The sequence below is a fragment of the Nocardia thraciensis genome (assembly GCF_054782435.1).
The window spans coordinates 1-55859 of the sequence record NZ_BAAGSM010000008.1 but is presented as its reverse complement, the minus strand read 5'-3'; the positions used below and the strand labels follow the sequence as shown (position 1 = coordinate 55859).

56 protein-coding genes and 1 pseudogene (1 of these 57 running past the window's edge) are annotated in these 55859 nt (G+C 69.9%); 27 read left to right on the top strand and 30 right to left on the bottom strand.

Annotated elements, in window-relative coordinates:
- A protein-coding gene (gene glpK, locus ACYVLQ_RS02245; protein ID WP_460695663.1) for a glycerol kinase GlpK crosses the window boundary here: on the bottom strand, positions 1-375 show its 5' portion. Its footprint begins 1146 nt before the window's first position; only the first 375 of its 1521 coding nucleotides appear in the window; it begins with the start codon at positions 373-375; its stop codon lies beyond the left edge, outside the window.
- Positions 376-440: 65 nt separating this feature from the next.
- Complete coding sequence (locus ACYVLQ_RS02240; protein WP_460695662.1) at positions 441-1229, bottom strand: MIP/aquaporin family protein; 789 nt, start codon at positions 1227-1229, stop codon at positions 441-443.
- A gap of 252 nt (positions 1230-1481) precedes the next feature.
- On the opposite strand from ACYVLQ_RS02240, the gene ACYVLQ_RS02235 reads away from it, so the two are divergent.
- Together ACYVLQ_RS02235 and glpK (ACYVLQ_RS02230) are read left to right on the top strand one after the other, a co-directional pair.
- Entirely contained in the window at positions 1482-2246 is a 765-nt protein-coding gene (locus tag ACYVLQ_RS02235; RefSeq protein ID WP_460695661.1) for an IclR family transcriptional regulator, read from the top strand.
- Positions 2247-2349: 103 nt separating this feature from the next.
- Positions 2350-3882: a glycerol kinase GlpK gene (gene glpK, locus ACYVLQ_RS02230; RefSeq protein WP_460695660.1), complete on the top strand. Its 1533-nt coding sequence runs from the start codon at positions 2350-2352 to the stop codon at positions 3880-3882.
- Positions 3883-3932: 50 nt separating this feature from the next.
- Here glpK (ACYVLQ_RS02230) and ACYVLQ_RS02225 read toward each other — a convergent pair whose 3' ends face one another.
- The gene (locus ACYVLQ_RS02225; RefSeq protein ID WP_460695659.1) at positions 3933-4166 is read right to left on the bottom strand and encodes a hypothetical protein; all 234 of its coding nucleotides are present in this window, start codon (positions 4164-4166) and stop codon (positions 3933-3935) included.
- Between the two features lie 185 nt (positions 4167-4351).
- A complete protein-coding gene (locus tag ACYVLQ_RS02220; protein WP_460695658.1) occupies positions 4352-4795 on the bottom strand; it encodes a hypothetical protein in 444 nt (147 codons plus the stop codon).
- A gap of 178 nt (positions 4796-4973) precedes the next feature.
- Between ACYVLQ_RS02220 and ACYVLQ_RS02215 the strand changes: the two genes are divergently transcribed.
- The 3 genes from ACYVLQ_RS02215 to ACYVLQ_RS02205 are packed head-to-tail and all read left to right on the top strand — an operon-like array spanning position 4974 to position 7527.
- Positions 4974-5576: a TetR family transcriptional regulator gene (locus tag ACYVLQ_RS02215; protein ID WP_460695657.1), complete on the top strand. Its 603-nt coding sequence runs from the start codon at positions 4974-4976 to the stop codon at positions 5574-5576.
- Positions 5573-6766, top strand: a complete 1194-nt coding sequence (locus tag ACYVLQ_RS02210; RefSeq protein WP_460695656.1) for an NADH:flavin oxidoreductase — start codon at positions 5573-5575, stop codon at positions 6764-6766. The genes ACYVLQ_RS02215 and ACYVLQ_RS02210 overlap by 4 nt, the downstream gene beginning before the upstream one ends.
- 11 nt (positions 6767-6777) lie before the next feature.
- On the top strand, positions 6778-7527 hold the full coding sequence (locus ACYVLQ_RS02205) for an SDR family oxidoreductase (protein ID WP_460695655.1): 750 nt from the start codon (positions 6778-6780) through the stop codon (positions 7525-7527).
- Positions 7528-7529: 2 nt separating this feature from the next.
- Here the strand turns inward: ACYVLQ_RS02205 and ACYVLQ_RS02200 are convergent, their stop codons facing one another.
- The 6 genes from ACYVLQ_RS02200 to ACYVLQ_RS02175 all read right to left on the bottom strand — a co-directional run bounded on the left by ACYVLQ_RS02200 (position 7530) and on the right by ACYVLQ_RS02175 (position 13056).
- Positions 7530-8954, bottom strand: a complete 1425-nt coding sequence (locus ACYVLQ_RS02200; RefSeq protein WP_460695654.1) for an MFS transporter — start codon at positions 8952-8954, stop codon at positions 7530-7532.
- The gene (locus ACYVLQ_RS02195) at positions 8951-9433 is read right to left on the bottom strand and encodes a phosphopantetheine-binding protein (RefSeq protein ID WP_460695653.1); all 483 of its coding nucleotides are present in this window, start codon (positions 9431-9433) and stop codon (positions 8951-8953) included. The genes ACYVLQ_RS02200 and ACYVLQ_RS02195 overlap by 4 nt, the downstream gene beginning before the upstream one ends.
- Positions 9434-9635: 202 nt before the next feature.
- Positions 9636-10694: an alpha/beta hydrolase gene (locus tag ACYVLQ_RS02190; RefSeq protein WP_460695652.1), complete on the bottom strand. Its 1059-nt coding sequence runs from the start codon at positions 10692-10694 to the stop codon at positions 9636-9638.
- Positions 10695-10847: 153 nt separating this feature from the next.
- A complete protein-coding gene (locus tag ACYVLQ_RS02185) occupies positions 10848-12086 on the bottom strand; it encodes a serine hydrolase domain-containing protein (RefSeq protein ID WP_460695651.1) in 1239 nt (412 codons plus the stop codon).
- A gap of 213 nt (positions 12087-12299) precedes the next feature.
- The gene (locus ACYVLQ_RS02180; RefSeq protein ID WP_460695650.1) at positions 12300-12608 is read right to left on the bottom strand and encodes a DUF1330 domain-containing protein; all 309 of its coding nucleotides are present in this window, start codon (positions 12606-12608) and stop codon (positions 12300-12302) included.
- Positions 12609-12648: 40 nt separating this feature from the next.
- A complete protein-coding gene (locus ACYVLQ_RS02175; protein WP_460695649.1) occupies positions 12649-13056 on the bottom strand; it encodes a Dabb family protein in 408 nt (135 codons plus the stop codon).
- 122 nt (positions 13057-13178) lie between these two features.
- Between ACYVLQ_RS02175 and ACYVLQ_RS02170 the strand changes: the two genes are divergently transcribed.
- Positions 13179-13823: a TetR/AcrR family transcriptional regulator gene (locus ACYVLQ_RS02170; RefSeq protein ID WP_460695648.1), complete on the top strand. Its 645-nt coding sequence runs from the start codon at positions 13179-13181 to the stop codon at positions 13821-13823.
- 182 nt (positions 13824-14005) lie between these two features.
- Positions 14006-14494: a hypothetical protein gene (locus ACYVLQ_RS02165; RefSeq protein ID WP_460695647.1), complete on the top strand. Its 489-nt coding sequence runs from the start codon at positions 14006-14008 to the stop codon at positions 14492-14494.
- Between the two features lie 62 nt (positions 14495-14556).
- Here the strand turns inward: ACYVLQ_RS02165 and ACYVLQ_RS02160 are convergent, their stop codons facing one another.
- The 5 genes from ACYVLQ_RS02160 to ACYVLQ_RS02140 all read right to left on the bottom strand — a co-directional run bounded on the left by ACYVLQ_RS02160 (position 14557) and on the right by ACYVLQ_RS02140 (position 17918).
- On the bottom strand, positions 14557-15378 hold the full coding sequence (locus ACYVLQ_RS02160) for an acyl-CoA thioesterase (protein WP_460695646.1): 822 nt from the start codon (positions 15376-15378) through the stop codon (positions 14557-14559).
- Between the two features lie 10 nt (positions 15379-15388).
- Positions 15389-16084 (bottom strand): YqeB family protein, encoded by a 696-nt coding sequence (locus ACYVLQ_RS02155; protein ID WP_460695645.1) that lies wholly within the window; start codon positions 16082-16084, stop codon positions 15389-15391.
- Entirely contained in the window at positions 16081-16686 is a 606-nt protein-coding gene (locus ACYVLQ_RS02150) for a TetR/AcrR family transcriptional regulator (protein WP_460695644.1), read from the bottom strand. Before ACYVLQ_RS02150 ends, ACYVLQ_RS02155 begins: the two co-directional genes overlap by 4 nt.
- A gap of 108 nt (positions 16687-16794) precedes the next feature.
- Complete coding sequence (locus tag ACYVLQ_RS02145; RefSeq protein ID WP_460695643.1) at positions 16795-17613, bottom strand: maleylpyruvate isomerase family mycothiol-dependent enzyme; 819 nt, start codon at positions 17611-17613, stop codon at positions 16795-16797.
- 53 nt (positions 17614-17666) lie between these two features.
- The gene (locus tag ACYVLQ_RS02140; RefSeq protein WP_460695642.1) at positions 17667-17918 is read right to left on the bottom strand and encodes a hypothetical protein; all 252 of its coding nucleotides are present in this window, start codon (positions 17916-17918) and stop codon (positions 17667-17669) included.
- A gap of 235 nt (positions 17919-18153) precedes the next feature.
- Between ACYVLQ_RS02140 and ACYVLQ_RS02135 the strand changes: the two genes are divergently transcribed.
- From ACYVLQ_RS02135 to ACYVLQ_RS02120, 4 genes are all read left to right on the top strand, one after another.
- On the top strand, positions 18154-19413 hold the full coding sequence (locus tag ACYVLQ_RS02135) for a PucR family transcriptional regulator (protein ID WP_460695641.1): 1260 nt from the start codon (positions 18154-18156) through the stop codon (positions 19411-19413).
- Positions 19414-19672: 259 nt separating this feature from the next.
- Positions 19673-20926: a helix-turn-helix domain-containing protein gene (locus ACYVLQ_RS02130; RefSeq protein ID WP_460695640.1), complete on the top strand. Its 1254-nt coding sequence runs from the start codon at positions 19673-19675 to the stop codon at positions 20924-20926.
- A 94-nt stretch (positions 20927-21020) separates the two neighbouring features.
- A complete protein-coding gene (locus ACYVLQ_RS02125) occupies positions 21021-22754 on the top strand; it encodes an FAD-dependent oxidoreductase (protein ID WP_460695639.1) in 1734 nt (577 codons plus the stop codon).
- Positions 22755-23033: 279 nt separating this feature from the next.
- The gene (locus ACYVLQ_RS02120; RefSeq protein WP_460695638.1) at positions 23034-23990 is read left to right on the top strand and encodes an alpha/beta hydrolase; all 957 of its coding nucleotides are present in this window, start codon (positions 23034-23036) and stop codon (positions 23988-23990) included.
- A 4-nt stretch (positions 23991-23994) separates the two neighbouring features.
- On the opposite strand, the gene ACYVLQ_RS02115 is transcribed toward ACYVLQ_RS02120, so the two are convergent.
- Positions 23995-24396, bottom strand: a complete 402-nt coding sequence (locus ACYVLQ_RS02115; protein ID WP_460695637.1) for a subtilase-type protease inhibitor — start codon at positions 24394-24396, stop codon at positions 23995-23997.
- Between the two features lie 262 nt (positions 24397-24658).
- Between ACYVLQ_RS02115 and ACYVLQ_RS02110 the strand changes: the two genes are divergently transcribed.
- The gene (locus ACYVLQ_RS02110; protein WP_460695636.1) at positions 24659-25393 is read left to right on the top strand and encodes a dienelactone hydrolase family protein; all 735 of its coding nucleotides are present in this window, start codon (positions 24659-24661) and stop codon (positions 25391-25393) included.
- Between the two features lie 165 nt (positions 25394-25558).
- On the opposite strand, the pseudogene ACYVLQ_RS02105 reads toward ACYVLQ_RS02110, so the two are convergent.
- Both ACYVLQ_RS02105 and ACYVLQ_RS02100 read right to left on the bottom strand, forming a co-directional pair.
- Positions 25559-26266 (bottom strand): annotated as a pseudogene (locus ACYVLQ_RS02105) (type 1 glutamine amidotransferase domain-containing protein).
- A 90-nt stretch (positions 26267-26356) separates the two neighbouring features.
- Complete coding sequence (locus ACYVLQ_RS02100; RefSeq protein ID WP_460695635.1) at positions 26357-26806, bottom strand: TetR-like C-terminal domain-containing protein; 450 nt, start codon at positions 26804-26806, stop codon at positions 26357-26359.
- A gap of 66 nt (positions 26807-26872) precedes the next feature.
- Here ACYVLQ_RS02100 and ACYVLQ_RS02095 point away from each other — a divergent pair, with 66 nt between their 5' ends.
- Positions 26873-27541 carry an NAD-dependent epimerase/dehydratase family protein gene (locus ACYVLQ_RS02095; protein ID WP_460695710.1) on the top strand — a complete coding sequence of 223 codons (669 nt, stop codon included), beginning with the start codon at positions 26873-26875 and terminating at the stop codon, positions 27539-27541.
- A 60-nt stretch (positions 27542-27601) separates the two neighbouring features.
- Here ACYVLQ_RS02095 and ACYVLQ_RS02090 read toward each other — a convergent pair whose 3' ends face one another.
- The 4 genes from ACYVLQ_RS02090 to ACYVLQ_RS02075 all read right to left on the bottom strand — a co-directional run bounded on the left by ACYVLQ_RS02090 (position 27602) and on the right by ACYVLQ_RS02075 (position 30072).
- Positions 27602-28063: an NUDIX domain-containing protein gene (locus ACYVLQ_RS02090; protein ID WP_460695634.1), complete on the bottom strand. Its 462-nt coding sequence runs from the start codon at positions 28061-28063 to the stop codon at positions 27602-27604.
- Positions 28064-28389: 326 nt separating this feature from the next.
- Positions 28390-29214: a helix-turn-helix domain-containing protein gene (locus ACYVLQ_RS02085; RefSeq protein WP_460695633.1), complete on the bottom strand. Its 825-nt coding sequence runs from the start codon at positions 29212-29214 to the stop codon at positions 28390-28392.
- A 23-nt stretch (positions 29215-29237) separates the two neighbouring features.
- A complete protein-coding gene (locus ACYVLQ_RS02080; RefSeq protein WP_460695632.1) occupies positions 29238-29762 on the bottom strand; it encodes a DUF6879 family protein in 525 nt (174 codons plus the stop codon).
- Positions 29740-30072: a hypothetical protein gene (locus tag ACYVLQ_RS02075; RefSeq protein WP_460695631.1), complete on the bottom strand. Its 333-nt coding sequence runs from the start codon at positions 30070-30072 to the stop codon at positions 29740-29742. Before ACYVLQ_RS02075 ends, ACYVLQ_RS02080 begins: the two co-directional genes overlap by 23 nt.
- Before the next feature lie 601 nt (positions 30073-30673).
- Here ACYVLQ_RS02075 and ACYVLQ_RS02070 point away from each other — a divergent pair.
- The 4 genes from ACYVLQ_RS02070 to ACYVLQ_RS02055 all read left to right on the top strand — a co-directional run bounded on the left by ACYVLQ_RS02070 (position 30674) and on the right by ACYVLQ_RS02055 (position 35948).
- Positions 30674-30829, top strand: coding sequence for a hypothetical protein (locus ACYVLQ_RS02070; RefSeq protein ID WP_460695630.1), 156 nt, complete (start codon positions 30674-30676; stop codon positions 30827-30829).
- A gap of 25 nt (positions 30830-30854) precedes the next feature.
- Positions 30855-31478: a 3'-5' exonuclease gene (locus ACYVLQ_RS02065; protein WP_460695629.1), complete on the top strand. Its 624-nt coding sequence runs from the start codon at positions 30855-30857 to the stop codon at positions 31476-31478.
- Between the two features lie 409 nt (positions 31479-31887).
- Positions 31888-32742, top strand: coding sequence for an endonuclease/exonuclease/phosphatase family protein (locus ACYVLQ_RS02060; RefSeq protein WP_460695628.1), 855 nt, complete (start codon positions 31888-31890; stop codon positions 32740-32742).
- A 140-nt stretch (positions 32743-32882) separates the two neighbouring features.
- Positions 32883-35948, top strand: a complete 3066-nt coding sequence (locus ACYVLQ_RS02055) for a BTAD domain-containing putative transcriptional regulator (RefSeq protein ID WP_460695627.1) — start codon at positions 32883-32885, stop codon at positions 35946-35948.
- Positions 35949-36119: 171 nt separating this feature from the next.
- On the opposite strand, the gene ACYVLQ_RS02050 is transcribed toward ACYVLQ_RS02055, so the two are convergent.
- From ACYVLQ_RS02050 to ACYVLQ_RS02030, 5 genes are all read right to left on the bottom strand, one after another.
- The gene (locus tag ACYVLQ_RS02050) at positions 36120-36554 is read right to left on the bottom strand and encodes a hypothetical protein (protein ID WP_460695626.1); all 435 of its coding nucleotides are present in this window, start codon (positions 36552-36554) and stop codon (positions 36120-36122) included.
- Position 36555: 1 nt separating this feature from the next.
- The gene (locus ACYVLQ_RS02045) at positions 36556-37401 is read right to left on the bottom strand and encodes a class I SAM-dependent methyltransferase (RefSeq protein WP_460695625.1); all 846 of its coding nucleotides are present in this window, start codon (positions 37399-37401) and stop codon (positions 36556-36558) included.
- Between the two features lie 181 nt (positions 37402-37582).
- On the bottom strand, positions 37583-39667 hold the full coding sequence (locus tag ACYVLQ_RS02040; protein WP_460695624.1) for an acyltransferase family protein: 2085 nt from the start codon (positions 39665-39667) through the stop codon (positions 37583-37585).
- Positions 39668-39850: 183 nt separating this feature from the next.
- Positions 39851-41065, bottom strand: coding sequence for a DUF418 domain-containing protein (locus ACYVLQ_RS02035; protein WP_460695623.1), 1215 nt, complete (start codon positions 41063-41065; stop codon positions 39851-39853).
- Between the two features lie 208 nt (positions 41066-41273).
- Positions 41274-42257 carry a sigma-70 family RNA polymerase sigma factor gene (locus tag ACYVLQ_RS02030; RefSeq protein ID WP_460695622.1) on the bottom strand — a complete coding sequence of 328 codons (984 nt, stop codon included), beginning with the start codon at positions 42255-42257 and terminating at the stop codon, positions 41274-41276.
- Positions 42258-42364: 107 nt separating this feature from the next.
- Between ACYVLQ_RS02030 and ACYVLQ_RS02025 the strand changes: the two genes are divergently transcribed.
- From ACYVLQ_RS02025 to ACYVLQ_RS02015, 3 genes are all read left to right on the top strand, one after another.
- A complete protein-coding gene (locus tag ACYVLQ_RS02025) occupies positions 42365-42769 on the top strand; it encodes a PPOX class F420-dependent oxidoreductase (RefSeq protein WP_460695621.1) in 405 nt (134 codons plus the stop codon).
- A gap of 75 nt (positions 42770-42844) precedes the next feature.
- Entirely contained in the window at positions 42845-43033 is a 189-nt protein-coding gene (locus tag ACYVLQ_RS02020) for a hypothetical protein (RefSeq protein ID WP_460695620.1), read from the top strand.
- A gap of 46 nt (positions 43034-43079) precedes the next feature.
- Positions 43080-43535 (top strand): SRPBCC family protein, encoded by a 456-nt coding sequence (locus ACYVLQ_RS02015; RefSeq protein ID WP_460695619.1) that lies wholly within the window; start codon positions 43080-43082, stop codon positions 43533-43535.
- A 61-nt stretch (positions 43536-43596) separates the two neighbouring features.
- Here ACYVLQ_RS02015 and ACYVLQ_RS02010 read toward each other — a convergent pair whose 3' ends face one another.
- Entirely contained in the window at positions 43597-44820 is a 1224-nt protein-coding gene (locus ACYVLQ_RS02010; protein WP_460695618.1) for a PucR family transcriptional regulator, read from the bottom strand.
- Between the two features lie 306 nt (positions 44821-45126).
- Here ACYVLQ_RS02010 and ACYVLQ_RS02005 point away from each other — a divergent pair, with 306 nt between their 5' ends.
- The 5 genes from ACYVLQ_RS02005 to ACYVLQ_RS01985 all read left to right on the top strand — a co-directional run bounded on the left by ACYVLQ_RS02005 (position 45127) and on the right by ACYVLQ_RS01985 (position 51915).
- A complete protein-coding gene (locus ACYVLQ_RS02005; RefSeq protein ID WP_460695617.1) occupies positions 45127-46350 on the top strand; it encodes an acyl-CoA dehydrogenase family protein in 1224 nt (407 codons plus the stop codon).
- Positions 46347-47780, top strand: coding sequence for an LLM class flavin-dependent oxidoreductase (locus tag ACYVLQ_RS02000; RefSeq protein WP_460695616.1), 1434 nt, complete (start codon positions 46347-46349; stop codon positions 47778-47780). The genes ACYVLQ_RS02005 and ACYVLQ_RS02000 overlap by 4 nt, the downstream gene beginning before the upstream one ends.
- A gap of 153 nt (positions 47781-47933) precedes the next feature.
- Entirely contained in the window at positions 47934-49319 is a 1386-nt protein-coding gene (locus ACYVLQ_RS01995; protein WP_460695615.1) for a styrene monooxygenase/indole monooxygenase family protein, read from the top strand.
- Positions 49320-49537: 218 nt separating this feature from the next.
- Positions 49538-50656: a dimethylsulfone monooxygenase SfnG gene (gene sfnG, locus ACYVLQ_RS01990; protein WP_460695614.1), complete on the top strand. Its 1119-nt coding sequence runs from the start codon at positions 49538-49540 to the stop codon at positions 50654-50656.
- Positions 50653-51915 (top strand): SfnB family sulfur acquisition oxidoreductase, encoded by a 1263-nt coding sequence (locus tag ACYVLQ_RS01985; protein ID WP_460695613.1) that lies wholly within the window; start codon positions 50653-50655, stop codon positions 51913-51915. Before sfnG ends, ACYVLQ_RS01985 begins: the two co-directional genes overlap by 4 nt.
- An 11-nt stretch (positions 51916-51926) precedes the next feature.
- On the opposite strand, the gene ACYVLQ_RS01980 is transcribed toward ACYVLQ_RS01985, so the two are convergent.
- Positions 51927-52304: a DUF5313 family protein gene (locus ACYVLQ_RS01980; protein WP_460695612.1), complete on the bottom strand. Its 378-nt coding sequence runs from the start codon at positions 52302-52304 to the stop codon at positions 51927-51929.
- A 58-nt stretch (positions 52305-52362) separates the two neighbouring features.
- Positions 52363-52830 (bottom strand): MarR family winged helix-turn-helix transcriptional regulator, encoded by a 468-nt coding sequence (locus tag ACYVLQ_RS01975; protein ID WP_460695611.1) that lies wholly within the window; start codon positions 52828-52830, stop codon positions 52363-52365.
- Between the two features lie 268 nt (positions 52831-53098).
- Between ACYVLQ_RS01975 and ACYVLQ_RS01970 the strand changes: the two genes are divergently transcribed.
- Together ACYVLQ_RS01970 and ACYVLQ_RS01965 are read left to right on the top strand one after the other, a co-directional pair.
- Positions 53099-54355 carry an MFS transporter gene (locus tag ACYVLQ_RS01970; protein WP_460695709.1) on the top strand — a complete coding sequence of 419 codons (1257 nt, stop codon included), beginning with the start codon at positions 53099-53101 and terminating at the stop codon, positions 54353-54355.
- Positions 54352-55713: an LLM class flavin-dependent oxidoreductase gene (locus ACYVLQ_RS01965; protein WP_460695610.1), complete on the top strand. Its 1362-nt coding sequence runs from the start codon at positions 54352-54354 to the stop codon at positions 55711-55713. The genes ACYVLQ_RS01970 and ACYVLQ_RS01965 overlap by 4 nt, the downstream gene beginning before the upstream one ends.
- The last annotated feature ends 146 nt before the right edge of the window (positions 55714-55859 follow it).

The following is a 55859-nucleotide window of genomic DNA, read 5'->3' as shown; positions in this document are numbered from 1 at the left end:
GTGCCGGATGGTGTCGGCGTGCCCGGCGCGTTCCAGCTCGGTGACGATGCGGTCGGTGCGGGTGTCCTGCCACACGATGGCGTTGTAGTAGGGGCGTCCGGTGCGCTTGTTCCACACGATGGTTGTCTCGCGCTGGTTGGTGACGCCGACCGCGGCCAGGTCCTCGGCGGTCAGATCCGCCTTGGCCAGGGCGGTTTTGATGACGGTGCTGGTGCGCTCCCAGATCTCCGCCGGGTTGTGTTCGACCCAGCCCGCGCGCGGCAGGATCTGCTCGTGTTCCAGCTGCCACCGGGCGACCTCGTTGCCGCCGTGGTCGAACACCATGAAGCGAGTGCTGGTGGTGCCCTGGTCGATGGCTCCGACATACCGGGTCATCGCGGGTTCCTTTCGGGAAAGACGATGGGGGAGAGGGTGGTTCGACAGGTTCAGAAGACCGTGTTTCAGAAGACCATGGCGGAGACCAGGCCCGCGAGCGCGCCGCCGACCAGCGGGCCGAGCACCGGCACCCAGGCATAGGCCCAGTCGTTGTTCTTGGGCTGCGGTGCGGGGTTTTCGGCGGGCGCGCCGGACCCGGCGGGCACCCGCGCGGGTGTCGTGCTCTGCACCGGCAGCACGGCGTGCGCCAGTCGCGGGCCGAGGTCGCGGGCCGGGTTGATCGCGTACCCGGTCGGGCCGCCGAGCGACGCGCCGATGCCCACGACCAGCAGTGCCGCCGCGAGCGGGCCGAGGCCGGTCGGGGTCTTGCCGATACCGATGATGACCAGCACCAGCACGAAGGTGGCGATCACCTCGGTGGCGAAATTCCAGCCGTAGGAACGGATTTCGGGCGCGGTGGAGAAGACGCCGAGCTTCTTCGCGCCGTCGGGTTCGGCGTCGAAATGCTTCTTGTAGGCCACGTACACGATGCACGCGCCGAGGAACGCGCCGAGCATCTGGCCGCCCAGATAGGCGATCGTATTGCCGAAGGTGATGGCGACCCCGGGCGCGTACTCGTCCGCGCCGCTGGACAGGATCCCGATCGTGACGGCCGGGTTGAGGTGGCCGCCGGTCTTGTACGCGACGTACACGCCACCGAAGACGCCGAGGCCCCACCCGAAGTTGATCAGCAGCCAGCCGCCGTCGAAGCCCTTGGTCTTGGCCAGCAGCACGTTGGCGACCACACCGGCACCCAGAATGATCAGTACGCCCGTGCCGAGGGCCTCGCTGAGAAATATCTCGCCGAAGTTCACCGTTGAGCCTCCGTCTGACATCGGCCACTCGTGCGGCCGTCCTGAATGTGACGGTACGGTCGCGGTTTCGACCCGGACATAGGAGCCATTCGACAATGTCGAACCGCGGGGGTGGAGCCTGATCTTGCTGGTCGCTACTCTACGGCGGTCGTGAGGAATATGGCCCAGGTCACACCCCGTGGGTATAGGTGCCGCCGGTCAGCGCGCGTGTTCGACATCGTCGAAAGCGTGAAGGCGAGTTAGGTTGCGTGCATGCCGGGTCCGATTCAGTCGATCGAGCGCGCGGCGGCCGTCCTGCGACTGCTCGCCCGCGCCGGCCGCCTCGGGGTGGGCGATATCGCCGCCGCGCTCGGGCTGGCGAAGCCGACCGCGCACGGCATCCTGCGCACCCTGCAGGGGGTCGGGTTCGTCGTGCAGGACGCGGGCACCGGCAAATACCGGCTCGGCGCGGCCATGGGCAAGGTAGGCACCGGCTACCTGGACCCGAACGACCTGCGGTCGCGGGCGATCAACTGGGCCGACGCGCTCGCGGCTCGGACCGGTGAGGCGGTGCGGATCGCGGCGCGGGCGGGGGATGACGGCGGCGTCCTGGTGGTGCACCACGTCTTCCGTCCCGACAACACCGAGCAGGCCCTCGAGGTCGGCGAGCGGCTGCCCGCGCACGCGACCGCGCTGGGCAAGGTGCTGCTGGCCTACGACGCGGACCTGGCGGCGCGGGCGCGCGGCGGCGAGCTGAGCGCGCTGACGCACCGGACCGTGGTGGACCGGGCGGCGCTGGACCGGGAGCTGGCGCGGGTGCGCCAGGACGGGTGGGCGGGGGAGATCGAGGAGTTCCGTTCCGGGGTGGCCGGCGTCGCGGCGCCGATCCGGGCGCACGGCGGGCTGGTGGTCGGCGCGGTCGGCATCATGGGGCCCGTCGACCGGATCTGCGATGCCCGGCTGCGGTTCCGGGCGGCGCCGGTGCGGCAGGTGCGCGACGCGGCGCGGGCGGTGTCGCGGGAGCTCGGCGCGCAATGACGGTGGGATGCGGGAGGTTTCGCCGGTTTCGCCGGTTTCGCCCGATCGGCGTGTTGCACTCTCCCTGTCCCCGAACCGAATACCCGACAGGAAGCGGCCGCGGATGACGCAGCGATACGTTCTGGCCCTCGATCAGGGCACCACCTCCACCCGGTGCATCCTGTTCGATCACCGCGCGCGCCTGGCGGGAGTGGCGCAGCGCGAGCATCGGCAGCACTATCCGCGTCCGGGCTGGGTCGAACAGGACGCCACCGAGATCTGGCGCACGGTGGAGCGCATCATCCCGCAGGTGTTGCGGGACTCCGGGATCGGGGCGGAACAGATCGCGGCCGTGGGGATCGCGAACCAGCGCGAGACCACGGTGGTGTGGGACCGCCGCACGGGCGTGCCGGTCGGCCGCGCCATCGTCTGGCAGGACGTGCGCACCGAGGATCTGGTCCGGGAGTTCGAGGCCGCGCCCGGTGCGGAGCGGATCCGGGAACTGTGCGGCCTGCCGCTGGCCACCTACTTCGCCGCGCCCCGATTACGCTGGTTACTGGATATCGTGCCGGGGCTGAGGGAGCGGGCCGAGCGCGGCGATGTGCTGTTCGGCACCATGGAGAGCTGGCTGGTCTGGAATCTCACCGGCGGCGTCGACGGCGGCCTGCACGTCACCGACGTGACCAATGCCAGCCGCACCCTGCTGATGAATCTGGCCACCCGCACCTGGGATCCGGAGCTGTTGCGGTTCTTCGGAATTCCCGCGGCGATGCTGCCGCGGATCCAGTCGTCGACGGCGTCGTTCGGGAGCACCCGCAGCCTGGTGCCGGGCATCCCGATCGCGGCCGCGCTGGGCGACCAGCACGCCGCGCTGTTCGGCCAGACCTGTTTCGCCCGCGGGGAAACCAAGTGCACCTACGGAACCGGCGCCTTCCTGATGATGAACACCGGCAGCGAGCTGGTGCAGTCCGAGCACGGGCTGCTGACCACCATCGGCTATCAGATCGGGGAAGAGCCCGTGTACGCGCTGGAGGGGCCGGTGGCCATGACCGGCTCGCTGGTGCAGTGGGTGCGCGACAACATCGGGCTGGTCGGCACCGCGCCCGAGATCGAAACCCTCGCTCGCACAGTGGAAGACAACGGCGGGTGCTATCTGGTGCCCGCGTTCTCCGGCCTGTACGCCCCGCATTGGCGCAGCGATGCCCGCGGCCTGCTCATCGGGCTGACCTCCTACGTCACCAAGGGGCATATCGCGCGCGCGGTGCTGGAGGCGACGGCCTGGCAGACCCGCGAGGTGGTCGACGCGATGAACGCCGACTCCGGGCTGCGGGTGCGGGCGCTGCGCGTGGACGGCGGCATGACCTCGGACAACCTGTTGATGCAGATCGTCGCCGACGTGCTCGACGTGCCGGTGATGCGTCCCTTTGTCTCCGAGACGGTCTCCCTGGGCGCGGCGTACGCGGCCGGGCTCGCCGTCGGCTACTGGCCGGATCTGCAAGGGCTGCGCGGGAATTGGCGAGTCGCGGCACAGTGGGTACCGCGCATGGACGCCGGGCATCGGGAGCGCGAATACGAGAACTGGCAGCGCGCCGTGGAACTGACCTTCGGGTGGATGCGCTCGGCCAGCGGCACTCCGGCGGGCGGCCGCCCCCGCTGAGCCGGTGGGCATGGCTCTTCTGTATTCCGGCGACGGCCGCGTCGTCACCGCTAGTCGGGCAGGCAGCCCTTGGCCTTCAGGTCGGCGAACACCTCGTTGGAGACGGTGACCGAGGTGCCGGGCTCGACGTCGGCCAGCGCGTCGACGCCGACCTGATTCTGGATGGAGCAGCCGAGCAGTTCCGCGGTAACGGTGATGGTCTCGTCCGCGTGGGCCACGCCGGACCCCAGGACGGCCGCACCGGCGAAAGCCAGCGCGACGGCGCCGGTCTTGACGAATCGCATTCGGATCTCCTCATGATCGACATCTGGTGCGACGGAGCCGGTCGTTTGTCCAGGTAAACCGGGGTTTCTCGGGCGCCGCCGCGATTGCGGGCCCCAGACTATGCGATGCGCCGTGAGTCCGCTGCGGTGGCCCGGAGACATGCCGGAACTCGGGGCTCGGGCGCGGGGTTACCGCCGGAGGTCGCTCAGCGGAGGTCCTGGGCGAGGCGGGCCGCGCCGATCGCCAGGTAGCCGCCGGTCATGGTGACCAGCGGCGCGGCCGCGGTGCGCGGGACATCGCCGCGCACCAGATGCCCCGCTCCGTGCGCGGTGTCGAGGAAGTCGACCAGCAGCGCCAGGCGCTGCCACCGGCGGCGGTCGCCGTCGGAGGCGGTCAGGTATCCCAGTCCGAGAGCCAGCGCCCGCGCGCCGAAGATGCGGGTGAGATAGACGGATTCGGGCGCCAGCCGCATGCCGAACAACCGCCCGAGCCGCCTGGGCGCGGCCAGGGAGCCGACGCCCAGAACGATGCGGCCGACCGCCAGGGCCTGGAGCGCCGTCGCCAGCCCACGATCGGCGCTCGCCACTGTCCGGTCGTGCACTGCCTGGCTGTGCACTGCTTGATTTCGCGTCGCCTGGTTGTCTGCCATGGTTTCGAGCTTCCTCTGGGCGGGCGAGCGACGCGATTACCTGCTGGGTAAGAGTCGGGGAATCGCGGGGAGGGGTGTCGAGATCCCGCGCCTGCCCGATGTCGTACGCGTGTCGGATGGCGGTGCGAATTCAATCATTGATTGAAACAATGTTTGAACGTGTGCTTCACTGGCAGCCATGAGTGAGCGCAGTGAGCGAGTCACCGACACGGCGCGTGTCGCACCGGGCGTGGGCACCCGGGAGCGGCTGCTGGCCGCGGCCGAGCGATTGCTGTTGACCGAGCGGTACGACGATGTGTCGGTCCGTGCCATCTGTGCCGCGGCACAGGCGAATCCGGCGGCGGTGCACTATCACTTCGGATCCAAGGACGCGCTGGTGTCGGCCCTGCTGGAGGACCGGCTGGGGCCGCTGTGGGCCGACCGGCTGTCCACCCTGACCACGGCGCACGCCCCGGTCCCGCGACTCGTCGAGGCGCTGATCGAACCGTTCGTCGAGCTGTCCGCCGATCCCGTGGGCCGCCTGCACCTGCGGCTGCTGGCCCAGTTCGTGCTGGGCGGGCACATCGGCGCGTGGCAGCAGCCCTGGTTCCGGATCGACTCCTGGACCGGGCTGCTGCCGGGCGTCGACGCCGCCGAGAGCGGACGCCGGTGGATGCTGGCATTCGAACTGATCATCATGCGGTTCGGCGGGGCGCAGCGGGTGCTGTCGCGCGAATCCGTCGCCGCGCTGCGCGATTTCGTGGTGGCCGGGCTGACCGCGCCGTCCGGGGGCGACCGATGACCGACGTCTTCGCACCGGCCACCCTGGGCCCGATCACGCTGCGCAACAGGGTGATCAAGGCGGCCACGTTCGAGGGCCGCACGCCCGACGCGCTCGTCACCGACGAGCTGATCGAATTCCACCGCGAGGTCGCCGCGGGCGGGGTGGGGCTCACGACCGTCGCCTACTGCGCCGTCGCGCCGGGTGGCCGCACGGACCGCCACCAGCTGTGGATGCGGCCGGAAGCCGTTGCGGGACTGCGGAAGCTGACCGACGCCGTGCATGCGCGGGGCGCGGCCGCGAGCGCACAGATCGGGCATGCGGGCCCGGTCGCGAACGCGGCCTCCAATCGGGCGCCCGCCCTCGCGCCCAGCCGGATGTTCAGCCCATTGGGCATGCGCCCCATGAAGGTTCCCGACGCCGCCGAGATCCGGCGGCTCGTGGCCGCGCACGCGGAGGCCGCGCGCCTGGCCGAGCGGGCCGGGTTCGACGCGGTCGAAATCCATTTCGGGCACAACTATCTGGTGAGTTCGTTCCTGAGCCCGCTGCTGAACCGGCGGCGCGACGGCTACGGTGGGTCGGCGGCCAGCCGGGCGCGGCTGGCACGCGAGATCGCCTGCGCCGTCCGCGAAGCCGTGGGCGACCGGCTGGCGGTGACGGCGAAGTTGAACATGGAGGACGGTGTCCGGGGTGGTCTCACCGTGCCGGAGTCGCTGCAGGTCGCGGCCTGGCTGGAGGCCGACGGGGCGCTGGACGCCCTCGAATTGACCGCGGGCAGTTCGCTGCTCAACCCGATGCTGCTGTTCCACGGCGCGGCGCCGCGGCGGGAGTTCGCCAAAGTGCTTCCGGCTCCGGCACGTTGGGGATTCCGCCTGGCCGGGCGGGCCTTCCTGAAGGAATACCCGTACCGGGAGGCGTATCTGCTGGAGCGGGCCCGCCAGTTCCGCCGCGAGCTGTCGATGCCGCTGATCCTGCTGGGCGGCATCACGAATCTGGAGACCATGCGCACCGCGAGAGCGGAGGGCTTCGACTTCGTCGCCATGGGCCGGGCACTGCTGCGCGAGCCGAATCTGTTGCACCGCATCCGATCCGACGCTGCCACGGAATCGGCGTGCATCCACTGCAACGAGTGCATGCCGACGATCTACACCCGCACCCGCTGCGTCTACCGCCCCGACCGTACCCCCGAGCCGATCGGCCCGGCCGAGTGAGAGGAGAACAAATGACCGGACGTCTCGCCGGACGCGTCGCCCTGATCAGCGGTGCCGCATCGGGGATGGGCGCCTCACATGCCCGCGCGTTCATCGCCGAGGGCGCGAGCGTGGTGCTGGGCGATATCGCCGTCGACGCGGGCAAGCAGCTCGCCGACGAACTCGGTGAGCGCGCGGCCTTCGCGGAGCTCGACGTCACCCGCGCCGCGGACTGGCAGACGGCCGTGGCCGCCGCGGTGGACCGGTTCGGCAAGCTGAACGTGCTGGTCAACAACGCGGGCATCCTCGACGACGGTCCGCTCGGTAGCTACACCGAGGCACAGTGGCAGCGGGTACTGGCCGTGAATCTCACCGGAGGGTTCCTCGGCCTGTCGGCGGCGCGCGATGCGCTCGTGGCCGCTCGCCCGGCGTCGGTGGTCAACATCTCGTCCGCCGCGGGCATGCAGGGCGTCTCCGGCATGCACGCCTACACGGCGTCGAAGTTCGGGCTGCGCGGGCTCACCAAGTCGGCGGCGCTGGAGCTGGCTCCGCACGGCGTGCGCGTGAATTCCGTGCACCCGGGCGGCATCGTGACGCCGATGATCGGTGCGCAGCCGGGCGCGATGACCGTGGATCCGAACGAGAACACCCTGACCCGGCTGGGCACCCCCGAGGAGGTCTCCGGCCTGGTCGTCTATCTGGCCTCCACGGAGTCGAGCTACTGCACGGGCGGCGAATTCCTGGCCGACGGCGGGATGACCGCGGGCTCCACCTTCGGCTGAGCCTACGTGGACGCGCTCCGCGGCGGTCCGGGCAGCGCGAGGGTGAGCACCCCGAGCCCGAGGGCGACCACCGCGATCGCCGAGAGCATCGTGATACTCCCCGTCAGTGTGTGCGCGCGGAAGAACACCGTACTCAGCACCGCCAGCCCCACCGCGTTGCCGACCTGCTCGATGGTGGGCACCGTGCCCGACGCCTCCGCCATCCGGCGCTCGTCCAGTCCGGCCAGCATCAGCGGCTGCAGCGGCACCCCGAACAGCCCGATGCCGAACCCGGAGACGAACACCGGCGCCACGGCCAGCGCCAGGCTGACATTCCCGTCGGTGATGTAGAGGTACCCGGCCGCGATGGCCACGCAGCCGCCGTAGACCGTGACCCCGGCCGACAGCGCGCGAACGCCCCAGAAATGGATGAACACCGGCGACAGCAGCGCCCCGGCGCCCGCGCCGAGCGCGAAGGGCGTCATCGCGATGCCGGTGCGCAGGGGCGACCAGTGCAGCACGTCCTGCAGCAGGATCGAGGCGGTGAACACGAAGGCCGTGAACAGCCCGAAGAAGATCGTCACCAGGATCGAGCCGACGGCGAACCGGCGGTCGGCGAACAAGTCCAGGCGCACCAGCGTGGTGCGGCCGTCCCGCTCGCGGCGGCGCTGCTGCGCCACGAACACCGCCGCCAGCGCCAGCGCGGCGACGACCATCGCGAAATGCGCGGGCCGCCAACCTCGTTGCTGCACGTCGGCCAGCGCCGACAGCAGCAGGAACAGGCTCGCCGTGGACAGCGCCGCGCCGCCGACGTCGAGCCGCTCGCGCTCCGCCGCCCGGCCCAGATGCAGGTACCTGTAGGCCAGCACCGCCGCCAGCAGGCCGAGCGGCACGTTCATCCAGAAGATCGAATGCCAGCCCAGCCCGCCGATATTCAGGGTGATGAGCACGCCGCCCACGATCGGCCCGAGCATGCCCGCGAAGCCCGCCGTCGCCCCGTACAGCGCGAAGACTAGTTGATGGCGCTCGCGCGGAAAGCTGGCGGTGAGAATGGCGATGGTCTGGGCCGCCATCCCGGCCCCGGCGACCCCCTGCGCCACCCGGGCGATCACCAGTTCCGTTGCGGTATCCGATATTCCGCACCACACCGACGCGGCGGTGAAGGCCGCCACGGATGCCAGGAACATGGTGCGGCGGCCGACGAGGGCGCCGATGCGGGCCGCGATGAGCAGGGTGCAGGCGAACGCCAGCGAGAACCCCGCCACCATCAGCAACTGCGCCGTCTGCGAGGCACGCAGGTCGCGGGTGATGTCCGGCAGTGCGGTATTCACGATCGTCACGTCGATCATCTGCATGAAGACCGAGATGAGGCATCCGGCGAACGCCAGCCAGGCGGCGAGGTCGCCGGACGGGGTGGTGGCCGAGGCGGGGGTGCGGGCCTCCGTCACAGCCGCACCTCCCGGCCGCGGCCCGCCCGCGCGGACGCGTCACCGGCGAGGATCAGCGCCGCCACCTTCGTCCCGGCCTGTGTCAGGTTGAACGACCGGCCCGTCTGCAGCGACACCAGTTCGATGCCGAATGTTCTGCTGATTCGCGCGCCCAGTTCGACGGCCATCAGCGAGTCCAGTCCGAGATCGGAGAAGGGGACCGTCGGATCGATGGAATCCGGTGCGACGCGCATGATCTCGGCCAACTCCGCGATGAGCATGCGGGTCACGGCCGGACCGTGCGCATCGACGTCCATGGCGGACAGTTCGGCCCTGATCCGCGCGATCCGCGAGGCGTCGTGGGCCGCCGCCTTGGCGCGCCCGGCGCCGTCCGGCTGCGGGAAGGCCGCGGCCGCGACCACGTCCAGATACTTGGCGACCTGCTCGTCGGCGTCACCGGCAAAACGACAGCCGATACCGGCAATGGCAATGTCCGACATTGAGATCCTCCGATTTCGGACAGTCGAAAACGTCATTCCCGACCCGGGGAATGGGTTCGAATGGCGCTACTGTCGCAGACGAGAACGTGACCGTCCCACCCAACGCAGGAACGTTCCGGAATGACACAGAAGTCGGATGGCATCGTTGTGAGTCGGCCCAACGCATTGTGACGCAGGGACTTTCCGGGCAATCGGAGCGGATTCAGCGGTCCGTGGGCTCGGTCGCATCGGATTCGGCGAGCGCCGCCTCGAACATCGGCCAGGACTTGTGCAGATCCTCCTCCCAGTAGCCCCAGGAGTGGGTCCCGGCGGGACGGAAGTCGAAGGTGGCGGGAACGTTCAACTGCCGCAGGCGTTCCTGCAGCTGCCGGGTGCACACATTGGTGACCGCCTCCAGCGGCGCGCCGAAGAACAGCTGGTACATCAGCTGTACGACATCGCCGCGGGCGCCGTCGAGGTTGTCGTACGGCCCGGGCAGTCCGTTGCCGGTGGAGACGTAGACGGCGGTGCCGCGCAACCGCTCGGCGTGCAGGTACGGATCGTTGGCGGCCCAAGCCGGGTCGCCGGGCGGGCCCCACATGTTGAGCGCGTTGCCGCGCTGCCCGGTGACGACGGCCTGCACCATCGCCTGGCCCTGCGGGTCGCTGGTGCGCACGCAGCCGCTGTATGAGCCGATCGCCCGGTACATCTCGGGCGCGCCGATGGCCAACTGGAACACCGAGGTACCGGCCATGGAGAGCCCGGCGATGGCGTTGGCTCCGCTGCCGCGGAAGGCGGCGTCGATGATCGGCGGCAGCTCGTAGGTGAGGAACGTGGCCCACCGCTGGCGGCCCAGGACCGGGTCGTCGGCGCGCCAGTCGGTGAAGTAGCTGCCCGCACCGCCGAACGGGATCACGACATTGACCTGTTTGTCGCGGAAGAACTCGACGAGATCGGTGGTCTCGAGCCAGTTTCCGTCGGATCCGCCGTTGGCGCCGTTGAGCAGGTAGAAGGTCGGTGCGGGACGGTCCGGGTCGACGGCGCGCAGCACGGTGGTCCGGGTGACGGTACTCATCGCGGCGGAGTACACGTCGACATCGAGGATTCGGTCGGAGACCGCGCGAATATCATCGATGCGCGCGCCGTTCGGCGCGGTGAGCGGTTCGCCCGCAACGGGTTCGGCTCCCGCGAACCCGGGGGCGCCCACACCGGCGACGAGCATGGTGGTGACGAGCACCGTGGCCGCGGTGAGCAGGCCCCGCGACATGCGCTCCGAGTTCATCGCACCCCGCTCTCGACACCGTAAACCCGGTTTCGAGTCAACAACATCACAGCGGGGTAACGCCAGTGTCGGGAGAAATGTTGTGGCCGTTCCCAGGTCGCTCGCGGGGCGCGTTACCTCGGGTCCCAAAGTTCGGCGGAACCGGCCGAGACGTCAGAAGGGGCGGTCGGCCGGCGCCAGGCGGTCGGTCGCGCCGGAGATCCGAGCGACCAGCTGCCACGGCCGGTTGGCGTCCGTGGGCGCCTTGCCGCTGGTCAGGATCGCGCCGGACAGCCCGCGCTCGGGGTCGGCCCAGCCGTACTGGGTGGTCAAACCGCTACGGCCGAAATGGTATCCGGTGTGGGCGCCGAACTTCGACCGGCGCCCGCCCAGTTCGAAGCCCGCCCGGCTGACCCGCCCCGCGGCGCCCGGCAGCCATTTCGCCGGGCGCACCGCCTCGCGCAGGGTATCGGGCCGGATGATCCGCACTCCGTCGAGTTCGCCACCGCGCGAGAGGATTTCGTAGAACCTCGACAGCTCGGAGGCGGTGGTGACGAGGTTGCCCGAGGGAAGCTCCGCGGTGAGGAACGCCCGGTTGTCCGCCTCGGATACCGGACCGCTCAGTCCACCGCCGAGTGCCTTGTGCGCCAAGAACTTCCACACCCGCCCGGGTGGCGGTCCGGTCCGCACGCTGGGCACGACCAGGTCGACGTCCTCGGCCCGCACGCCGAAGGTGGTCCACCGGAAGCCCAGCGGGTCCAGGACCTGTTCGGCCAGATGCTCGCGCATGCGCTTGCCCGTGGCCCGCTGCACCAGCAGACGCTGGATGAGACCGCTGGTCATCGCGTGGTAGACCCGGAACCGGCCCGGCCGCCAACTGGGGGTGAGGTCGGCCAGGGCCCGGACCGCCAGCTCCTCGTCGAGCACCAGGTCGGCGCCCTTGTACGGCGGGGTGATGAAGGGGATGCCCGCCGAATGCGACAGCACGTCCCCGATCGTGATCGCCTGCTTCCCGTTCGCGGCGAACTCCGGAATGTAGTGGCACACAGGGTCGTTCAGTGCGAAGGCCCCCTGTTCGAGGAGCATGAACATCACCGTGGCCGAAACGCCCTTGGCGGTGGAGAAGCCGCAGAACGGCATGTCCGGGGTCACGGGGATCTTCTCGGCGTCGGAGGCGTCGCCCGGTGCGTTGCCGCGCGCGTGCCCGATCGCCCGATTCAGCACGATCCTCCCGTTGCGCCGCAGGCACACCTGGATGGCGGGCGTCGTTCCCAGTCGGTACCAGTCGAGCACCGCGGCCCAGACGGACTCGACCACGGCGCGCGACATCCCCGCGTCGGCCGGATCGTCCTCGGGCCCGGCCGTCGTCACCGAGTCGACGTCGACGGGCACGGTCACCATCGGGTTGGTCATTCAGCCAGCATAGATACGCTGCGCGGGCATGATCGGCGGGGCAGGTCCGCGGTGATGCGCAGCCGTCCGCCGCGCCCGCGCACCCACATCCCGGCGCCCCACGTGGCGGCCCCGGGCGCCGTCCTCGACGAACAGCAGGCCCTGTGCAGTGCTCCGGCGGCGCGGCACAGCTCGCGGTCGACGCCGTGGGCGAGCGCCGGGCGGCGGTCGGGACTACGCGGCGGGCGCGCGGCCACCCTCGACGAACAGCAGGCGCAGGTCGATCGCGCCCTCGCGCACGGATTTGGCGTGCTGGTATTCGTGGGAGTGGTACCACTCCCGGACGCGATTCATATCCGGGAATTCGAGAGTGGTCACCACCCGGCCGGAGGGCCACTGTCCGCCCTCGGCCACCTCCGGGGTGGCTCCCTGGGTCAGGTAGCGGCCGCCGTAAGCAGCGATCGACGCCTCCGCCAGCGGGCGGTATTCGGTGGCGCGGGCGAGGTCGAGGTTGGTGGCTTCGACGAAGACGTAGGCGGGCAACAGAATCTCCTTGTGTCGGTGGGCGAATCGGTCGGTGCGGTCAGGAGCGGGTGTCGATCGGCGTGTCGGGGATCGCGGCGAGCATCCGGCGCCATTCGGGATAGGCGTGCGCCTTCCGCAGGTGCATGCGCGTGATCGCCTGCGCCAGGCCGGGATCGGGATCGTCGGACAGCCGCACCGGTGACAATCGCTCGAGGTGGGGCAGGATCTCGGTGTCGACGGCGAGGTGCACCGGGTCGTACAGATACCGTTCCAGCGCCTCGAGATCCGCCACGGCCGCCAGGTAGGCGTGCGTGAATCCGTCGGCGGGGTCGCCGAGATCCTGGCCGACCGTGCCGAACGAGACCGATTCCATGCTCGCGGCCCGGCGCATGGCCGCCAGCACCGATGCCCGCGTGTCGGCGTCGGCGGAGTCCTTGAATCGGAAACGCAACACGTTGACTATCAAGGTGAAACCTCCTTGAATTGAACCAGTGAGTTCAGACTAGTGGTATGTATGGTTTTGTCAAAATACGCAACAGAGTGAACCGTCGGGTTCAGGTCGTGAGGGTGGCGGGTAAGCTGTCAGGGGTGGTAGCAGGGCAGACGGTGCGCGCGGGGGCGCGCGGCCGCATCGACAAGCGGCAGGCGATTCTCGACGCGGCGTTCGCCGTGTTCGCGCGGCAGGGGTTCGAGCAGGCGTGCGTGGCCGATATCGCCGCGGAGGCGGGCGTCGCCAAGCCGACGGTCTACAACCATCTCAGCGATAAGCACAGCCTGCTGCGGGAATCGCTGGTCGTGGTCGCCGACGCGGTCGGAACCGACTGCGTCGCCGCGCTCGACCGCCTGCGCGAACCCGGCGCCGGCCTGCGGGCGACGCTCGAGGATGTCGCGTACCGACTGCTGCGCATCTGCAACGACGAGCGCTCGCGCGCCCTGCGCCGACTCGGCTACGGCCAGGCCGCCACGCAGCCGGAGCTGATCGAACTCGCTCGCGAGCGCACCGGCGTGCGCACCCTCGAGGCCCTGGCCGACCGCCTCGCCCGCCTGGCGCTGTCCGGCCGGGTGCGCATCGAAGACCCCGCCGTCGCGGCCGAGCAGTTCCTCGCCCTCCTGACCGCCCCCCTGGAGAACCGCTCCCGCATGGGCACCCGCCCCGTACGCCCCGCCGACCTACGCACCATCGCCACCGCAGCCGTGGCAACCTTTTGCGCCGCCTACCACCCCGCCGACTAGCCGCGCCGCCTGCCATAAGCTGGCCTACCGGTCGGCAGAGCACCAGCTTCGCGCACCCCGCGTCGGTCCCCGCACCCTCTACAAGCGTTGCAAGGGGTGCGAGAACGTGCCGGCAGTGCGGGAACTGTTGGGGGCAATAGGGTCTGCGTGCGTGCTGTTCGGTGGGCTGGGGAGGCGATGAGATGTGGCGGCGGCTGATGGCGTGGTTCGAGCGGTGGTGGCGGTCCGCTGCCTTCTGGCGAGTGTCGGCTCTGGTGGTGGCGGGGCTCGCGCAGGTGCTCAACACTCGGTTCCCGTCGGAGCCCGACGTCGAGGCGTGGACGACCGATGCGACGTCCGGTTTCGAGATGTCCGTCGCCGTGGGAATCCGGCAGCCGCCGCTGCTCGATCAGTGGCTCGAGTACGCCACGGAGTCCGGCCTGGCGGTGCTGCTGCCCGCCGTCGCCTTCCTGCTGCCGCGCGGGTACGTGCGCCGGGGCGTGCTCGGGTCGGCCGCACTGCTGGCGGTGCTCGGCGTGGTCGACGGCTATGTCGGGAAGGCGGCGGTCGAGGCCAGCGATGCCACGGGCTCGGAGGCGCTGTTCTTCCTGTCGCCGTTCTACCTGCTGGCGGCGGTCGCGCTCGTCATGAGCGAACGGCGCACCCGGATCGCGTCGAGTGAGCCCGGCTGATCCGTAGCGCACCCCGAACGCACTGCACCGCAACGGAACTCGACCGGACCGGCACGGGCCTTCTAGGGCGTGTCCTTGTAGTAGACGATCTGGTGGGTGGTGACCAGGAGGTCGCGGTCGTGGCTCCACAGTTCGGCGGTCTGGTCGAAGAAGCCGGTGCCGAAGTGCTGGGCGCGGGCCGTGGCCAGGACGTACCGGTCGGCCTGGGCCGCGAGTTGGTCGGGGGTGGCGTGGAAGTACACGGTCATCGAGACCGTCCCGGCCGGGATCACGCGGCTGAGCCGGTGCATGACGCGCGGGAAGAACACGTCGCTGAGCGCGGTGAGCGCGGGATAGTCCAGCGGGCGCGCGGGCTTGTCGCGCACCCAGAGGGTGCTGGTCGAGGTCCCGGGGCGGCCCTGGCCGATATCGGCGATACCGCCCTCGACGAAGCGCATCTCGTAGTTGTCCACCCACGCGATGAAATCCGGGACCGGCGACGGTTCGACCGCCTCCGCGGGCGGCGCCTGCGGAGGCACGGCCTCGGTGAGCGACCAGGTCGGCCGGCGGTTGGCGAAAATGGCCGTCGCGGTGGTGGTCACCTCGTCGTCCTGGGTCAGCGTCAGCGACCAGTGCTGGGTGTTGCGGTTGGTGCGCATCGGCTGCACCTGGATCTCGAACGGGCCGTCGGAGACCGGACCCGCGAAATTGACCGTGAGGGTGACCGGTTGGGCCAGATGCCTCGGATCCGCCATGATCGCCTGCAGCAGGGTCGCGGCGGTGATCCCGCCGAACGGGCCGACCATATTCGCGTAGGGCGCGGTGGTCCGGCCGGTGAACCGGCCGTCGCCCAGGGCGGTGAGGCCGGTAGCGAGGTCGAACGGATGGGTTCTGGTCGACGTCACAGCGACGCTCCTACTCTGCTGATGCGGTCAGGCGAATCTCCTGGCGGCCCTTGCGGTCTCGGACGTCGACACCGAGCGCGGTCAGTTTCTCCTCGACCTTCTCGACGGTACCCGGCTTGTCGTCGTCCAGGGCGCGGCGGCGTCGGCGCAGCAGCGCATCGACCTGCTCGCCGGTCTCCGGCTTGCCGTCGACCCAGGTGACGTAATGCTCGGCGAGGGGGTCGTCGCGGTCCCGCCAGGGGTAGCCGTGCTCGCGGAACGCGCGGGCGATCTCGGCGGCGCGCAGGTCGCTCGCCTTGCACCGGGCCAGCCGCAGGTCGCGGTGGTCGGTGAGCACCAGGTCAGGGCCCTCGCGGAAGACGGCGCCGATGGCGCCGCGTTCGATGTACCGGGCCCGGTCGTCGCGGGACAGCTCGATATGGTCGTCGGCGATGGACAGGGTGGGGCACTCCTTGCGCGCCACCTCGAAAAGCAGTGCGCCGCCGATGATTCCGAGTACCGACGCGATCGGCACCAACAGCGCGGGCGGCAGCTTCATCGCCACCCGGACCGGGCCGGGCGCGGACTCCACGGTGTCGAGCAGCCACTGGCCCACGGCGGGCAGCGCGAAGCCGACGCCGCAGCCCAGGGCCAGGCCGCCGACGGTGAACACCCACAGCCAGAAGGTGGGAAATTTCAGTACCGTAGCCGGTGATGTGTCGGTCATGATGCCTCCTCGACAGGGGGACGAAGTAGGCGCGACACTGTGGTGTGCACGAGTGCGCGCGGATCGTGGGGGTTGGCGGGGTCGATGTTCAGGAACGCGGCGTCGACGATCGACAGGATCCAGCGGGCCGTGTCCTGCGGCGCCAGCCCGGGGTCGATCTGCCCCGCCGCGATACCGCGCTCCAGCAGGCTCGCCAGCGCCCGCGTGCTGAGGGTCACGTCGGTGCCGACCACCGTCTCCAGTTCCGCGTCGTGATCGAGGCGGCGCAGCAGTTCGACCAGCAGTCCGGGCGCGGCGGGATCGGTGGCCTCCGCGGCGAGTCCGTCGACGATGTCGAGAATCGCGGCCGGGCAGTCGGTGCGCTCGATATGCCTGCCGATCAGCTCGGCGTGCTCGGGGACGGACTCCTCGAAGATCGACCGGAACACCGCGGCCTTGTCCGGGAAGTAGTAGAAGACGCTGCCCGGACTCAGCCCGGCGGCCTTGGCGATCTGCGCCGCGGTGGTCCGCTCGTACCCGTGCTCGGCGAACAGGCGCGTGGCCGCACGGGTGATCGTGCGGCGGCGTTCGCTGACCCGCTCGGGATCTCGGGTTCGGGCCATACGGGCACGATATCAATTAACTGAGCGATCAGTCAAAGAATATCTCGGAGAGTGGCGGCGTCGGGATGGTGATGGAGGGTGTCGGGGCGGCGATGATGAACCAGGGTGCTAGGCCACGACTGCCAGCAGTGTTGTTGCGGCGGTGGTGAGTTCGTGATCGCCGTCGAGGGTGGAGCGGCGCCGGGCCGCGTCGATGCCGATGCCCCGGCTGGCCAGTCGCCAGACCGTGTCGGGATCCATGCGCACCGAAGCGTCGGGGTCGGAGGTGGGTGCGGCCGTCAGCTCCCAGGCGCTGCCGTCGCTCACCGCGGCCCAGCGACCGCCCGCCGGGCCGGTGATCTCGAACAGCACCGATGTGCCCGCCGGACGGATCCGGTCGTGGAGTGCCACGGGCAGCGCGTGCAGGAACGTGGCGAGCACCGGGTGCAGCAGCGCCGCCTCGTCGGCGCCGGGCCGGGACACCGCGTCGCGGATCTGCTGCTGGTGCACCCAGTACTCCGTGTAGTCGCGGGCGATATCGAGCCACGCCGGGCTGGGTCCGGGCCCCGCCCACGACACGTTCAGGGTCGCGGAAGACGCGAGATCCGTTGCGGCCCAGACCGCGTCGAGCTGCGGGCCGAGGTGCAGCAACAGGTCGATCATGGTGCGCGGGCTGCACTGCCGCATGGCGCGGACGAACTCGTCGTTGGTCCGGGCGAGATAGGCGGGCAGGGTCTCGTCGTCGGCGAAGACGGCGCCGCCGTGGCCGTCGCGGCTGCCGGAGATGCGGCGCAGGTAGTCGTTGAGGATGTGCGCGGCCACGTCCCGCACGGCCCAGCCGGGGCATACCGTCGGCTGCGCCCACTCGGCGGGGGCGAGCGATCCGAGCAGGTCGATCAGTTCCCGCCGTTCCCGCGGGAACAGCGGCCGGGTGTCGAGTGGGATCATGCCTCCCAGTGAACCGGCGGCGCCGGTGCCCACGCGAATGGTTTTCCGGCGTGTCACTCGCCGTGCTGTTTGACCTTGTCGTTGGCCCAGCCCGCCAGCAGCACGCCGACCGCGGTCACCAGCAGCAGCACGACGAACTGCACCGACCAGCCGCCCGGAATCCAGTCGAATACGCCCCACAGCTGCGACTTCTCGTGGTCGAACAGCTGGCGCAGCGCGGCCTGGGCGAAGACGACAGTGACGACCATTCCGGCGACCTGGAGGCCGACATAGGTTCCCTTGTTCATGTTCTCGATCTTCGTCACGCGACGGGCGGACGCGCATCGCCCGACGGTCGGCGTCGGGGTCATCCTCCGGTCGGACGGCGATGGCCCGCAGGTCGCACCGGTCGTCCGACCGCGCGGGCCGTTCCGAGAGGTCACCGCCGGTCGCGCGATCCCGTTGTGCAGGTTCACCGCCGACGCCGCAGCGCGTATCCGGCGCCGCGGTTGTGTCGTAGCCTGGCCGACCGACGGCAGCGACGGTATCGGTAGGAGCAGGATGGGCGGCGATTCCTTCGGTCTCACCTCGCGGTATTGGGAACCGCCGTCCGAGCGGGTCGCGGAGTTGCTCCGGTCCGGTGTGGAGATGGTGCTCGACCACCCCGAGCTGATGTACGAGGCGATGGACGACGCGTCGCTGGCCGCCGCCAGCCCGGCCATCGCCGCCGAACCGGGACTGGCCGAGGCCGTGCGCGCGTGCGTGCGGGCGAACCTCACGCACTGGTGCGTGGCGAACCTCGGCGCCCCCGGAATGCCTGTGGCGCCGAATCTTTCGGCCGAGAACGTGAACATCGCCCGCGACGTGGTGCGGCACGGGTTCGACGAGATGCTGGTCACCAACTTCCACGCCGGGCAGAACGCGGCGATCCGGAAGTGGGCGCAGCTGGCGTTCTTCCTGAGCCCGGACCCGTACGAGGTGCGCGAACTGCTCGATGTCGTCATGGGTTCGGTGTTCGCGTTCATCGACGACACCCTCGCCGGTGTCTTCGAGCTGATCCAGCGCGAGCGCCGCAACCTGGCCGATGTCGACCACACCGAGCGAATGGAGACGCTCAACCTGCTGCTCGGCGGCGCGCCGATCAGCGCGGGCCGGGCGGGGGAGCGGCTGCGCTACGAACTCGACCGCCACCATCTCGCGGCCGTGGTCTGGAACGATTCCTACCCCACCGATCCGGAGCCGCTGGAGCTGGCGGTCAACGCGCTGGTGCAGGCGGCGGGCTCGATGCAGCCGCTGACCATCGTGCCGAGCCCGTCGACGCTGTGGGTGTGGCTGCCGGTCGATCAGCTGCCGCCGCTGGCCGAGGTGCGGCGGTCGCTGGCCGGTACGGCCGGGGTGCGGATGGCGATCGGTACGGTGGGCGCCGGGATGTCCGGTCTTCGGCGGGCTCATCTGGATGCCGTCGCGGCGCAACGGTTGATGCGGCGATTACCGTCGGGGGAGCGGCTGGCCACCTACGACGAGGTGGAGGTCGTCGCGCTGGCCACCGGGGGCGACGAGGAGCGGGCGCGCGAGTTCGTGACGCGCACCCTGGGAAATCTGATCTCCGCGGACGCGGATCTGCGCGAGACCCTTCGGGTCTATCTGCACGAGGGATCGAATACCGCGCAGACCGCGCGCTCGCTGTTCACCCACCGCAATACGATCGTGCATCGGCTCGACCGGGCCCGCGGCCTGTTGCCGCGCCCACTGGAACAGCGGCCGCTACAGGTGGCGCTGGCATTGGAGATCATTCGCGTCGTCGGCGTGGCGGGCGGCTGAGCCCGCGCCCGCGGGCAGGCTGCCCGGTGTCGCGGGGCGATACTGCACAACGGCAATCCGTAGCGTTGTGCACTTCGGCCCATCCCCATTGTGGAACTTCGGGATAGAGTGTCGCATCGGTGAAATTTCGCCGCGCAATATTATGCCCTCGCATCGTCGAACGGGGATTTGTCATGGACGCCCACCCGGTCAGGGAAGTGTCACAAAGGAACTCGGCCGGATTCGGTGAACGTTCCCAATCGGGGGTCGCGGCGTGACGGTGACGGACGGTATTGCGAACCGCGGAATTGCCCCGCTCGATATCTCCCCGACCCTCGTGAATTATCAAGCGCTGTCCCGGAAAATCGTCGACGGTTTCGATCTCGCCCCGCTCGGCGACCGTCCCGGCTCGGATCCCGCCGTACGCAGCGATCTGCTCGCGGTGGTCTCCTGCTGTATGGAGACGGTGGTAGCGGCGGCTCGCACCGGCACGCCGGTTCCGGAGCGCGCGGCGGCCCGGCTGGCGGGGATCGCGGCGCGCTGGGCGGACCGGCAGCTGCCGATCGGGGTGCTGCAGCACGCGGTGCACGCGGGCGCCGCCGCCGTCGTCGAACCGGTCGTCGCCGCGGGCCGCCGCACCGCCGCGGGGCTGCCGGCCGCGGGCCTGGTGCTGATCGAATCGCTGCGCACACTGTCCAGCGCGATCGCGCGCGGATACGCCAGCGAGGTGCGGGCGATGACCGGTGTGCAGCGGGTCGCGTCGCACACGCTGGCGTCCGCGCTGCTGGCCGGTTGCGCCGACTCGATGCTGGTGCGCCGCAACGGAGTCGAGCTCGCCGCCGCCTACCTGGTGGTGGCCGTCGCGCTGGGCCCGCACCCGGACGAGCGCGATCCCCTGCTCGACGCGGGCGTGGTCGCGCGGCGAAAGCTGCGCCGCGTGCAGGCGGAGCTCGGCCGCGGCGACGGCGCGCGGGTGCTGTCGATGCTGAGCGTCGACGGCGGCACGCTGCTGATTCCGGTACACGCCGAGACCGAGGGCGAGCCAGCGGCGGCGGATGGCCCGCTCGACGACCTGATCGATCGGCTCGGTCGCGCCGCCGCCGCACCGGTCACGGCGGCGGTGGTGACGGCCGCGCCCGAGCGGATCCCGCGTGGCGCCGAACGCGCGCACGAACTGCTGGATCTGGCGCTGCGTCTGCGCCGGGGCCCCGGGGTGCATCGCTTCCGGGAGCTGGCCTGCGAATACCAGCTCGTCCAGCCTGGCCCGGCGAACCGGCATCTGCGCGGGCTGCTCGAGCCGCTGCGCGAGGAACCGGAATTGCTCGAGACCGTCGAGGCCTTTTTCGCCGCGCAGTGCAAACGCGAATCCGCGGCTCGCCGCCTCGGGATCTCGGTGGGCGCCGTGCGCCGCCGCCTGGACCGCATCGCCGCGCTGACCGGGCTGCAGCCCGACGCCCCGGTGGATCAATGGTATTTGCGCGCGAGTTTCATTGCGCGCATTGCCGATCCGGGTTCCGCTGATCTCGCATTGTGAATTCTTCGAGTACCACTGTCCGCATACTGGTAGTTACCACAGAATGCGGATCGGTCGGAGGCGGTGCTGTTAGCGTCGACGGCAGGAGGTGGCCATGGCCGCAGAGCGGCGGTTCGACGTCGACGTGCTGATCGTGGGGTCCGGTTTCGGGGGCAGTGTGACGGCGCTGCGATTGGTGGAAAAGGGATACAGCGTTGCCGTCCTGGAGGCCGGGCGGCGTTTCGACGACGCGGATTTCGCGGCGACCAATTGGGATCTGCGCCGCTATCTGTGGGCGCCGCGGCTGGGCTGCTACGGGATTCAGCGCATTCACCGTTTGCGGGACTGCTTCATCCTCGCCGGGGCGGGCGTCGGCGGCGGGTCGCTGAATTACGCGAATACGCTGTACAAGCCGGGCCCGGCGTTCTTCGGCGATCGGCAGTGGGCCGATATCACCGACTGGGACGCCGAGCTGAGCCCGCATTACGAGCAGGCGCGGGCGATGCTCGGCGTGGTCGAGAACCCGCGCGCGACGCCCGCCGACGAGATCATGCGCTCGGTCGCCGAGGATATGGGCGTCGCCGACACCTTCGTGCCGACCCCAGTCGGCGTGTACTTCGGGGAGCCGGGAAAGACCGTGCCGGATCCGTATTTCGGCGGCGTCGGGCCCGATCGCACGGGCTGTATCGAATGCGGCGAATGTATGTCCGGCTGCCGCCACGGCGCGAAGAACACTCTTGTCAAGAACTATCTCGGTCTCGCCGAGCGGGCGGGTGCGCGAGTGCATCCGATGACCACCGTGACCGCGATACGGCCGCAGCCCGACGGTAGCTGGCTGGTCGACACCCGGCGGACGGGCGCCTGGCCGCGGCAGCGTCGCGGCACCGTCTCCGCCCGGCACGTGGTGCTGGCCGCGGGCACCTGGGGCACCCAGCAACTGCTGTTCCGGATGCGCGATACCGGTGTGCTGCCGGACATTTCGGCCCGCCTGGGGGTGCTGACCCGCACCAACTCCGAGGCCATTCTCGGCTCCGGCCGCATCGAGGTCGACCCGGAGCTGGATCTCACCGCGGGCGTGGCGATCACGTCGTCGTTCCATCCCACCGACGACACGCATATCGAACCGGTCCGCTACGGCAAGGGCTCGAACGCGATGGCGCTGCTGCAGACCTACCTGGTCGACGGCGGCCACCGGACCCCGCGCTGGGCACGGGTGTTCGCGACGGCGGCGGCGCATCCGGTGCGCACCGTGCGGCTGCTGCGCACGCACCGGTGGAGCGAGCGGACGCTGATCCTGCTCGTCATGCAGAGCCTGGACAACTCGATCACGACCTACACCCGGCGCGGGCCGTTCGGGCGGCGGCTGGCCAGCAAACAGGGTTACGGCGAACCGAATCCGGCGTGGATCCCGGCCGGGCACGAGGTGACCCGGCGGGTGTCGGGAAAGCTCGACGCCACCCCGGGCAGCACGTGGCCGGACATCTTCGGGGTGCCGATGACGGCGCATTTCATCGGCGGCTGCACCGTCGGCGCCGATGCCGAGCACGGCGTCATCGACCCGTACCACCGGGTGTGGGGCTATCCGACGCTCAGCGTCGTGGACGGGTCGGCGATCTCGGCCAATCTCGGCGTGAACCCGTCGCTGACCATCGCGGCGCAGGCCGAGCGGGCGGCCTCGCTGTGGCCGAACAAGGGCGAGGTCGACACCCGCCCGGCGCCGGGGGAGCCCTACCGCCGACTGCGGGCGGTGGCGCCGCGGCGGCCGGTCGTGCCGTCCGGCGTTCCGGCCGCGCTGCGGCTGCCGCTGTTCGTGGTTCGCGACTCCGCGGCGGGCGATCATTCGGCCTGATCGCCCCGGCGGTGTGCCCGATGTCCGATCTGCCGGTGCGGCAAGGTGTTTCGGGTGCTTGCCGAGGCGGTCGGCTGCCCGGCCGCTGTGCCTCGGGCCCGGCGTTCGGGGCGGCCCGGTGCGTGCGGCGCGGCCCACGCGCGGCTGTCGGGGCGCTGTGCGGGGTTGCCGTCCTGTGGTGGCCGCGCTGTGACCCACCACAGCGACGACCTCGTGCGGGACGCTGTCTCAGTATGTTCGAGGCGACATCCAGGGTTACCGGCATTTCAGGGGTGAATCATGCGGGAGTACCGGACGGGCGGCCAGGGCTGGCGCGCGGCCCTGATCCGCGGGCTGTGCCGGGTCTTCGTGCGCCCGACGCTTAGCTGGTGGCCGCTGCGGGGCGTGCTGGCGCCGTGCATGGCGCTGGTCGACATGGTGCACCGGCCGGTGCCGCGGTTGCGTGGCACGGTGCTGCAGCGGGTGGACGGCGGCCACTGGTGCGGTGAGGTGGTGCGGCCGCGCGCCGGGGTGACCGGGGGCGGGGCGATCGTGTACTTCCACGGCGGTGCGTTCGTGTTCTGCGGCCTGGCCACGCACCGCCGAATCGTGGAGCGGCTGGCGTTGCGTACCGGGCTGCCGGTGCTGTCGGTCGGCTACCGGCAGCATCCGGTCGGCCGGCTGGACGCATCGATGGACGATGCCGCCGCGGCCGTGCGCTGGCTGCACGACGCGGGTATCGGCACGGGATCGACCGTGTTCGTGGGTGATTCGGCCGGTGGCTACCTGGCTTTCCAGCTCGCGCTGGAGGCCGAGCGGCGCGGCATCGACCGGCCCGCGGGGGTGGTCGGGCTGGCGCCACTGCTGGAACTCGATCCCGCGGCCAAGCTGCGGCACGCGAACGCCGGGTCCGACGTCTTCCTGCCCGCCCGCCGATTCGCCGAGGTCGCCGCCGTGATGGCCGGTGACGAGTCCGGCGCGGTCGATCCGCAGCGGTCGCCGGTGAACGGCCCGGTCGCCGCGCTCCCGCCGGTCCTGCTGATCTGCGCCGAGGACGAGGTGCTGCGCGCCGACGCCGAACTCATGGCCGACCGGCTCGACGGCACTACCGTGCCGTACACGCTGCAGATCTGGCAGGGTCAGGTGCACGCCTTTCCCGTACTCGGGCATCTGCTGCCGGAAAGCCGTGCGGCACTTGACGAAATCGCGGATTTCGTCGCCGGGGTGCAGGGTCGACGCTCGGCCGCGGCGGGATGAACCGCTAGAACCGGAGCACCGCGCTGGCGCCCTCGCGCTCGCAGCTGTTGCCGAAGGTCCGCGTGTAGTCCACGGCGCGACCGTTCCACTGCCCCGTAGCCGTCACCGTGACCGGGTCCCAGATCTTGGTGCACATCCGCGGCGACTCCTGCGCGGCCAGCGCCTCGAAATCCCCGTCGACCGCGGTCAGCGCATCACACGCGGCATCGACGTTCGGGTGCGTCCCGCCCCGCGGCTCGCAGGTCAGCGTCACCTCCCGCTCTGCCGGGGCGCCCGCCTCCCCATGCGTCACAGTGAGCGTGACCTGCGACTCCGCCGGAGACTCGGCCCCGGCGGGCGCGGCGAGGGCGGCTCCCGCCAGCAGTACGCCGGACGCGATCAGCAGTGGTCGGAGCGGGTTACGCATACGGTGGCCTCCGGTGGTGGTGATCATTGCTTTCATTAGTGCGTCGGAATCCGGGCCACCCGCCGTTACGCACCCAGCCGCGCCCGCGATCGAAACCTGTTGGCGAACCACGACGCGCTCCTGCTACATTACCGGGGCCGTGCGAGAGAACGAGGAGGTGGTATCCGTGAACGCAGTATCGACATGGGTGCTCCCCCTCGGGGTCACGGTCGGGCGATAGTCGTCCGGGAGCGCCGTCACAGCACTCCCGAAAGGCACGACCGTGCAATTCATTTCCGAACAGCGCGTCGACGATGTTCTCGAGCGCGAATTCACCATCGACGAGATTCCGGGCATCCTGTGGACGCCCGCCTCCGTATCCACACCGGCACCGCTGATCCTGCTCGGCCAGCCCGGCGGTCTCGGACTGCGGAAGATGTACCCGCGCTTGCTTGCCCGGGCCCGGTCGGTCGCGGCGGAGGGCTTCGCCGCGGCCGCGCTCGAACTCCCCGGCAGCGGTGTGCGACCCCGATCCGCCGCCATGGATCAGGTCGGCGCCGAACTGCGCCGGGCGCTGGCCGCCGGTGAACGGGTCACCGACGACATCATCGATCGGCTCATCCTCCCGCTGGTCGACCAGGCGGTCCCGGAATGGCAGGTCACCCTGGACGCCCTGCTCGCACTGCCCGAGATCGGCGGCCCGGTCGGGTACTCGGGAGGGGTGATCTCGATCGGCACCCGCCTGGCGGTGGTCGAGCCGCGCATCTCGGCCGCCGTCCTGTTCGCGGGAAGTTTCGTGCCCCGCGCCATCCTCGAGGAGGCCCGGCAGGTCACCATTCCGCTGTATGTCCTGCTGCAATGGGACGACGAAGGAAACGACCGCCAGTCGGCCCTGGACCTGTTCGACGCCTTCGGCTCCGAGGAGAAGACCCTGAACGCCAACATGGGCGGCCACACCGGCGTCCCGCAGCACGCCGGCGAGGCAGCGGGGCAGTTCCTCGCCCGCCACCTGAAGTGAGGCCGGTCAGTTGAGGTGCAGCGTTTCAGTCCGCGTCAGGTTTCCGCTGTGGCCGGTCGCGCTGGAGTAGCCCTCGATCAGGCATGTGTGTGCGTCTGTGTGCGCGTACTCGCGCCCGTGAAGTCCGGCCCCACCACGCGCGGTGTTCCACGGAACGAACGCGTCTCAGGGGCGACCCTGCGACGTGTTCCCCAGGGCCTCGACGACCTTTCGCGCGGTGGCCTTGGCCGAGCCCGGGTTCTGGCCGGTGACGAGGTTGCCGTCGACGGCGGTGTAGGACACGAACGGAAGCTTTGCCTTCTCGTAGAGCGCGCCGCGCTCCTTCGCGCGCTGCTCGGCGTTGTAGGGCACCAGCTTGTCGACGCGGGCGAGTACCTCCTCCTGCCAGGCGAAGCCGGTCATGTGCTTGCCCGCGATGAGGTAGGAGCCCGTCGGAGAGCCGGGTGTTGAGCAGCCCGCAGTAGCCGTGGCAGACCGAGGAGACGACGTTACCGCGCTCGTAGATCTCGCGGGTGATGCGCTGTAGGCCCTCGGAGTCGGGGAAGTCGTACATCACGGCGTGGCCGCCGGTGAAGTAGATGGCGTCGAAGTCGGCGGCGTCGATCTCCTCGGGGCTCTTGGTGGTCGCGAGGAGATCCATCTTCGCGGGGTCGGCGCGCCAGGCCTTGGCGGTCTTGTCGTAGTTGGGGAACTTCAGCGCCCGCGGCTCGAGCGGAGCGGGGCCGCCCACCGGGCCGACCAGGGTCTGCTCGAAGCCCGCCTCATCGAACACGTGCCAGGCGTGTGTGAGCTCGGACAGCCACAGCCCAGTGGCATGGGAAGGGTCGTCGTAGTGTCCGACGTTGGTGACGACGTGGAGGCACGCTTGGTCATTGGCTGATCTTCCTTCCTGCGGAGGTGGATGGCGAGGTGCGTTGCGCGCGTTGGGGGTTACCTCGAGCTGCGGCGGGTGCGTGACACGCGTCAAGAGCCGACCGACGTGATCGCGAGGAAGGCGACGCGCACTCGTTCGGCGACCTCCTCGCTCGACGCCGCCTGTAGCTTGCCGTCGAGGTACAGGCAGGCCAGCCCATGGGCGAGCCCCCAGCCGGCCGACGCGAGGGCGGAGGCGTCCGACTCGGGGGATACCTGGTTCAGGGCGTCGGCCAGCAGTTCGTGCAGGGCGTCGGCGGCCTTGACCCGCTCGTCGTTCGCATCGTCGCAGGGTTTGCCGAACATCACCCGGAATAGAGCCGGGCGTCGCAGCGCGAAGGTGACGTAGGTGACCGCGAACTCGGCCAAGTCCTGGAGCGAGGCGGGCGGGTTGCGTCCCTCGCCCAGGTCCGCCAGCAGGTCCCGGAAGCCCTCGACGGCCAATGCGGACTCCAGTGCGTCGCGGTACTTGAAGTGGCGGTACGGCGCCGTCTGCGACACGCCGGACCTGCGCGTGATCGCGCGGAGCGAGAAGGTCTCCCCCGGCCTCGAGCATCTCGCAACGTCATCGACGCCTGCGCCGAACATGGGACCAAGCTCGTCTTCTTCGACAACACTTACATGTATCCCGCAACCTCGGCGCCCCAGGCCGAGTCGACAGCATTCGCACCGGGCGGCCCCAAGGGACGTGTCCGTGGCGCGCTCGCCACCATGGTGCTCGAGGCCATGCGGGTCGGTCGGGTGCAGGGCCTTATCGGCCGCGCCCCCGAGTTCTACGGGCCCGGCTCGACCAAGAGCTACACGAATACGTTGGTGTTCGACCGGATCAGGGCGGGCAAGCGGCCGTTCGTCCCGGTCAACGCCCACACCGAGCGCTCCCTGATCTGGACCCCCGACGCAAGCCGGGCGCTGGCCCTGCTCGGCAACACCTCGGATGCCTACGGCCGGACATGGCACCTGCCGATCGACCCGAACCGGCAGACCTACGCGCAGCTCATCGAGATCGCCAGCGAGGTCACCGGCCGCAAGATCGGCCACACGGTGCTGCCGATGCTCGCTTTCCGCCTCGGACGCCGCTTCGTCAAGCCGCTCGACGAGATGTACGAGCTGCTCGGCCGCTACCGCGACGACAACATCTTCGACAGCTCGAAATTCGCGGCCCGCTTTCCCGACTTTCGGGTCACCACCTATGGGGAGGGCGCGGAGCGGATCCTCGCCGACCGACCGCCGGGCTGATCATCCTGATGACTGCCGAGGGTGCCGAATGACGAGCCACGTTTCCTGGCCCGGAACCTTTCAAGCGCGGGGCCGACCGTGTTCGAGGTACATGACCGTGCCCGAGGTGTACGCGTGGTAGGCGTGGGTCAGGCGTCGCGCGAGTCGCGGAATTACATAGTCGGACAGGTTGTTTACGTTCACCCACTCGATCTTGTCGAGTTCGACGGTGTCGAGACGGATGTGGCGCTTGTCGTCGCCCATCTCGCCGCAATCGAACACGTACAGCACCTTGTCGCCCTCGGCATCGCTCGGCGCCCAGTCGTGCACCAGCAATCGATCGACGGCTCGATTCATGCCCAATTCTTCCCGCAATTCCCGCTCACAGGCCGCCGCCGGGGACTCGCCCCGGTCGACATAGCCCCCGGGAATATCCCACCGATTCCCATAGGTCTTGCGAACCAACAAGACATCTTCACCATCGACGAACAATGCCCCGGACGCGAGGCGAGGAGTCGCGAACTTCGCTGCCGGAGCTTCCATCGGATGGCCTCCATCGTGTTCACGAGATGAACTTGGTCAGGGTCCCAGTGGGGAGTGCGTCCGGTGAGAGCGACGATACGGCCCCAGATAGGTTGTTGCGCAGTGGCTTTGGCCAAGTCCTGCCCGCTCCGACCATCCCGGCGATCGAGGATAATCTCCGTGCCTGCCTCGCTGCCTCCTCCGAACCGCCGGGGAGGGCGCAGCCCCACCCAAGTGGGTGATCCGCCGCTACCTAGGCTGCGCCGGCCAGGCCCACCGCGACTTCAAATCCATCTTCGGCGAGCCCCCGGGGCACTACCGCCTACGGTACTGAGCCCTCCACCAGATCAACTCGACCGTGCGCACGTTCGGTCCTCCAGCGCTGACGAAATCAGGGTGCGGGCGCCATGACCGTAGACGGCATGGCCGTGCAACCCATTCCACAGTCGTTCGTACAGCTCCAGTTCGGTCGGCGCGGTGATAGTTAGTTCGGCGCTGGCGGTTTCGATCAGTGCCTGCCGACGATCGAACAGATGGAAGCTGCCCGACAGATAGACGAACCCCGCTCGGAGCGGGACGACCCCGAAGCTCAACCGGGGGTTGCCGAACGCCACGTCGAGCAGATGTCGAAGTTGCCCAGCTGTCACCTCATTGTTGCGGAGCGTGGTGTGTAATGCCGCCTCGCTCACCAGTACTGCCACTCGTGTACCGCCGCTACGCAAGATGTTCTGGCGTGCCATTCGCGCCGCGACGGCGGTGTCCAAATCATCGAGGGTGCCGAGAAACCGGATGCACTGTGCGAGGACCGCGCGGCCGTACGGCTCGGTCTGGAGTAGGCCGGGCACGATTGTCGGGTTATAGATGCGAAGTTGCCGCGTCTCGGATTCGATTTCCTGCCCGCGTTGCTGGCGGCGGGTGTGCCCGGTCGCGGCAATTCGTCGCCACTCCGCCCACTGCGCCTGAACGTTGCGCAGCGTCGCAACCAGATCGGGGAGTACGAGGGTCGCGTCACACACCCTGCACCACACCGCTAGGTCCGATTCGCTCGGCATCTGTTTGCCGTGCTCGATGCGGGATGTCTTGGACCAATGGCATTCGGCGGCAGTGGACAGTTGCCGTCCATCCAGTCCGGCATCCTTGCGTAGCTCTCGAAGCCGTGCCCCGAGAGCCACTTTCGCTCGTGTTGCCCCGTTCACTACGTGCGGTAATCCTCGAAACGAGTTGCCGCACACCACACTCGATCACGCACTGTGACCGCATGCGCGACGATCGCGGGTTCGTCGGTCAGCGCGGCCCCGACCCAGAAGCCGTGCGCATCGAACAGGGAGAACGCCACCGCCCGTTCATCGAACAGCCAGAAATCTTCGGTGGCCGAGTCGGACGGTTCGGCATCGTGCCGTGCGAGATAGCGGATGTCCTCACCAGCTGCGACGTTATGGGGGCTCAGTGCGAGGAGGTACCGCGTGTAGAGCGTGTGCGGTTCGGTGACAATCCTGGCGCGCCGCACCGCCACTCCCCGTGCCACCGTCGCAGCAACGTGGCTCGTCCAGCCCGAGAACCATTCGCCGCCAGGGTCGATGGTCTCGTCGGCACGGAATGCGGCCAGCGACTCGGATTCCGACTTGCTCTCGTAGTCGTCGTGCGTTTCCAGGTGGAAGGCGGACCGTTCTGCGGAGGCGAATATCGGTCGCAACTCGTCAGCGCCGTGAAGCAGGCGCATCGGGTCGCACCTCCTGACTGATCGGCACCGTGACGGCCCTCTCGTGGGCGGGAATCTGCATGATCGCCAGTGCTTCCGGATCGACGACAGGCTCGCCCGAGAGCAGGAACGTTCCGTGTCCGGTGTCGCGGACGCCCGATATGCAGGTCCCCGGCTCGGTGAACCACAGCAACTTGTGCGGGATTTCGACCGTGTTGGGGTCGTCGGTCAGCCAGCCCTGCGCCGCATAACATGGCGGATCGTTTTCGGTGACGTAGAGCCGGGGTGATCCGTCGCCGCCGGACTCACCGCCGATGAATCGAACCTTCATGGCGTTCTCCCCTTGTCGTGCGAGTGCGGGTCAAAGTGTGCAACCGTGTTGATTCTGACTCTCTTACATGATGTCTGGCAACCATCGGCGCACTCACGCGCACTTTTGTGGGTCGTTCGTACGACCCGTGCCTAGCGTGTTATCAGGTTCCACCGAGTGTTGCCGTTCAACTTCTGATCCCGGCGCATCCCCTCGGTGGGAATTCCCGGCACAGGACGGAGGGGCACGTTATGCGACAACAGCCGACCGCACTCGGGTGGGTCGATCCTGAGGTGAGTTCCTTACTGGAATGGGATGGTGCGCAGGTTGGGCGGCTGGCCCGCCGCTTGGGATACGTGCTGGTGTGGCCACCCGGCACGAGCTTGGTTCCGCTGGTGGACCAGGTGCGAGCCGCCGATGTCGATGTGGTGATCACACCCGCGCCCCACCATTTGGATGTGATCTCGCTGCACGCGGTGATGGGTGTGGCGGATGTCGAAACAGTCTGGCCCCGAATTAGTTTCGCTCGATGGGCGCCGATTCCGCGACCCGTTGCGGGTACGGCGGTGGGTAATGACAGATGGCCGGGGCGCGCTGGCGGAATCCGTAGGAAGGCGGCACGGTGACCGGTGATGGCTGGCTCGCCTTGGGTTTTGTGATTGCGATCGGTCTGCCGCTGACAGTGATGGTCGCAGTGATCTGGTGGCCCGAGCGAACCTCAGAGGACCGCTCGGTGGAGGCGATCCGGCAGAGGGTCGAGGACGAGGATGCACTCTAGGCAGACCCGAACCTCCGATGCCGCGATGACGGGTTCGATCCGGTTCCCGGACGCCCTGCACCAGCGGCAGTTGGCCGTAGTCGATGTCGAGGGCAACGGGCAGAATCCGCCCGAGATCATCGAGATCGCGTTGCTGGCGGTGGACGGGCCGACGACACCGGATGCGTTGCGGTCGTGGTTGATTCAGCCGCAGCGGCCGGTCACACCGATCGTGACCCGCAAGGTGCACGGCATCACCAACGTCGACCTCGCCGATTGTCCGTCGTGGCACGAAGTGAATGACGAAATCGATGAGGCGCTGTGCGGACGAGTGTTGGTGGCCCACAACGCGACCATCGAGCGGAAAGTCCTCGCCGCGCATCTGCCGGACTGGGATCCGCCCATGATTCTCGACACGCTGCGGCTGGCGAAATCGGTGTGGCGAGGCCTGGACTCCTATGTCCTGGACAAGCTTATCGAACGCGGCCAGCTCGACGTCACGGCTGTCGCCGGACAGGGCTACCACCGCGCCGGGCACGACGCGTGGGCGGCGTGGCAGTTGCTGTGTGCCCTGATCGCCGACGGCGAGCTGGATTGGCCGGAGCTGGTCGCGGCAGCCGGTTTGCCCGATTTCCTGCCCACACCGGAACCCGAAGGGGGACTGTGGTGATCAACGATGCGCGGCCGGTGACCTTCGCGGTGGTCAGTGCGGTGGCGGGGTCGGAGAGGTGGCTGGTCAGGACGAGTAGCGCTTACCAAGAGTGCCCAGCTCGGGGCCAGGTCGCCCGGGCGTGGTCGAACGTTCGGCGGAAGGGTTCGCAGTTGCTCCCGGACAGCATGGTCCATGCGAGGACCAGGCCGCAGGCTGGGTCGCCGACGCCGCCGTATCACGGCGGTTATCGGGTGGGGATGGCTCGGCCTGAACGCCCGGCCCCCGGTTGGCTCAGGGGCTGTGCGCGTGGTTGCCTGGGGTCGTGCGGTTGAAGGTGGTTCGGGTTGGGGTTGGTGTGCTTGCGGGGTTGACGACGCTGGCAGGAGCCATGGGGGTCGCCTTGCATTTCAGCAGGTCGGGGTTTCGGGTGTTGGTTTTGCTGGCCTCGGGGGCGCCGTATCTGATGGTTGTGGCGCTGGTGGGGGTGGTGGCTTTCGCGGTGTTGCGGCAGTGGGTTGGGGTGGGGGTTGCGGTTGTTGTGGTTGCGGCGGGGGTGTGGACTCAGGCTCCGTTGTATGCCGGTGGTTCCGGTGGTGACGGGCCTGAGGTGACGGTGATGCAGGCCAATCTGCTGTTCGACGGGGCGGAGCCGCGGGCGCTGGTCGACGAGGTGCGGACTCGGCATGTCGCTGTGCTCACGGTCAACGAGCTGACCCCGGCGGCGGTCGCGGAACTCGGCCGGGCGGGGCTCGACCAGGTGCTCCCGCATCGGTACATCTCGCCCGGCCGGACCGCCAGCGGGACCGGGATCTGGAGCAGCTATCCGCTGTCGGACACGGTCGAGTACGACGGTTTCGTGCTGAACCAGCTGTCGGCCACCGCTACCGTTCCGGGCGCGGGGCCGATCACGGTGTACGCGTTCCACCCCGTGCCGCCGGTGTTCGGGACGCAGGTGTGGGCCGACGAATTGTCGCGCCTGCGTGGGATTCTCGAACGATCGCCGTCGGATCGCCCCGCACTGGTCGGCGCCGACTTCAATGCCACCTACGATCACGCCCAGTACCGCGCCTTCCTGTCGGGCCGTTTCGAGGACGCCGTCGAACAGGCGGGCGCCGGGCACCTGGTCACCTACCCGGCCGACACGAGCTGGCCTCCTCTGGTCGGTATCGATCACTTCCTCGTGGCGGGCGGTCGCGCCTCGGCGGTGGAGACCGTGCGCCTGCCCGGCGCCGACCACCGGGCCTTGGTGGCGCAAGTTCGCCTGAACAGCGTTCGGCAGTAGCGGTTGGCGCACCACGGGTGCGAGACCGAAGGTTCGAGCGTCGCGGGTTTCCGCGGTGGACCGCGCAATCCGCCACCGACAGGCGGGAGGTGGTCGACGACGAACCTAGGGTCTCGTCCCTGTCCCGCTAAGTTGGAGGGATGCGGATTGGCGTTCTGGGGCCGTTCGAGGTGGTGGGCGGGGCGGGTGTCGGCGGTCCGCGCCTGCGCGTGCTGCTGGTCCGGCTGGCGCTCGATGCCGGGCGCATGGTGCCTGTCGACGTGCTCGCCGACTGCGTATGGCCAGACGGCGACGGACCGGCCGATCGCGGAAATGCGCTGCAGTCGCTGATATCTCGGCTGCGGCGGGCGCTTCCGGCCGAGGTGTTGCGGTCGGTGCCGGGCGGTTATCTGCTCGAGGTGCCGCCCGGGGACGTCGATGCCCTGCGGTTCGAGCGGCTCGCCGATGAGGGGCGGCGGGCGCTGCGCGAGGATTCCACCGAGGCCGCGTTGTCCCGGCTGGAGGAGGCGTCGGTGCTGTGGCGCGGCGAGATCTGTTCCGAGGTACCCGAACCCGTCCGGCAACGACTGCACGAGGTTCGGCTGTGCGTCGCCGAGGATCGTGCCGAGGCGGCCCTGCGGCTCGGCACGGTCGACCGGTTGAGTGCCGACCTGGAACCACTGATCGCCGCGCATCCGTACCGAGAACGACTGCGCGCCTTGGCCGTCCGCGCGCTGCACGCCGAGGGCAGGTCGGCCGAGGCGCTGGCGGCATTCGAAGCCGCCCGGACACTGCTCGCCGAGGAACTGGGCGCCGACCCCGGCCCGGAGCTGCGAGCCGCCCACCTGGAGGTCCTGCGGGGCGCGCCCGCACCACCACTGCGCGCCGCCCTGCCGGACGTGCCCACCGCCCTCGTGGGCCGCGACGACGACCTGTCCGAGCTACGCGCCGCGCTGCGCGAGACCCGCCTGCTGACCCTCACCGGACCGGGCGGCGTCGGCAAGACCCGGCTGGCTCGCGCGCTGGCCGACGACTCGACCTGGTGGATCGAACTGGCGCCGGTGCACGGTCCGGGCGAGGTGCTGCGCGCCGCCACCGCCGCCCTCGGCGCGGCGGAGCCGACCCTGCTGGAGCCGCCGCGCGATCCGCTGGACCGGCTCGCCGAGCGCCTAGGCGGCCCCGGCGCCGTACTCGTGCTCGACAACTGCGAGCACGTCCTCGACGAGAGCACCTACCTCGCGGCCGACCTGCTGCGCCGCTGCCCGCGCCTGCGCATCGTCGCCACCAGCCGGGAGCCGCTCGGCCTGGCCGCGGAGCACATCCGGCCGGTGCCGCCGCTACCCGCCGAGGCGGCCGCGCGGCTGTTCATCGATCGCGCCCGGGCCGTGCGCCCCGATTTCCTGGTGGACGGGGAAGCCGCCCCCACCATCGCGCGCATGTGCGCGCGACTGGACGGGCTGCCGCTGGCCATCGAACTGGCCGCCGCCCGGCTGCGCTCGATCCCGTTGCGGGAGTTGGCCTCCGCTCTCGGCGACGGTTTCGCGCTGCTGGCCCGGCCGCCGCGCGCCGCCGAAGCCCGGCATCGAACGCTGCGCGATGTGGTGGCATGGAGCTGGGAGCTGCTCGATCCCGGTGAGCGCGCGGCGGCCCGCCGGCTGGCCGTATTTCCCGGCGTGATCGGTGCCGACAGCGCGGCCGCGGTGGCGGGCGCGAGCGTCGACCAGCTGGCCGGACTCGCGGACAAGTCCCTGCTGCAGTTCGACGGCCGCGACTACCGGATGCTGCAGACGATCCGCGACCACGGGCTCGAAAAGCTCCGCGAAGCAGGAGAATTCGAACAGACCGCCGCCGCGCACGCCGGGTGGTATCGGGACCTCGCGGAGGAGGCCGAGCCCCGATTGCGCGGAGCCGACCAGCTGGTGTGGCTGGATCGGCTGCGCGCAGAAGGCGACAACCTTTCCGCAGCACTGTATTTCGCGCAAGAGACCAGTGACGCGGAGACAGCCGTGCGGCTGTGTGCCGCGCTGGGCACCTATTGGATGATCCGGGGCGACCAGCAGGCCATGTACCGCTGGCCACGGATCGCGCTGGCCGTGCCGGGCCCATCACCCGCCCACGCCCGCGCCGCCACGCTGGCCCTCTTGCTGCTGGCCGACGGCGTGTGGATCGGCCGCACTCCCGATGCGCGGGCGCGCGCGGAACTGCGTGCGCTCTCCTCCGACCATCCACTGGTCACGTTGATCGAGCCGTGCCTGGCATTCGCGGGCAGCCACATCGGCGACGGGCTCGACGAGATCGACCGGCGGCTACCGCATCCCGATGCCTGGACCACGGCGACACTGCGGCTGATGCGGGCGGCGCTGTGCCTCGCGCGCGCCGACCTGCCCGCCGCGGAGCGGGATCTGCACGTGTCGGTTGCCGGATTCCGTTCTCTGGGCGACCGCGCGGGCTTGACGTGGGCCCTGACGGCACTGGCCGACGTGTGGATCGCCCGCCGCGAATTCGACCGCGCGACAGCGAATCTCGAGGAAGCGGCGGCACTACTGAGCGAGCTGACCCCGGAGGCGCCGCCGGTGCTGCAACGGGTACGGATCGCCGAAGTCCGGGCGGCACAGGGCGATCCGGAGCGCGCCGAGGCCGACTTGCGCCGACTGGTGGCGGCACAGAGCACTACGGGCAGCGGCTATCTGCCGTTCGCACATCTCGCGCTGGCCGAACTGACCGGCCACCGCGCCGAGGCCGCCCGGCACCTCGAGTTGGCCGCCGAGGGCCTCGACGCCGTCTTCTGCGTGGAACCAGCACATCAGGTGCGATTGGCCTGCGGACGTGCCGCGGCGGCCATGGACGAATGCGATACCGAGGCGGCGCGCAACCATCTGACCTCCGCGCTGAACACCGCCACCGCCGCCGACCGATCGCTGGTGGCGCTGGTCGCGATCCAGTCGGCCCGGTTGGCGGAGATATGCGAGAACCTCACCGCCGCGGCGGATCTGCTGGCCGCCGCGCACGCCATGGATGCGACGGCCACGGTATTGAGCCCGCTGGCCACGCGCCTGGCGAACACCCTGCGCGGCGCGCTCGGCGAACGCGAGTTCTCCGAAATCCGCTCGCGTGCAATGGGTTCCGCCGCCGCTTCCGACCGCGTCGAACAGTGGCTGCAAGAGTGGTCACCGGTCCGCGCGCTGCCGCCTACCTCGGAGGTACTGCAGGACGTTCGGAAACGCTGACGCCGACGGTCCGGCAACTCCGCTCCAGCGACGAGGTCCCGGCGCGGACGCATCGCCGATCGGACATTCCGTCCCGGCAGGGAGGGCCGATGCCCGAAACCCCGACTGCTCGCCGCCTCCGCGTGCGGGCGTATGCGCCGCGCCGGGGCCTGCCGTGCCGGATCCGCGGAACTACTTGTGCACCTTGGCATCCCGGACCATAGCCAGGAAATCCGTGGCGGTGCGCACCACGCCATCGAGCCCGTATCCGCCCTCCGGAACCTCGTAGATCTGTACCAGGACCTCGGGACGCTCGGGCCCGGGGTCGGCGGCTCCGATCGCGCGGGTAATCCGCTCGATGAGCAGGGCACTCATCTCGGCGGCCCAGGCGCCTACACACACCGTCACCAGGTAGCGGTGTGCCCGCACCGCGCGCCCGTCGGCGATCCACACATCCGCCTCGCGAACGATGACATCGGTGCGCGATTCGCTGAAGGCGAGGACGGCGGGATCGGTTGCACCACAGGTCTCGTCGAGGAACTCGGCGGCGGTGAGCCCCCGGGCGAGCCGGCGGCGACCCTCCGGGGTGAACAGGCCCGCGGGCACCGTGACATCGAGGGTGAACATATCACTGCTCCGATCGGGTCGCGGTGAACAGCCAGCTGGGCCCGCGCAACCGCACCCCGCCGTCGCCCTCGAACGGCCGCAGTTCCTCGGCCACGGCGTTGCGCGCGGCCTCGACCGCGGCCGGGTCGGTATCGCGCAGCCAGTACCGGACGGGGCCCATGCCGAAGATGAATTCGACGGCGTCCTCGGCGTCGCGGCCGTAGACCGAGACGCCCTCGAGCGGTTCGGCGTTCACGTCGGTGAACCCGGCGTCGGTGAGGATTCCGGTGATGTGTTCCCGATTGGTGAAATTGACCGGCCCCGGCGCGGTATCGTCGGCGGGGTTCGGCAGCTCCACATGGCGCGTCATCGCCGACCAGATGCGGGCGGATTCGTCGTGACCGTGGTCGCGGCCGCAGTAGAAGGCGAGCCGCCCGCCTGACGCCAGCGCCCGTCGGATATTTCCGAAGGCGGCCACCGGATCGGAGAAGTACATGATCCCGCCCCGGCTGATCGCCACCTCGAATCCCGCCGTGGGGAAGGGGTGGACCTGTGCGTCACCCTGCTCGTAGCTGACATTGCCGATCCGCTCCGCGACCGCGACGCGACGCGCCTGCTCCAGCATCGGCCCCGACAGATCGACGCCGAGCACCCGGCCCCGCATCGCGCGCAGTGCGGCAAGTCTGCTGACCTGCCCTGCGCCGCAACCGATGTCGAGCACCCGGTCGTCGGTGCCGATGGCGGCCGCCGCGAGCAGCTCCGCGTTGCTGCCGCCGACCAGGGCGTCGTAGCGCTCGCGATTATCGGCCCAGTGCTGCCCCTCGTACCCGTTCCATGCCTCGGCTTGATGAGTGTTGACGATATTCATGCCTCGCACCCTGCCGACCGGCGCTGTCAGGACCCGCACAGCGCGCTGTCACGCCGCGTCAGGCGCGAGGGTCGGCGGGTGGTCGAGTTCGATACCGAACAGGCCGTGGTAGGCGGTGCGGGCCTGATGAATTACCCACCACGCCAGGATGTTCCGAGACGGTGACCGGAGGCGGCGTCCCTCACCACCACCCGAGGACGGGTTGCAGCTGCCTGCCGAGTTCGGGGGCCAGAGAGCGGGAGTAGGTGGCGGTCAGGTGGTGTTCGTCGTGGTAGAGCAGGATGTTTCCGACTTCGACGGGGCAGGTCTGGGGTTCGCAGACCGCATCGGTGAGGTCGATGGGGAATACGTTCGGGTACGCGGCCGCCGACACCGCGGCCGGGTTGACCGGGTCGAGCGCCTCGGCGCGGGGCATGCCGCAGCTGATCCGGTCGCCGCCCTGGGCCAGGCAGTCGATGGCCCGGTAGCGAATCCCGTTGTGGCGCAGCCACGGCGTGTCACGGACCACGACCACATTGAGGCCGCGATCGGCCAGCTGAGTCCAGACGTCGACGTAGTCGGCGGGCGTCTCGTCGCCGACGGTGTCGCGCGGCCGGGTGCCGGTCGTGAAGACCCAGTCGGGACGTTCGGCGCCCAGCCGGTCGATGACGTCGCGGGACCAGTCGCGACAGTCGGGGATGCGCTCGCCCTTGTAGCTCGGCTCCTCGGCCACGGTCAGCGGGCAGCCCATTTTGAGGTAGACGACGACGCGGAACATGTACTGCTCGGCGAGATCCTGCAGCGCCGGAATCCAGTGCTCGGCATGCGAACTGCCCACCACGGCCAGGGTGCGCCGCGCCGCGGGGCTGCCGTAGGTGCAGGTGATCACCTCGCGGGTATCGAAATCGGCGATACAGCCGTCGCGCGCCGGATACGCCTGGTCGCCCGGTGCGTCCTTGATCGACGGCCGCATCGGGGCCTCCGGCGCGCCCGCGCCGGTGGCGAGCATCTCCGCGCCCGGATACGTGTCGGGGTCGAGCACGCCGACCGGTCGGGGCGGATGGGATCCGACGACCACGAGCCACACCGCCGCCGTGGCCGCGACGGCCGAACCGGTGACCGAGACCGCGACACCCGCGCGGCGGCGATAGGTGGCCGAGACCCGGTCGGCGGTCTTGCCGGTGCGCAGCGGCTGCTCGACGAATCGGTGCGTCAGCCACGCCGCCCCCAGCGACAGCCCGAGCACGACCAGACCGTCGCCGAGATCGGCCTCGGGCCGCTCGCGTTCGGTGAGATAGAAGATGAGGATCGGCCAGTGCCAGAGGTACAGGGCGTAGGCGATATCGCCGAGGCGCAGCATCGGAGGCCAGGTGAGGATCCGGTTGGGCAGCGGGCGCGCCCGCGGGTCGGCGGCGTTGCCCGCGACGATCAGCGCCGCGGCCGCGCCCACCGGGAACAGCGCGGCGGGCCCCGGGAACGACGCGGCGCCGTCGAGGACCCAGCCGCACGCGACGACCGCGGCGATCCCGAAGGCGGCCAGCGCGAATCGCAGCCACCGCGGCGGGGTGAGGTGCGGCGCCACCAGCACCAGCAGCGCCCCGGCCAGCAGCTCCCAGAGCCGCGCGAAGGTGTCGTAGTAGTTCCAGCCCGTATGGCCGGTGCTGCCGTGCGCGGCGTAGACGAACGACAGGAAGCCGAGCACGGCGAACACCGGCAGCGACACCCGCCGCAGCATCCCCGGATCGGCGACGGTCGAGCACAGCCACGCCAGCCCGGCCACCAGCAGCACCGCGGCCAGATAGAACTGCCCCTGCACCGACATGGACCACAGATGCTGCAGCGGGCTCACCGACGGATCGGCCGCCGTGTAGTTGGACCAGGACAGCGCCAGGTGCCAGTTCTCGTAGTAGAACAGCGACGCTAGCGTCTGCCGCGCCAGATCCGGCCATTGCGTATACGGGCGCAGCGCCACGGCGGCGACGACCACGGCCGCCAGGACGGTGACCAGGGCGGGCAGCAGCCGCCGTGCCGTGCGGCGCAGCACCGCCGCGACACCCACCCGGCCGGATTCGGCCCGGCGCAGCAGCAGGCCCGTGAAGAAGTACCCCGACAGCACCAGGAACACGTCCACGCCGCCGGACACCCGCCCGAACCAGACGTGGAACACCACCACCAAGGCGATGGCGACGCCGCGCAACCCGTCCAGGTCGAGGCGATACCCCGCGCCGCTCCGCTCCGCCGGACGGCGGATCCGCAGGAGGCGGGCGTCGGTGGACGCTCCCGTCACCGCGCGCGTCTCGACCGGGCTCGGCACACGGATTTGCGGCGGCCCGGCGAGAGGTGAACGGGAAGTGGATGCGGCACGCCAACTCTCTTACCACGGTGCTCGAATGGGCGTCCAACTCGGGTGGGCGCTGCCTTGCTGAGATTTCGCTGTGAACGTGCCGACCGGTATGCCGAGTCATCGCTCCTACGGCCGCGGCCGGGTCGCGGCGGATCGCCATCGTGGCCGGGTGCGATAGGTGGCCGCGCGCAGTATCCACTCCACCGGACCGTAGGCGTGCCCGCGCAACCACCGTGCGCTGAACCACAATTGGGCCGCGAAGGTGAGCAGCGCGATGCCGACCACCGCGGGCGGCGGCACGTCGTCGGCGAGCGCCAGCCCGTAACCGGTATAGACGAGCATGAACACCACCGACTGGCCGATGTAGTTGGTCGCGGCCATGCGCCCGGCCGGTGCCAGTCGCGCGACCGCGGGCGCCCACCGCGAGCGCGCGAGCCGGAGCACCAGCGCCATGTACGCGAAGGTCAGCAGCGGATTGACCAGTTCCTGCACGCCGAACCAGAAGGCGGGCACCTGCACCCAGCCCGCGCCGTCGGCGCAGGTGATGGCCGAAACCGGCAGTCCCACACCGAATCCCGTCCACAGCACCCGCGGGGTCCAGCGGCGGATCAGAGCGCTGTCCTCGAAGATCCGGCGCTTGCCCGCCGCCATGCCGACGAGGAACAGCGCCAGGCTCGGCACGCCCTGGCCGACCAAGGTGAACAGCAGGAACAGCGGTCCGAAGTGCAGCTGCGTGTGCAGGGTGTCGGCGAAACCGCCGGTGAATCCGTCGGAAAGGCGCCGCAGGTCGAAGATCTGGGCCAGGTCCGCGACCTGCCCGGCGCCGCTGTCGGTCCCCGTCAGCAGGGCCGGAATGACGAACAGGCCGTAGAGCACGGCTCCGGTGATGACGGCGGTGCGCGGGCGGAGCTTGCGCAGCAGGATGAGGATCAGGCACAGGACCGCGTACAGCGTGAGGATGTCGCCGATCCACAGCAGCATCACATGCGCCAGCCCGATCGCGAACAGGGCGCCGCAGCGCCGCAGCAGCCGTGCCCGCGGCGCCGCCCCGGCGCGTTCGGCGGCCGCGATCTGCAGCGTGAACGAGTAGCCGAACAGGAAGGCGAACAGCAGATAGAACCGCCCGAGGAACAACCCGTCCACCAGCCCGGTGGTGAAGGTGTCCAGGCCGCCGTCGAAGCGCGGGCTCGGATGGTCGCGGGGCCCCGTGAGATTCAGCAGCGAGGTCACCACGACGACGTTGGTGACCAGGATGCCGAACAGCGCGAACCCGCGCAGGATGTCGACCTCGGCGATCCGCCGTCCCACCGCGGTGCGCGTCGACCCGATCGAACCGGACATGCGCTCACGCTATGCCGCGCGGCAGGGGTTCCGCGTCGGCCATCGAGCCGATTAGCGCCCGCACAGGTACGCCCATGGAACGACCCCGGCAGTGCTGGGAAGCGACTTGCGCCGTATTGACCCGCGCCCCTACGCCAGATGCGGAACGTCGCTGCTGAACGTGCCGTCAGGGAGCCAGGGCGGCGGGGAACTCGCACTGAACGGACCGTCAGGGAGCCAGGGCGGCGGGGAGTCCGCACTGCCGCACCAGGTTCGGGTCGCCGAAGACCGCGATGCCGGTGATGCCGTCGCCCGTCGTGGTCAGCACGCCGAGGCCGAAGGCGGTGTAGGCGCCCGAGTCCGTGCGGAGGTACGCCGCCGCCGCGGGCTGTCCGTTGACGGACGTGGGTAACATGCGCCAGGTCCCGGGCTCGCCCAGCACCCGGCCGGCCAGATAGGCGACGCAGGTGCGCTTGCCGGAGAACCAGGTCCGCGAGGGCGGCATCTCGAGCACGGCGTCGCGGTGCAGGATTCGTTCGAGCAGTGCGGCGTCGGAGTTCTCGAAGGCCGCGATGTATTCGTCGAGCAGGGCACGGCCGCGCGGATCGGTCGGCGCGCCGGGCCGCTCGGCGGCGGTGGCCAGCCGGTCCAGGCGGGCGCGGGCGCGCTGCAGGGTGCTCTTCACCGCCGCGGTGCTGGTGCCGAGCAACTCGGCCACCTCGGCGGCCGGGAAATCCAGTACGTCGCGCAGCACCAGCACCGCGCGCTGGCGGCCCGACAGGTGTTGCAGGGTGGCGATCAGCGCGAGCCGCAGGCTGTCGCGGGTGGCGGCGACCGCCGCCGGATCCTCGGTCTCGGGGGTGACCAGTGCGTCGGGCAGCGGTCCGAGCCAGTCGGTGTCGGTATCGGGATTCGTTGTGGTATAAGGGTTTCCGCTGGCGGCGTCCAGGCCGGACGGCAGTACTCGGCGGCTGCGACGCCGCAGCGCGGTCAGGCACAGATTGGTGGCGATGCGGTAGAGCCACGTGCGCACGGACGCGCGCCCCTCGAATCCGTCGTAGCCGCGCCACGCCCGCAGGTACGTCTCCTGCACCAGATCCTCGGCGTCGTCGTGCGAGCCGAGCATGCGGTAGCAGTACGCCAGCAGCTCGCGCCGGTACGGCCCGGTCGCGCCGGTGAATTCGGTGCTCGGTGAACGGTTCTCCGTCTGCACGATGGCCTTCCTCGGATCGCGAAGTCTCCGGACTCTAGCGCGGACCCGATTCCTTTCCAGGGTCGCTGTGGTCCATATCCGCGTACCTCGACATCGGAAGGACCATCATGACCACATCACTCGCACCCGCGGCCCGCGCGCTGATCGACGGCCCGCACTCGGCGATCCTCGCCACCAGCAACGCCGACGGCCGCCCACAGTCGTCGGTGATCTTCGTGAAGTACGAGGGCGACGGGTTCGTGTTCAGCACGATCGAGGGCCGGTTGAAGACACGCAACATGCGGCGCGATCCGCGCGTCAGCCTGCTGCTGCTGGGCGGCGACGGTCGCTACGTCGAGATCCGCGGCCACGTCGAGATCGCCGCCGACCCGGAGAAGGCACTGCTGCACGAGATGTACGACCGATACATGGGCGGCGCGACCCCGCCGCCCGAACCCGACGCGGTCCGGCTCATCGTGCGCGTCGTCCCCGAACGCTACTACGTCTGGCCGCCGAGGACCGACCACGAGTAACCGCCCGCGCTCTACCTCGTCGCCCCGAGCCTGGCCGCGGACCTGCGGCCCACGGCGACGGAAACGCTGTGGATCATGGACGCCTACGGCTTCTTCATCGCGGGGTTCCTGATCACGATGGGGACCCTGGGCGACCGCATCGCACGGCGCCGGTTGTGGAGCGGCGACGGCCTGTGCACCGCACTGCTGCTCGGCGACCGCGCGCCCGACCGGGACCGTATTCGGGCGGCCCTCAGCAGAGCGCTACCGGGAGGCGGTGCGTAGCCCGGCCGGGTGGCGCGACCCGATGTGCGGATGTTTCGATCGGGTCATGACTGCGGAACAACACGTCGTGTCGGCCAGCCGGGAGATCGCCGCCGGAGCGGACCGGATCTTCGACCTGATCGCCGACCCGTCCCAGCAGCCGCGCTGGGACGGCAACGACAATCTGGCGGAATCGGCCGCGGGACAACGGGTGGCTGCGGTCGGCGACGTGTTCACCATGACGCTGACCAAAGGTCAGGTGCGGGAGAACCACGTGGTGGAGTTCGTCGAGGGCCGCCGGATCGCCTGGCGGCCTTCGGAACCCGGGGCGCGGCCGCCCGGGCACCTGTGGCGCTGGGAGTTGGAGCCGGTGGACGAGACGCGCACCCTGGTCACCCACACCTACGACTGGTCGCAGCTGACCGACGAGAAGCGCCTGGTCCGCGCCCGCGCCACCACCGCGGAGAAGCTGCGGGCGTCGGTCGACCGGCTCGCCGCCCTCGCGGAAAGCCACGCGTCCTGAGCAGGCCGGTGGTGCGGACTCCGGTGGCCGGGGGCATGGTCGCCGAAAACTCCTCGGCCCGTTACCGATCGGTGCGGTAGCTGCTCGCGACCAGGGCCGAGCGCAGATACCACAGCCCGGCCGGTTGGGTGGGGTCGAGGCCGGTCAGCTGGGCGACGCGCTTGAGCCGGTAGTCAACGGTGTTGGTGTGCACGTGCAGCGCCCGCGCGGTCTGCTGGCGATTGAGATCGGTGCCGATGTGCCTGCGGAGGGTATCGAGCAGTTCGGGGTGGGTGTCGAGCGCGTCCAGCAGCGCGCCGAGGTGCTCGCGGCCCGGCCCCGGCCGGGTGAGCTGGTACTCCAGTGCGAGTTCGTCGAAGCGGTACAGCCCGGGGCTGCACCGCAGGCGCTGCACCATATCGAGCAGTTCGTGGGCGCGGCGGGCGGCGGTGGGTATGTCGGCGGCGGCGGCCTCGACCACCGCGGCGGTGACCGGCACCTGCGCGTGGCGGGAGACGAACGCCACGAACTCGTCGAGATCGCCGTCGGCGAGCGTCTCGGCGGGAATGAGTAGGGTGCCGCCGTCGACGCTGAGCAGCGACAGCGCGGTGTCGGCACAGCGGTCGGCCAGCGCCGCCTGCACCCGGCGGAGCTTGCGCCGTGCGACCACCTGGCCGTTGATCGCCGGATTGCCCTCGTCGCGATGCTGCGGCAGCGCAACGGCCACAACGTGATACGACTGCGCGATCTCGATCCCGGATTCGCGGGCCATCACCGAGGTGGGGTGCCCGGCGAGCAAGGCCGAGGTGAGCGTGTGCACGGCGGTGTGGTGTTCGCCCACGACGCCGCGCAATTCGCGAACGTAGGCGCGCGACACCGTGGCGTTGATGGTGTCGAGCACGTCGAGCAGCCGCCGCGATGCCCCCTTGACGCTGTCGAAGTCGTCGGGGGTGGCGCGGTCCAGGATCAGGTCGAAGCCGATCTTGAAGCCCTCGTGCAGGGCGTGCTGGATGGTATCGATCGGGATGCCCTCGCGGGCCCAGTTGGCGGCGGCGTGCTCGAGCCGGGCCGTCTTGTCGGGGACGTCGGCGCCGTCGAGCATGCTGATCGCCAGCTCCAGGCAGGCGCGGGTGACGGCCGTGATGTCGCCGCGCAGCGCGTCGCCGGGCAGCGTCCGGCACGGCGCGACCGTATCGACGAAGTGGCCCACCATCTTTCGCGCCAGTGCCCGCACGTCCTTGAGCGGCGAGGTGACCGGCTGGCCCGACATCGTGAGGTCCCGGTGGGCGGTGCTGGTGGCCGTCATCGTCGATTCCCTTCCGCTGCCGCGGCATTCGCGTAGCACCTCACGGTAACGCTTCGGTCACGGATCGAAACACCGCCCGATGAAGGTTCTGTGACCGGGCGGGGCCCTGGTGACGCGGGGTTGTGAGCGGTCACTAGCGGCGGAAGGGCACGCCGTGTTCCCGCACCCCGTGTTCGTTCCCGCACCCCATGCGACGGCCGCATGGGGTGCGAGAGCGTGTACGGGGTGCGGGAGGTGGGCGGCGTGGTTTTGATCGTGGTGCGCTTAAGGGGTGATCGTGGGCGGTGGGCGGGGGATCGTCGGCGTATGACCTCCACCGCTGTGCCCTCCCGCTCCGACAGCGAACTCGATGAGATCTTCGCGCCGCTGTTCGAACAGATCGCCGCCGGCGCCGTCGACCGTGAGATCGATCGGCGACTCCCGTACGAGGAGGTGGACAGGCTGCGCCGGGCCCGGTTCGGCGCGCTGCGGGTGCCCGTGGAGTTCGGCGGGTACGGCGCCGGTGTGCGGCAGTTGTTCCGGCTGCTCATCGAGTTGGCGGCGGCGGAATCCAATATCCCGCAGGCGTTGCGGGTGCATTTCTCGTTCGTCGAGGATCAGCTGCTCGCCGAGCCCGGCCCGGCGCGGGAGCGGTGGCTGCGCGCGGTCGGTGACGGAGCGCTGGTCGGCAATGCGATCTCCGAGCCCGGTGTCGGCGCGGCCGACAGGTATCGCACCCGCCTGACCCGCGACGGAGATCGCTGGCTGCTCAACGGGGTCAAGTACTACAGCACCGGCTCGCTGTACGCCGATCACATCCTGGCCGCGGCCGACCGGGACGGCGAGCGGATCGGTGTGCTCGTCGACGCGCATGCGGAAGGCGTGCGACAGCACGACGACTGGGACGGCTTCGGGCAGCGGCTCACCGCCAGCGGCACAACGGAATTCACCGACGTGGTGGTGGCCGACGACCGGGTGCTGGGCCCCGGATACGGCGTGCCGGGCCCGACCTATTCGACCGCCTATCTGCAACTGGTGCAGCTGGCGGTGCTCGCGGGCATCGCCCAGCGCGCCGAACGCGACGCCCGCGACTGGGTCGTGCGGCGCACCCGGACCTACACCCACGCGCCCGCCGATCTGCCGCGCCACGATCCCCTGGTGCAGCAGGTGATCGGCCGACTGTCCGCGGCCGCATTCGGTGCCCGGGCGAGCGTGCTGGCGGTCGCGGACATTCTCGACGAGGTGCTGGCCGCCGGTGCCCGCGACGAAAAGTCGCTGGTGGCAGCGGAATTGGCCGCGGCCCGGGCGCAGCTGGGCATCATCGACACGGTGCTGCCCGCGACCAGCCTGCTGTTCGAGGTCGGTGGCGCGTCGGCGACCTCGGAACGTCTGCGGCTCGACCGGCATTGGCGCAACGCCCGCACCGTCTCCGTGCACAATCCCGCGATCTACAAGGCCCGCGCCCTCGGTGATCATCTGCTCAACGGCGCCGAACTGCCGTTCGCGTGGAGCGCCGGTGAGCGCGCCACCACCGCGGGAGGTGCCCGGTGACGCGCCGGATCCGTTTCAACGCGTTCGACATGAACTGCGTGGCGCACCAGTCGCCGGGGCTGTGGCGCCATCCCGACGACCGGTCGCACCGGTACACCGACCTGAAGTACTGGACGGATCTGGCGATCCTGTTGGAACAGGGGCGATTCGACGGCCTGTTCATCGCCGACGTGCTGGGCACCTACGACGTCTACGGCGGCGACGACACCGCCGCGCTGCGCCACGGCGCCCAGATACCGGTGGCCGATCCGCTGCTGCTGGTGTCGGCGATGGCCGCGGCGACACGGCATCTCGGATTCGGCATCACCACCGGCACCGGATTCGAACATCCGTACCCGTTCGCGCGCCGCCTGTCCACCCTGGACCACCTCACCGACGGCCGCGTCGGCTGGAACGTGGTGACCGGCTATCTGCCTTCCGCCGCACGCAATTTCGGCGCCGACGACCAGCTCGATCACGACGAGCGCTACGACCGGGCCGATGAGTACCTGGAGGTGCTGTACAAGCTGTGGGAGGGTTCCTGGGAGGACGATGCTGTGATTCGCGATGCCGCGCAGGGCATTTACGTGGACCCGGGGAAGGTCCATCACATCGGGCACCGCGGCCGCCACTACACGGTCCCCGGCGTACACCTGTCGGAGCCGTCCCCGCAGCGCACCCCCGTGATCTACCAGGCGGGCGCGTCACCGCGCGGGGTCCGGTTCGCGGCCGAGAACGCGGAGGCCATCTTCGTCGCCGCGCCGTCGAAACGAGTGCTCGCACAGACGGTTTCCCGAGTTCGCGATGCGCTGCAGGAGGCCGGGCGCGATCGCTACGCCGCCCGGGTGTACGCGCTGTCCACCATCGTCACCGCGGATACCGACGCCGCGGCGCGACGCAAGCACGAGGAGTACCTGACCTATGCCAGCGTCGAGGGCGGGCTGGTGTTCATGTCGGGGTGGATGGGGATCGACCTGTCCCGCTACGACCTCGATGACCCGATCGGGCAGGTGGAGAGCAACGCCATCCAGTCGGCCGTGAGCGCGTTCCAGGAGGCCGACGACGACGGCCGCGAATGGACGGTGCGTGATATCGGCCTGTGGGCCGCGATCGGCGGGATGGGCCCGGTTTTCGTCGGATCCGGCACGACGATCGCCGACCGCCTGCAGCAGTGGGTCGACGACACCGACGCGGACGGCTTCAACCTCGCCTACGCGGTAACCCCGGGCTCCTTCGAAGACGTCGTGCGATACGTGGTTCCGGCGCTGACCGAACGCGGCGCCTATCCGACGGAGTATGCCCCGGGAACCCTGCGCAACGCGCTGTTCGGCGCGGGCGACCGACTGCCGGAGGAACACCGCGGCGCCCGATACCGGCTCGGCGGACCGGGATCGACCGTCCTGCCCGATGCCGTCTCCCGTCCGAACATGTCCGTCGCGGGGCGCCCATAGGACGACAGCGCCGCTCGGCCCTATGCCATCCCGGCGTGCTTTTGGCCGGGATCCATGTCGTCGCCGTCGGAGTCGCGGGATTATGCCCGCCGCGATCGATTCCGGCTGATCGCAACACTCGAAAGGCGCTCTCGCGCAACGGAGTATTCCGTTATGACGACACAGCACTCCCGCCCCGGTTCCACCCGCTCCGCCGCGATCGTGGGCGCAGGCCAGACCGGCGTCACCGCGGCGCTCGGCCTGCTCGACGCAGGATTCGACGTCACCGTGTACAGCGACCGCGATCAGCGGTCCCTGCGCGACGACGTGCCCGCGACCGGCACCGCCCTGATCTTCGGTGAGGCGCAGGCCGCCGAGTCGGCGTTGGGCCTGCCCACCTATACCGATCGGGCGCCACTGCACAGCGGGCTCACCGTCCGCATCGCCGGTCCCGACCACGCCGAAATCATCGAATTCGACGGCGCCTTCGACGATTACAGCGGCGTCGCCGTCGACACCCGGTTGAAGGCGGACGAACGACTGACCGCATTCCTGGAGCGTGGCGGCCGTTTCGTGGTCGAGGCCGTGACGCCGGAGAGGCTCGATTCCATCGCCGCCGCACACGATCTCACGCTCGTCGCCACCGGCAGGGGCGGCCTGTCCGAACTCTTCCCGATCGACGAGGCGCGCACGGTGTACGACGCCCCGCAGCGAACCCTGCTGACACTCACCGTGACCGGGCTCGGTCACGGCGAGGACGTCTTCGCCCACCGCAGCCGCGCGGGCGGCGGGCGCAGCGGCTTCTCGATCCTCGGCGATCAGGGCGAGGGCTGGTGGGGCCCGTACCTGCACAAGGACGCCGGGCCGAGCTGGGCCTTCCTCGGCTGGGCGAGGCCGGGCAGCGACTGGGAGAAGCGTTTCACCGCAGCCGATTCCGCGGAATCCGCGCACCGGATCATCGTGGACCTCTACCGCGACCACCTGGACTGGGATCTGCCCGAGGTGCTGGCCACCCGCGTGATCGCGGAGGACCGGCATTCCTGGCTGCGGGGCGCGGTGCGCCCGGTGTTCCGGGCGGGACTGGGCCACACCGCCGGTGGGCACCCGGTCGCCTCGCTGGGTGACACCGCCGTCGCCTACGATCCGATCGCGGGCCAGGGCGCGCAGAGCGGCCTCATCCAGGCGCAGCGACTCGTCGCGGCGGCCGCCGCGCACGAGGGCCCCTTCGACGACGCCTGGATCACCGCGCGGCACAACAGTTTTCTGGTGGAACGCGCGGAGGCGGCCGCACATGTCACCCGCCTCTTCCTGAGCGATCCGGCGCTGGGCGAGATCGGCGGCAGGTTCTTCAGCGCCGCCGCCGTCGACCCGCGTTTCGCCTCGGCTCTCGTGGGCCTGCTGCATCGGCCACAGCCGTTCGCCGGGATCGAAACCCTGGACGCGGCCGATGAATACATCGCCGCGGTCACGGGCGAGGACGCTGCCGCGCTCGTCTCGCGCTTTCAGCCCGCGGGCCGATTCTCCCGTTCCACCTACACCGCGCAGGCCGCTGCCCGCTAGCGGCGTGCGACGGTCCGCGCGATACGGCCGGCGCGGACCCGCCGCGGTCCCGCATGCCATCGTTCGCCGTGCCGCTTCGCAGCGGGCCGGGATCGGATCGGGCCGATTCAAACCCTCGCAGGCCACCGCGCACGGTGGTGGAGTGGGGCGCACACCGGGCGCAGGTTGCCGCGCCCGGTGTGTCACCACCGGTCGCCGACCATTGCCGGGAGCAGCGTATGACCACCGAGAACATCGCCGAGCAGATTCGGTTCGCCTACTGGGTGCCCAATGTCAGTGGGGGACTGGTCACCAGCGATATCGAACAGCGGACCAGCTGGGACTTCGAATACAACAGGAAGTTGGCGCAGACCGCGGAGCGCAACGGTTTCGAGTACGCGCTGTCGCAGGTGCGCTACACCGCGTCCTACGGGGCGGAGTACCAGCACGAGTCGACCTCGTTCAGCCTGGCGCTGCTGGGCGCCACCGAGCGGCTGAAGGTCATCGCGGCGGTGCATCCGGGACTGTGGCACCCGGCGGTGCTGGCCAAGTTCGGCGCCACCGCCGATCACCTGTCGGGCGGCCGGTTCGCGGTCAATGTCGTATCCGGTTGGTTCGCAGGGGAATTCACCGCCCTCGGCGAGCCGTGGCTCGAACACGACGAACGCTACCGCCGCAGCGCGGAGTTCCTCGAGGTGCTGCGCCGGATCTGGACCGAGGACAAGGTCAACTTCGGCGGCGACTTCTACCGAATCCGCGACTTCACGCTGAAGCCGAAGCCGCTCAACACCGCACAGCGGCCGAATCCCGAACTGTTCCAAGGCGGTAACTCCACCGCCGCCCGCCGCAACGGCGGCCGCTTCGCCGACTGGTACTTCTCCAACGGCAAGGATTTCGACGGTGTCACCGAACAGCTGGACGATCTGCGCGCGGTCGCCCGGGCCCACGATCGCGAGGTGAAGTTCGGCCTGAACGGGTTCATCATCGCCCGCGACACCGAGCGGGAGGCGCGCGACACCCTCCGCGAGATCATCGACAAGGCGAATCGCCCTGCGGTGGAAGGCTTCCGGGATGCGGTGCAGCAGGCCGGGGCGGCCACCCGCGACCGCACGGGCATGTGGGCCGACTCCACGTTCGAGGATCTGGTCCAGTACAACGACGGCTTTCGGACCCAGCTCATCGGCACCCCGGAGCAGATCGCCGAGCGCATCGTCGCCTACCGCGACCTCGGGGTCGACCTGATCCTGGGCGGTTTCCTGCACTTCCAGGAGGAGATCGAGTACTTCGGCGCGAAGGTGTTGCCGCTGGTGCGGGAACTGGAGGCCGCGCGCGCTCCCGCCGCGGTCGCGGGCCGATGACCGCCGTCGCGGCCGACCGGATCACCTCGGCGGCACACGCGTTCGAGGTGGCCCGGCGCCTGGCCGACGGGTTCGCGGCCGGGGCGGCGGGGCGCGACCGCGATCGTGAACTGCCGCACCGGGAGATCGACGAACTGGCGGCGAGCGGTCTGCTGGCGATCACCGTGCCGGGCGACCTCGGCGGTCCCGACCTGCCGCCGAGCGCGGTGGCGGAGGTGGTGCGCATCCTGGCGGCCGCCGATCCGAATATCGCGCAGATACCGCACAGCCACTTCGTCTACGTGAACCTGTTGCGACTGGCCGGTTCTCTCGCCCAGCGGCGGCGGTATCTCGGGCAGGTCCTCGACGGCGGCCGGATCGCCAACGCCCAGTCCGAGCGGACCGGCGCCACCGTCGCCGACATCGGCACCACGGTGCGCCCGGTGGGTGGCCGACTGCGCATCGACGGCGTCAAATACTATTGCACCGGTTCGCTTTTCGCGGATGTGCTGGCAGTCCTGACGCGGCTCGACGATCCCGAGGGGAGCAGCGGCCTGGAGCCGGGCGAGTACATCGCCTATCTGCCCGCCGAAAGCCCGGGCGTGCGAATCATCGACGACTGGAACGGAATCGGGCAGCGCACCACCGGCAGCGGGACGGTCTCGTTCGACGGGGCGGTGGTCGATCCCGAGCAGCTGGTCCCGCGCTCACCCGCGGTCCGCGCGCCGACAGGGTACGGCGCCTTCGCGCAGCTGCTGCACGTCGCCATCGACGCCGGAATCGCCCGCGGGGCACTCACGGCCGCCACGGATTTCGTGCGCACCAAGAGCCGACCATGGTTCGAGGCGGGAGTGGAACGCGCCGTGGACGATCCGCTGCTGATCCAGCGCTTCGGGGAACTGGCTGTCGCCGTGACGGCCGCCGAGGCGACCCTGGCGGCGGCGGGGGCGGCTGTCGATCGCGCCGTCGGTGCGGGGCCCGAGCCGCGGTCGCCCGAACCTGATCCGGAGTCACCTCCCGCCGAGCGAGGCGGTGCGCCGGGTGCTGCCTCACTCGTCGTGGCGACGGCCAAGATCCTTGCCGATCGCGCCGCCAACGAGGTGTCGTCCGCGCTGTTCGAGGTCTCCGGAACCCGCAGCGCCGCAGCGGATCTCAACCTGCACCATTTCTGGCGCAACGCCCGCACCCACACCCTGCACGATCCGGTGCGCTGGAAATATCAGCACATCGGCCGCGCGGTGCTGCACGATACGCCGCCCCCACTGCACGGCGTCATCTGACCGCCGCCGAGTCAGCCGCGTCCGTGCCGCTGTTCGTAGGCGGCGTGCTCGGCCTCGGCGCGGCGGCGCTGGCGAACGTCGGCGAGCGCGGGGTCGAGGCCGTGCTTGCTCAGGCGGTGGCGGCGGTAGACGTACATCAGGGCGATGGTGAAGTAGATCAGCGGGATGTACAGCAGCGCCATCATCGACAGGCCCATCCACAGCGGCCCGGGCACCAGCAGGAACAGGCACAGCGGCAGTAGCACGGGGATGAGGAAACGCACCAGGTAGCGGCGTGCCGCACCGGCTCCGGTGAGATCCTCGAGCACCCACTCCCGCATCGACGGCGGCAGGGTCGCGCCGCAGATGTAGCGCACGCGCTGGAGGGGATTCGGGGTCTGCCTGATCACTTGTGCTCCCTGCGTCGTGCGCCCGGACCGCCAGGGGCGCAGGTGTGTTCGACCGCGGTCATGCGCCTGCGGGCGCCGCGCGCCCGGCGCGGCGAGCGGCCTCGTTGACCCGGGTGAGGATGTCGCGCAACTCCTCCAGATCGGCGAGGCTCACGCCGAGCCGCCGCACGACCGCGGGCGGGATCCGCTCCGCGTCGCGGCGCAGGGCCCGCCCGGCGGCGGTGAGATCGATCAGCAGGGTGCGTTCGTCGTGCGGGTCGCGGCGGCGGGTGATGAGCCCGGCGGTCTCGAGCCGCTTGAGCAGCGGCGACAGCGTGGGGGAGTCCAGTTGCACCGCGTCGGCGATGGCCCGCACCGACATCGGCGCCTCGCCCCACAGCGCCAGCATCACCAGGTATTGCGGATGCGTGAGCCCCATCGGTTCCAGTAGCGGCCGATATACGGCCAGCACCGACCGATTGGCCACGGCCAGCGCGAAACACACCTGCCGGTCCAGTCGCAGCGGATCGTCGTTCTCGACGGCCATGCCATCACCTCCGCGGCCATACATTACCGCGCCAATAGTTAATGCACAAACGATTCATGCGAACAGGGTGTTCGGGCCGCGGTGAGGGTCTCGGTCCGGTAGTTCCGATCAGAAGGACGGTAACCCTCGTGGATCGTTCCGGCGTTGCCTAGCGTTCGCCCACGTGATCTTCACCCAACGGACGCCGACGCCCGCGGCGAGCCGACCCGGGACGGGCGAGACGGCGACCAGATCGTCCACGCGTGAAACCCCGCCACGGTCTGTGGCCCTGGGCAGCGTCATCGGCACGACCATCGAGTGGTACGACTTCTACCTGTACGCGACCGCCGCGGCGCTGGTGTTCAAACCGCTGTTCTTCCCCAATGTTTCGCCGACCGCGGGAACGCTGGCGTCGTTCGCCACCTACGCGGCCGGCTTCGGTGCGCGTCCCCTCGGCGCCGTCATCTCGGGTCATCTGGGAGACCGCCTGGGCCGCAAGACCGTTCTGGTCGGCGCGCTGCTGCTGATGGGGATCACCACCGCCGCGATCGGTGTGCTGCCGACCTACGCGCAGGTGGGCCTGCTGGCGCCCGCGCTGCTGGCGACGCTGCGCGTGCTGCAGGGTCTGGCCGTCGGCGCGGAATGGGGTGGCGCGGCGCTGCTTTCGGTGGAGCATGCGCCGCCGGGGCGGCGCGGCTGGTACGGCAGCTTCACCCAGCTCGGCTCGCCCGCCGGAATGCTGCTGGCGACGGCGGTCTTCTACCTGGTGCGCGCCGTGCTGGGCGAGGACGCGTTTCTCGCTGGGGGATGGCGGATCCCGTTCCTGCTGAGCGTCGTACTGGTGGTCGTCGGGCTGCTGATCCGACTGCGGCTCGCCGATGCCGAGGTCTTCGGCAGGCTGCGGGAACAGGGGGATATCGTCCGCCTCCCCGTCGTCGAGGTGCTGCGTGAGCAGCCGCGAAATGTGCTGCTGACCATCGGTTTACGGCTGTCGCAGATCTCGCTGTTCGTATTGCTGACCACCTTCTCACTGAGCTATCTGCAGGACGAGTTCGGCAAGGGCAACTCGATCGGCCTGTTCGCGGTGCTGCTCTCCTCGGCGCTCGGCCTGGCCAGCACTCCGATCTGGGCGCGGCTCTCGGACCGGGTGGGCCGCAAGCCCCCGTACCTGTTCGGCGCGGTCGGTGGGCTGGTGGCGCTGGCGCTGTTCTTCCTCGCCGCCGAATCCGGTTCGCGCACAGCGGTGGTCGTGGCGATCGTGGTCGGGGTGAACGTGGCTCACGACGCGATGTACGGGCCGCAGGCCGCCTGGTTCGCGGAACTGTTCGACACCCGGGTGCGCTACAGCGGCACCTCGCTCGGCTATCACGTCGGCGCCGTGCTGTCGGGCGGATTCGCCCCGCTGATCGCGGCCGCGTTGCTGACCGCGGGTGGCGGGAACCCATGGCTGATCGTCGTCTATTTCGCGGTGCTGACGGCACTCACGACCGCGGCGGCCTGGGCGGCGCGCGACACCTATCGAGACCGAATCGGAGAGGCACCATGAGCCGGATCTATCTGAACGCCTTCGATATGGCGTGTGTCGGGCACCAATCGGCGGGCCTGTGGCGTCATCCCGACGACCAGGGCCACCGCTATCGGAAGCTGGGGTACTGGACCGAACTGGCCCGCACCCTGGAGGCCGGGGGCTTCGACGCGCTGTTCCTGGCCGACGTACTCGGCGTCTACGACGTGTACGGCGGATCGCGCGACGCGGCGGTCGCCGACGCCGCGCAGTTCCCGGTCAACGATCCGGCGATGGCCGTCTCGGCGATGGCCGCGGTGACCGAGACGCTCGGATTCGGCCTCACACTGTCGCTGACCTACGAGCAGCCCTATGCGCTGGCCCGGCGGATATCGACGCTGGATCATCTCACTGACGGCCGGGTGGCATGGAACATCGTCACCTCCTATCTCGACAGCGCCGCCCGCAATCTCGGTCTGGGCCAGCAGATTCCGCACGACGAACGGTACGAGATCGCCGACGAGTACCTGGAGGTCTGCTACAAGCTGTGGGAGTCATCGTGGGAATCCGATGCGGTGGTGCGGGATTCGGCGCGCGGCGTCTACACCGACCCGGCCAAGGTGCACGACATCGAGCACAAGGGGCGGCATTTCACGGTGCCCGGACCGCATCTCAGCGAGCCCTCGCCGCAGCGGACCCCGGTGCTGTTCCAGGCGGGCGCCTCTCCGCGCGGGATCCGGTTCGCGGCCGCGCACGCCGAGGCCGTGTTCGTCTCCGGCCCGACCCCCGAGGTGGTGCGCGGCCCGGTCCGCAACTTGCGCGCCGCGGCGGCCGAACTGGGCCGAGATCCCCGCTCTATCAAGGTGTTCACGATGCTCACGCCGATCGTCGCCGAAACCCGAGAGCGGGCCCTCGACAAGCTCCGGTCCTACGAGCGGCTGGTCAGTACGGAGGGCGCGTTCGCGCTGTTCGGCGGCTGGACGGGTGTCGACCTGTCGGAACTGGATCCCGACGAGCCGCTGCGCTACGTCGAAACCGACGCCAACCGTTCGGCGCTGGCGTCGTTCACCACCGCCGACCCCACCCGCGCCTGGACGCCCCGGGAACTCGCGCGGACGATCGGCATCGGCGGCCGCGGCCCGGTGGTCACGGGTGCGCCGGGAGAGGTCGCGGACGAACTCGAGCGCTGGGTCGACGAGGCCGACGTCGACGGCTTCAACCTGGCCTATGTCACCACGCCCGGCACCTTCGCGGACTTCGGGCGCCTCGTAGTGCCGGAGCTGCGCCGCCGCGGCCGCGTCCCGGAGTCGTCCGCGCCCACCACGCTCCGCGAAAGGCTGGGCGGCAGTGGGCCTTTCCTGGCCCCGAACCACCCGGGCGCCGCCTACCGGAGGTCGTAGGCCCGATCTCGGCTCGTGCAGTCGCCCCGCGCCCAGCCGGAGCGAACGGTACGGACTAAGACCGTGTCTTACGTGGTTGTGGTCCGGTTCGGATGCGTCGGATCCGGTTGTGCTGCATGATGTTCGGTTTGTGACCGACGAGTTGT

What these genes read in the sequence shown, in the direction of transcription:
- ACYVLQ_RS02235 (WP_460695661.1), top strand. Translation starts at nt 1,482, where the DNA reads ATGCCGGGTCCGATTCAGTCGATCGAGCGCGCGGCGGCCGTCCTGCGA.
- glpK (WP_460695660.1), top strand. Translation starts at nt 2,350, where the DNA reads ATGACGCAGCGATACGTTCTGGCCCTCGATCAGGGCACCACCTCCACC.
- ACYVLQ_RS02225 (WP_460695659.1), bottom strand. Translation starts at nt 4,166, where the DNA reads ATGCGATTCGTCAAGACCGGCGCCGTCGCGCTGGCTTTCGCCGGTGCG.
- ACYVLQ_RS02220 (WP_460695658.1), bottom strand. Translation starts at nt 4,795, where the DNA reads ATGGCAGACAACCAGGCGACGCGAAATCAAGCAGTGCACAGCCAGGCA.
- ACYVLQ_RS02215 (WP_460695657.1), top strand. Translation starts at nt 4,974, where the DNA reads ATGAGTGAGCGCAGTGAGCGAGTCACCGACACGGCGCGTGTCGCACCG.
- ACYVLQ_RS02210 (WP_460695656.1), top strand. Translation starts at nt 5,573, where the DNA reads ATGACCGACGTCTTCGCACCGGCCACCCTGGGCCCGATCACGCTGCGC.
- ACYVLQ_RS02205 (WP_460695655.1), top strand. Translation starts at nt 6,778, where the DNA reads ATGACCGGACGTCTCGCCGGACGCGTCGCCCTGATCAGCGGTGCCGCA.
- ACYVLQ_RS02195 (WP_460695653.1), bottom strand. Translation starts at nt 9,433, where the DNA reads ATGTCGGACATTGCCATTGCCGGTATCGGCTGTCGTTTTGCCGGTGAC.
- ACYVLQ_RS02190 (WP_460695652.1), bottom strand. Translation starts at nt 10,694, where the DNA reads ATGAACTCGGAGCGCATGTCGCGGGGCCTGCTCACCGCGGCCACGGTG.
- ACYVLQ_RS02185 (WP_460695651.1), bottom strand. Translation starts at nt 12,086, where the DNA reads ATGACCAACCCGATGGTGACCGTGCCCGTCGACGTCGACTCGGTGACG.
- ACYVLQ_RS02165 (WP_460695647.1), top strand. Translation starts at nt 14,006, where the DNA reads ATGTGGCGGCGGCTGATGGCGTGGTTCGAGCGGTGGTGGCGGTCCGCT.
- ACYVLQ_RS02155 (WP_460695645.1), bottom strand. Translation starts at nt 16,084, where the DNA reads ATGACCGACACATCACCGGCTACGGTACTGAAATTTCCCACCTTCTGG.
- ACYVLQ_RS02150 (WP_460695644.1), bottom strand. Translation starts at nt 16,686, where the DNA reads ATGGCCCGAACCCGAGATCCCGAGCGGGTCAGCGAACGCCGCCGCACG.
- ACYVLQ_RS02145 (WP_460695643.1), bottom strand. Translation starts at nt 17,613, where the DNA reads ATGATCCCACTCGACACCCGGCCGCTGTTCCCGCGGGAACGGCGGGAA.
- ACYVLQ_RS02135 (WP_460695641.1), top strand. Translation starts at nt 18,154, where the DNA reads ATGGGCGGCGATTCCTTCGGTCTCACCTCGCGGTATTGGGAACCGCCG.
- ACYVLQ_RS02125 (WP_460695639.1), top strand. Translation starts at nt 21,021, where the DNA reads ATGGCCGCAGAGCGGCGGTTCGACGTCGACGTGCTGATCGTGGGGTCC.
- ACYVLQ_RS02120 (WP_460695638.1), top strand. Translation starts at nt 23,034, where the DNA reads ATGCGGGAGTACCGGACGGGCGGCCAGGGCTGGCGCGCGGCCCTGATC.
- ACYVLQ_RS02115 (WP_460695637.1), bottom strand. Translation starts at nt 24,396, where the DNA reads ATGCGTAACCCGCTCCGACCACTGCTGATCGCGTCCGGCGTACTGCTG.
- ACYVLQ_RS02090 (WP_460695634.1), bottom strand. Translation starts at nt 28,063, where the DNA reads ATGGAAGCTCCGGCAGCGAAGTTCGCGACTCCTCGCCTCGCGTCCGGG.
- ACYVLQ_RS02080 (WP_460695632.1), bottom strand. Translation starts at nt 29,762, where the DNA reads ATGCGCCTGCTTCACGGCGCTGACGAGTTGCGACCGATATTCGCCTCC.
- ACYVLQ_RS02075 (WP_460695631.1), bottom strand. Translation starts at nt 30,072, where the DNA reads ATGAAGGTTCGATTCATCGGCGGTGAGTCCGGCGGCGACGGATCACCC.
- ACYVLQ_RS02065 (WP_460695629.1), top strand. Translation starts at nt 30,855, where the DNA reads ATGACGGGTTCGATCCGGTTCCCGGACGCCCTGCACCAGCGGCAGTTG.
- ACYVLQ_RS02055 (WP_460695627.1), top strand. Translation starts at nt 32,883, where the DNA reads ATGCGGATTGGCGTTCTGGGGCCGTTCGAGGTGGTGGGCGGGGCGGGT.
- ACYVLQ_RS02050 (WP_460695626.1), bottom strand. Translation starts at nt 36,554, where the DNA reads ATGTTCACCCTCGATGTCACGGTGCCCGCGGGCCTGTTCACCCCGGAG.
- ACYVLQ_RS02045 (WP_460695625.1), bottom strand. Translation starts at nt 37,401, where the DNA reads ATGAATATCGTCAACACTCATCAAGCCGAGGCATGGAACGGGTACGAG.
- ACYVLQ_RS02035 (WP_460695623.1), bottom strand. Translation starts at nt 41,065, where the DNA reads ATGTCCGGTTCGATCGGGTCGACGCGCACCGCGGTGGGACGGCGGATC.
- ACYVLQ_RS02025 (WP_460695621.1), top strand. Translation starts at nt 42,365, where the DNA reads ATGACCACATCACTCGCACCCGCGGCCCGCGCGCTGATCGACGGCCCG.
- ACYVLQ_RS02020 (WP_460695620.1), top strand. Translation starts at nt 42,845, where the DNA reads ATGGACGCCTACGGCTTCTTCATCGCGGGGTTCCTGATCACGATGGGG.
- ACYVLQ_RS02015 (WP_460695619.1), top strand. Translation starts at nt 43,080, where the DNA reads ATGACTGCGGAACAACACGTCGTGTCGGCCAGCCGGGAGATCGCCGCC.
- ACYVLQ_RS02010 (WP_460695618.1), bottom strand. Translation starts at nt 44,820, where the DNA reads ATGACGGCCACCAGCACCGCCCACCGGGACCTCACGATGTCGGGCCAG.
- ACYVLQ_RS02005 (WP_460695617.1), top strand. Translation starts at nt 45,127, where the DNA reads ATGACCTCCACCGCTGTGCCCTCCCGCTCCGACAGCGAACTCGATGAG.
- ACYVLQ_RS01995 (WP_460695615.1), top strand. Translation starts at nt 47,934, where the DNA reads ATGACGACACAGCACTCCCGCCCCGGTTCCACCCGCTCCGCCGCGATC.
- sfnG (WP_460695614.1), top strand. Translation starts at nt 49,538, where the DNA reads ATGACCACCGAGAACATCGCCGAGCAGATTCGGTTCGCCTACTGGGTG.
- ACYVLQ_RS01985 (WP_460695613.1), top strand. Translation starts at nt 50,653, where the DNA reads ATGACCGCCGTCGCGGCCGACCGGATCACCTCGGCGGCACACGCGTTC.
- ACYVLQ_RS01975 (WP_460695611.1), bottom strand. Translation starts at nt 52,830, where the DNA reads ATGGCCGTCGAGAACGACGATCCGCTGCGACTGGACCGGCAGGTGTGT.
- ACYVLQ_RS01965 (WP_460695610.1), top strand. Translation starts at nt 54,352, where the DNA reads ATGAGCCGGATCTATCTGAACGCCTTCGATATGGCGTGTGTCGGGCAC.